Annotated in this window: 70 protein-coding genes and 1 pseudogene (1 of these 71 cut by a window edge); 54 read left to right on the plus strand and 17 right to left on the minus strand. The window is 51.9% G+C overall.

All coding sequences use genetic code 11. The annotated features are described in order from the left end of the window. The 35 genes from AC812_RS17240 to yabN all read left to right on the plus strand — a co-directional run. The coding region (locus tag AC812_RS17240; protein WP_082426480.1) for an EF-Tu C-terminal domain-related protein at positions 1–134 on the plus strand (134 nt) is incomplete at its 5' end. Positions 135–144: 10 nt separating this feature from the next. Next, on the plus strand, positions 145–453 hold the full coding sequence (rpsJ, locus tag AC812_RS12620; RefSeq protein ID WP_061915262.1) for a 30S ribosomal protein S10: 309 nt from the start codon (positions 145–147) through the stop codon (positions 451–453). 294 nt (positions 454–747) lie between these two features. Then, complete coding sequence (gene rplC / locus AC812_RS12630; RefSeq protein WP_061915267.1) at positions 748–1,383, plus strand: 50S ribosomal protein L3; 636 nt, start codon at positions 748–750, stop codon at positions 1,381–1,383. 42 nt (positions 1,384–1,425) lie between these two features. Beyond that, complete coding sequence (rplD, locus tag AC812_RS12635) at positions 1,426–2,052, plus strand: 50S ribosomal protein L4 (RefSeq protein WP_061915270.1); 627 nt, start codon at positions 1,426–1,428, stop codon at positions 2,050–2,052. Between the two features lie 13 nt (positions 2,053–2,065). Further along, complete coding sequence (gene rplW, locus AC812_RS12640) at positions 2,066–2,368, plus strand: 50S ribosomal protein L23 (RefSeq protein WP_061915273.1); 303 nt, start codon at positions 2,066–2,068, stop codon at positions 2,366–2,368. Then, positions 2,368–3,204, plus strand: coding sequence for a 50S ribosomal protein L2 (gene rplB / locus AC812_RS12645; RefSeq protein WP_061915276.1), 837 nt, complete (start codon positions 2,368–2,370; stop codon positions 3,202–3,204). Before rplW ends, rplB begins: the two co-directional genes overlap by 1 nt. A 47-nt stretch (positions 3,205–3,251) precedes the next feature. After that, the gene (rpsS, locus tag AC812_RS12650) at positions 3,252–3,527 is read left to right on the plus strand and encodes a 30S ribosomal protein S19 (RefSeq protein ID WP_061915279.1); all 276 of its coding nucleotides are present in this window, start codon (positions 3,252–3,254) and stop codon (positions 3,525–3,527) included. 6 nt (positions 3,528–3,533) lie between these two features. Next, positions 3,534–3,875 carry a 50S ribosomal protein L22 gene (gene rplV / locus AC812_RS12655; RefSeq protein WP_061915282.1) on the plus strand — a complete coding sequence of 114 codons (342 nt, stop codon included), beginning with the start codon at positions 3,534–3,536 and terminating at the stop codon, positions 3,873–3,875. A gap of 64 nt (positions 3,876–3,939) precedes the next feature. Continuing rightward, entirely contained in the window at positions 3,940–4,617 is a 678-nt protein-coding gene (gene rpsC, locus AC812_RS12660; protein WP_061915285.1) for a 30S ribosomal protein S3, read from the plus strand. Positions 4,618–4,664: 47 nt separating this feature from the next. After that, positions 4,665–5,096 carry a 50S ribosomal protein L16 gene (gene rplP, locus AC812_RS12665; RefSeq protein WP_061915288.1) on the plus strand — a complete coding sequence of 144 codons (432 nt, stop codon included), beginning with the start codon at positions 4,665–4,667 and terminating at the stop codon, positions 5,094–5,096. After that, positions 5,093–5,305 carry a 50S ribosomal protein L29 gene (rpmC, locus tag AC812_RS12670; protein WP_061915293.1) on the plus strand — a complete coding sequence of 71 codons (213 nt, stop codon included), beginning with the start codon at positions 5,093–5,095 and terminating at the stop codon, positions 5,303–5,305. The genes rplP and rpmC overlap by 4 nt, the downstream gene beginning before the upstream one ends. After that, a complete protein-coding gene (gene rpsQ / locus AC812_RS12675; protein WP_061915296.1) occupies positions 5,302–5,583 on the plus strand; it encodes a 30S ribosomal protein S17 in 282 nt (93 codons plus the stop codon). Before rpmC ends, rpsQ begins: the two co-directional genes overlap by 4 nt. A gap of 3 nt (positions 5,584–5,586) precedes the next feature. Beyond that, positions 5,587–5,958, plus strand: a complete 372-nt coding sequence (gene rplN, locus AC812_RS12680) for a 50S ribosomal protein L14 (protein ID WP_061915299.1) — start codon at positions 5,587–5,589, stop codon at positions 5,956–5,958. A gap of 23 nt (positions 5,959–5,981) precedes the next feature. Then, on the plus strand, positions 5,982–6,317 hold the full coding sequence (rplX, locus tag AC812_RS12685; protein ID WP_114676144.1) for a 50S ribosomal protein L24: 336 nt from the start codon (positions 5,982–5,984) through the stop codon (positions 6,315–6,317). A 19-nt stretch (positions 6,318–6,336) separates the two neighbouring features. Continuing rightward, entirely contained in the window at positions 6,337–6,879 is a 543-nt protein-coding gene (gene rplE / locus AC812_RS12690; protein ID WP_061915301.1) for a 50S ribosomal protein L5, read from the plus strand. Between the two features lies 1 nt (position 6,880). Beyond that, the gene (locus tag AC812_RS17245) at positions 6,881–7,063 is read left to right on the plus strand and encodes a type Z 30S ribosomal protein S14 (protein WP_082149015.1); all 183 of its coding nucleotides are present in this window, start codon (positions 6,881–6,883) and stop codon (positions 7,061–7,063) included. A 19-nt stretch (positions 7,064–7,082) separates the two neighbouring features. Further along, a complete protein-coding gene (gene rpsH, locus AC812_RS12695) occupies positions 7,083–7,496 on the plus strand; it encodes a 30S ribosomal protein S8 (RefSeq protein WP_061915305.1) in 414 nt (137 codons plus the stop codon). Between the two features lie 29 nt (positions 7,497–7,525). Then, on the plus strand, positions 7,526–8,074 hold the full coding sequence (gene rplF / locus AC812_RS12700) for a 50S ribosomal protein L6 (RefSeq protein ID WP_061915308.1): 549 nt from the start codon (positions 7,526–7,528) through the stop codon (positions 8,072–8,074). Positions 8,075–8,084: 10 nt separating this feature from the next. Continuing rightward, the gene (gene rplR, locus AC812_RS12705) at positions 8,085–8,450 is read left to right on the plus strand and encodes a 50S ribosomal protein L18 (protein ID WP_061915311.1); all 366 of its coding nucleotides are present in this window, start codon (positions 8,085–8,087) and stop codon (positions 8,448–8,450) included. Between the two features lie 32 nt (positions 8,451–8,482). Continuing rightward, positions 8,483–9,013 (plus strand): 30S ribosomal protein S5, encoded by a 531-nt coding sequence (gene rpsE, locus AC812_RS12710; RefSeq protein ID WP_061915313.1) that lies wholly within the window; start codon positions 8,483–8,485, stop codon positions 9,011–9,013. A gap of 19 nt (positions 9,014–9,032) precedes the next feature. Beyond that, positions 9,033–9,215, plus strand: coding sequence for a 50S ribosomal protein L30 (gene rpmD / locus AC812_RS12715; protein WP_211261486.1), 183 nt, complete (start codon positions 9,033–9,035; stop codon positions 9,213–9,215). Continuing rightward, the gene (gene rplO, locus AC812_RS12720) at positions 9,212–9,667 is read left to right on the plus strand and encodes a 50S ribosomal protein L15 (protein ID WP_061915319.1); all 456 of its coding nucleotides are present in this window, start codon (positions 9,212–9,214) and stop codon (positions 9,665–9,667) included. The genes rpmD and rplO overlap by 4 nt, the downstream gene beginning before the upstream one ends. A gap of 26 nt (positions 9,668–9,693) precedes the next feature. Then, positions 9,694–11,046 (plus strand): preprotein translocase subunit SecY, encoded by a 1,353-nt coding sequence (gene secY / locus AC812_RS12725; RefSeq protein WP_061915322.1) that lies wholly within the window; start codon positions 9,694–9,696, stop codon positions 11,044–11,046. A gap of 4 nt (positions 11,047–11,050) precedes the next feature. After that, positions 11,051–11,698, plus strand: a complete 648-nt coding sequence (locus AC812_RS12730; protein ID WP_061915325.1) for an adenylate kinase — start codon at positions 11,051–11,053, stop codon at positions 11,696–11,698. Between the two features lie 15 nt (positions 11,699–11,713). Then, positions 11,714–12,529, plus strand: a complete 816-nt coding sequence (gene map, locus AC812_RS12735; RefSeq protein WP_061915328.1) for a type I methionyl aminopeptidase — start codon at positions 11,714–11,716, stop codon at positions 12,527–12,529. Positions 12,530–12,576: 47 nt separating this feature from the next. Continuing rightward, the gene (rpmJ, locus tag AC812_RS17250) at positions 12,577–12,690 is read left to right on the plus strand and encodes a 50S ribosomal protein L36 (protein ID WP_082149016.1); all 114 of its coding nucleotides are present in this window, start codon (positions 12,577–12,579) and stop codon (positions 12,688–12,690) included. A 6-nt stretch (positions 12,691–12,696) separates the two neighbouring features. Beyond that, positions 12,697–13,086: a 30S ribosomal protein S13 gene (gene rpsM / locus AC812_RS12740; protein ID WP_061915331.1), complete on the plus strand. Its 390-nt coding sequence runs from the start codon at positions 12,697–12,699 to the stop codon at positions 13,084–13,086. A 122-nt stretch (positions 13,087–13,208) separates the two neighbouring features. After that, entirely contained in the window at positions 13,209–13,613 is a 405-nt protein-coding gene (gene rpsK / locus AC812_RS12745; protein ID WP_061915334.1) for a 30S ribosomal protein S11, read from the plus strand. Positions 13,614–13,634: 21 nt separating this feature from the next. Continuing rightward, on the plus strand, positions 13,635–14,279 hold the full coding sequence (gene rpsD, locus AC812_RS12750) for a 30S ribosomal protein S4 (RefSeq protein WP_061915337.1): 645 nt from the start codon (positions 13,635–13,637) through the stop codon (positions 14,277–14,279). Between the two features lie 55 nt (positions 14,280–14,334). After that, positions 14,335–15,300 (plus strand): DNA-directed RNA polymerase subunit alpha, encoded by a 966-nt coding sequence (locus AC812_RS12755; RefSeq protein ID WP_082149017.1) that lies wholly within the window; start codon positions 14,335–14,337, stop codon positions 15,298–15,300. 6 nt (positions 15,301–15,306) lie between these two features. Then, positions 15,307–15,684 (plus strand): 50S ribosomal protein L17, encoded by a 378-nt coding sequence (rplQ, locus tag AC812_RS12760; RefSeq protein ID WP_061915342.1) that lies wholly within the window; start codon positions 15,307–15,309, stop codon positions 15,682–15,684. A 29-nt stretch (positions 15,685–15,713) separates the two neighbouring features. Further along, the gene (gene truA / locus AC812_RS12765; RefSeq protein ID WP_061915345.1) at positions 15,714–16,517 is read left to right on the plus strand and encodes a tRNA pseudouridine(38-40) synthase TruA; all 804 of its coding nucleotides are present in this window, start codon (positions 15,714–15,716) and stop codon (positions 16,515–16,517) included. After that, positions 16,510–16,935 carry a 50S ribosomal protein L13 gene (gene rplM, locus AC812_RS12770; RefSeq protein WP_061915348.1) on the plus strand — a complete coding sequence of 142 codons (426 nt, stop codon included), beginning with the start codon at positions 16,510–16,512 and terminating at the stop codon, positions 16,933–16,935. The genes truA and rplM overlap by 8 nt, the downstream gene beginning before the upstream one ends. Before the next feature lie 15 nt (positions 16,936–16,950). Beyond that, the gene (gene rpsI, locus AC812_RS12775) at positions 16,951–17,346 is read left to right on the plus strand and encodes a 30S ribosomal protein S9 (protein WP_061915351.1); all 396 of its coding nucleotides are present in this window, start codon (positions 16,951–16,953) and stop codon (positions 17,344–17,346) included. A gap of 149 nt (positions 17,347–17,495) precedes the next feature. Next, a complete protein-coding gene (yabN, locus tag AC812_RS12780) occupies positions 17,496–18,968 on the plus strand; it encodes a bifunctional methyltransferase/pyrophosphohydrolase YabN (RefSeq protein WP_061915354.1) in 1,473 nt (490 codons plus the stop codon). Here the strand turns inward: yabN and AC812_RS12785 are convergent, their stop codons facing one another. Together AC812_RS12785 and AC812_RS12790 are read right to left on the minus strand one after the other, a co-directional pair. Next, positions 18,969–19,436 carry a DUF3887 domain-containing protein gene (locus AC812_RS12785; RefSeq protein WP_061915356.1) on the minus strand — a complete coding sequence of 156 codons (468 nt, stop codon included), beginning with the start codon at positions 19,434–19,436 and terminating at the stop codon, positions 18,969–18,971. 9 nt (positions 19,437–19,445) lie between these two features. Next, the gene (locus AC812_RS12790; protein ID WP_061915359.1) at positions 19,446–20,822 is read right to left on the minus strand and encodes a tryptophanase; all 1,377 of its coding nucleotides are present in this window, start codon (positions 20,820–20,822) and stop codon (positions 19,446–19,448) included. 265 nt (positions 20,823–21,087) lie between these two features. Between AC812_RS12790 and AC812_RS12795 the strand changes: the two genes are divergently transcribed. From AC812_RS12795 to AC812_RS12870, 16 genes are all read left to right on the plus strand, one after another. Continuing rightward, positions 21,088–22,170 (plus strand): SHOCT-like domain-containing protein, encoded by a 1,083-nt coding sequence (locus tag AC812_RS12795; RefSeq protein ID WP_061915362.1) that lies wholly within the window; start codon positions 21,088–21,090, stop codon positions 22,168–22,170. 59 nt (positions 22,171–22,229) lie between these two features. Further along, positions 22,230–22,874 (plus strand): SHOCT-like domain-containing protein, encoded by a 645-nt coding sequence (locus AC812_RS12800; RefSeq protein ID WP_061915364.1) that lies wholly within the window; start codon positions 22,230–22,232, stop codon positions 22,872–22,874. A 29-nt stretch (positions 22,875–22,903) separates the two neighbouring features. Further along, positions 22,904–23,488 (plus strand): hypothetical protein, encoded by a 585-nt coding sequence (locus tag AC812_RS12805; RefSeq protein WP_145962536.1) that lies wholly within the window; start codon positions 22,904–22,906, stop codon positions 23,486–23,488. Between the two features lie 113 nt (positions 23,489–23,601). Then, the gene (locus AC812_RS12810; RefSeq protein ID WP_061915370.1) at positions 23,602–23,958 is read left to right on the plus strand and encodes an NADH-quinone oxidoreductase subunit A; all 357 of its coding nucleotides are present in this window, start codon (positions 23,602–23,604) and stop codon (positions 23,956–23,958) included. A gap of 24 nt (positions 23,959–23,982) precedes the next feature. Next, positions 23,983–25,203 carry an NADH-quinone oxidoreductase subunit NuoH gene (gene nuoH / locus AC812_RS12815; RefSeq protein ID WP_061915373.1) on the plus strand — a complete coding sequence of 407 codons (1,221 nt, stop codon included), beginning with the start codon at positions 23,983–23,985 and terminating at the stop codon, positions 25,201–25,203. Continuing rightward, the gene (locus tag AC812_RS12820; protein ID WP_061915376.1) at positions 25,200–25,724 is read left to right on the plus strand and encodes an NADH-quinone oxidoreductase subunit J family protein; all 525 of its coding nucleotides are present in this window, start codon (positions 25,200–25,202) and stop codon (positions 25,722–25,724) included. Before nuoH ends, AC812_RS12820 begins: the two co-directional genes overlap by 4 nt. After that, complete coding sequence (nuoK, locus tag AC812_RS12825) at positions 25,721–26,041, plus strand: NADH-quinone oxidoreductase subunit NuoK (protein ID WP_061915377.1); 321 nt, start codon at positions 25,721–25,723, stop codon at positions 26,039–26,041. The genes AC812_RS12820 and nuoK overlap by 4 nt, the downstream gene beginning before the upstream one ends. Before the next feature lie 19 nt (positions 26,042–26,060). Next, a complete protein-coding gene (gene nuoL, locus AC812_RS12830; RefSeq protein WP_061915380.1) occupies positions 26,061–28,235 on the plus strand; it encodes an NADH-quinone oxidoreductase subunit L in 2,175 nt (724 codons plus the stop codon). 18 nt (positions 28,236–28,253) lie between these two features. Further along, positions 28,254–29,795 (plus strand): complex I subunit 4 family protein, encoded by a 1,542-nt coding sequence (locus tag AC812_RS12835; protein WP_061915387.1) that lies wholly within the window; start codon positions 28,254–28,256, stop codon positions 29,793–29,795. 10 nt (positions 29,796–29,805) lie between these two features. After that, positions 29,806–31,281, plus strand: a complete 1,476-nt coding sequence (locus AC812_RS12840) for a complex I subunit 4 family protein (protein ID WP_061915389.1) — start codon at positions 29,806–29,808, stop codon at positions 31,279–31,281. Continuing rightward, entirely contained in the window at positions 31,278–32,744 is a 1,467-nt protein-coding gene (locus tag AC812_RS12845; protein ID WP_145962537.1) for an NADH-quinone oxidoreductase subunit N, read from the plus strand. Before AC812_RS12840 ends, AC812_RS12845 begins: the two co-directional genes overlap by 4 nt. A gap of 34 nt (positions 32,745–32,778) precedes the next feature. Beyond that, on the plus strand, positions 32,779–33,093 hold the full coding sequence (locus tag AC812_RS12850; RefSeq protein ID WP_061915395.1) for an AtpZ/AtpI family protein: 315 nt from the start codon (positions 32,779–32,781) through the stop codon (positions 33,091–33,093). Continuing rightward, positions 33,077–34,048, plus strand: coding sequence for a F0F1 ATP synthase subunit A (locus tag AC812_RS12855; RefSeq protein ID WP_061915398.1), 972 nt, complete (start codon positions 33,077–33,079; stop codon positions 34,046–34,048). Before AC812_RS12850 ends, AC812_RS12855 begins: the two co-directional genes overlap by 17 nt. A 41-nt stretch (positions 34,049–34,089) precedes the next feature. Continuing rightward, positions 34,090–34,326 carry an ATP synthase F0 subunit C gene (atpE, locus tag AC812_RS12860; protein WP_061915401.1) on the plus strand — a complete coding sequence of 79 codons (237 nt, stop codon included), beginning with the start codon at positions 34,090–34,092 and terminating at the stop codon, positions 34,324–34,326. Positions 34,327–34,336: 10 nt separating this feature from the next. Further along, positions 34,337–35,074, plus strand: a complete 738-nt coding sequence (gene atpF / locus AC812_RS12865) for a F0F1 ATP synthase subunit B (protein ID WP_061915404.1) — start codon at positions 34,337–34,339, stop codon at positions 35,072–35,074. Positions 35,075–35,145: 71 nt separating this feature from the next. Beyond that, complete coding sequence (locus AC812_RS12870; RefSeq protein ID WP_061915407.1) at positions 35,146–36,708, plus strand: UDP-N-acetylmuramoyl-L-alanyl-D-glutamate--2,6-diaminopimelate ligase; 1,563 nt, start codon at positions 35,146–35,148, stop codon at positions 36,706–36,708. Between the two features lie 71 nt (positions 36,709–36,779). Here AC812_RS12870 and AC812_RS12875 read toward each other — a convergent pair whose 3' ends face one another. The 9 genes from AC812_RS12875 to fusA form a co-directional block, all read right to left on the minus strand. Further along, positions 36,780–39,044: a polyribonucleotide nucleotidyltransferase gene (locus tag AC812_RS12875; RefSeq protein ID WP_061915410.1), complete on the minus strand. Its 2,265-nt coding sequence runs from the start codon at positions 39,042–39,044 to the stop codon at positions 36,780–36,782. A 187-nt stretch (positions 39,045–39,231) separates the two neighbouring features. Continuing rightward, positions 39,232–39,504 (minus strand): 30S ribosomal protein S15, encoded by a 273-nt coding sequence (gene rpsO / locus AC812_RS12880; RefSeq protein WP_061915413.1) that lies wholly within the window; start codon positions 39,502–39,504, stop codon positions 39,232–39,234. A 274-nt stretch (positions 39,505–39,778) separates the two neighbouring features. Beyond that, positions 39,779–40,594 carry a DNA alkylation repair protein gene (locus tag AC812_RS12885; protein ID WP_061915416.1) on the minus strand — a complete coding sequence of 272 codons (816 nt, stop codon included), beginning with the start codon at positions 40,592–40,594 and terminating at the stop codon, positions 39,779–39,781. A 7-nt stretch (positions 40,595–40,601) separates the two neighbouring features. After that, positions 40,602–42,035: a proline--tRNA ligase gene (gene proS, locus AC812_RS12890; protein WP_061915420.1), complete on the minus strand. Its 1,434-nt coding sequence runs from the start codon at positions 42,033–42,035 to the stop codon at positions 40,602–40,604. 6 nt (positions 42,036–42,041) lie between these two features. Continuing rightward, entirely contained in the window at positions 42,042–42,593 is a 552-nt protein-coding gene (locus tag AC812_RS12895; RefSeq protein ID WP_061915422.1) for an LOG family protein, read from the minus strand. Between the two features lie 17 nt (positions 42,594–42,610). Next, positions 42,611–42,925, minus strand: a complete 315-nt coding sequence (locus AC812_RS12900; RefSeq protein WP_061915425.1) for a MazG-like family protein — start codon at positions 42,923–42,925, stop codon at positions 42,611–42,613. Further along, positions 42,912–44,123: a glycosyltransferase 87 family protein gene (locus AC812_RS12905; RefSeq protein ID WP_062158926.1), complete on the minus strand. Its 1,212-nt coding sequence runs from the start codon at positions 44,121–44,123 to the stop codon at positions 42,912–42,914. Before AC812_RS12905 ends, AC812_RS12900 begins: the two co-directional genes overlap by 14 nt. Before the next feature lie 7 nt (positions 44,124–44,130). Continuing rightward, complete coding sequence (locus tag AC812_RS12910) at positions 44,131–44,364, minus strand: hypothetical protein (RefSeq protein WP_061915432.1); 234 nt, start codon at positions 44,362–44,364, stop codon at positions 44,131–44,133. 87 nt (positions 44,365–44,451) lie between these two features. Continuing rightward, the gene (fusA, locus tag AC812_RS12915; RefSeq protein ID WP_061915435.1) at positions 44,452–46,527 is read right to left on the minus strand and encodes an elongation factor G; all 2,076 of its coding nucleotides are present in this window, start codon (positions 46,525–46,527) and stop codon (positions 44,452–44,454) included. A 177-nt stretch (positions 46,528–46,704) separates the two neighbouring features. On the opposite strand from fusA, the gene AC812_RS12920 reads away from it, so the two are divergent. Further along, positions 46,705–47,283 carry a class I SAM-dependent methyltransferase gene (locus AC812_RS12920; protein ID WP_061915439.1) on the plus strand — a complete coding sequence of 193 codons (579 nt, stop codon included), beginning with the start codon at positions 46,705–46,707 and terminating at the stop codon, positions 47,281–47,283. Positions 47,284–47,525: 242 nt separating this feature from the next. After that, positions 47,526–47,900 (plus strand): hypothetical protein, encoded by a 375-nt coding sequence (locus AC812_RS17665; protein ID WP_061915441.1) that lies wholly within the window; start codon positions 47,526–47,528, stop codon positions 47,898–47,900. 7 nt (positions 47,901–47,907) lie between these two features. Here AC812_RS17665 and AC812_RS12930 read toward each other — a convergent pair whose 3' ends face one another. From AC812_RS12930 to recA, 6 genes and pseudogenes are all read right to left on the minus strand, one after another. After that, the gene (locus tag AC812_RS12930) at positions 47,908–48,438 is read right to left on the minus strand and encodes a GNAT family N-acetyltransferase (protein ID WP_061915444.1); all 531 of its coding nucleotides are present in this window, start codon (positions 48,436–48,438) and stop codon (positions 47,908–47,910) included. A 1-nt stretch (position 48,439) separates the two neighbouring features. After that, on the minus strand, positions 48,440–51,100 hold the full coding sequence (locus AC812_RS12935) for a CBS domain-containing protein (RefSeq protein ID WP_169787310.1): 2,661 nt from the start codon (positions 51,098–51,100) through the stop codon (positions 48,440–48,442). A 277-nt stretch (positions 51,101–51,377) separates the two neighbouring features. Further along, positions 51,378–51,668, minus strand: a pseudogene (locus AC812_RS18470) (C39 family peptidase); the annotation flags it as partial. Positions 51,669–51,689: 21 nt separating this feature from the next. Continuing rightward, positions 51,690–52,061, minus strand: a complete 372-nt coding sequence (locus tag AC812_RS17670) for a hypothetical protein (RefSeq protein WP_145962539.1) — start codon at positions 52,059–52,061, stop codon at positions 51,690–51,692. Positions 52,062–52,073: 12 nt separating this feature from the next. After that, positions 52,074–52,652: an NBR1-Ig-like domain-containing protein gene (locus AC812_RS12940; RefSeq protein WP_169787311.1), complete on the minus strand. Its 579-nt coding sequence runs from the start codon at positions 52,650–52,652 to the stop codon at positions 52,074–52,076. A gap of 10 nt (positions 52,653–52,662) precedes the next feature. Continuing rightward, positions 52,663–53,688, minus strand: a complete 1,026-nt coding sequence (gene recA / locus AC812_RS12945; RefSeq protein ID WP_082149031.1) for a recombinase RecA — start codon at positions 53,686–53,688, stop codon at positions 52,663–52,665. 619 nt (positions 53,689–54,307) lie between these two features. On the opposite strand from recA, the gene glnA reads away from it, so the two are divergent. Continuing rightward, positions 54,308–54,751 carry the beginning of a type I glutamate--ammonia ligase gene (gene glnA / locus AC812_RS12950; protein ID WP_061915456.1) on the plus strand. 897 nt of this gene lie beyond the right edge of the window, so 444 of the gene's 1,341 nt are visible here — the first part of the coding sequence; it begins with the start codon at positions 54,308–54,310; the stop codon falls past the right edge of the window.

The raw sequence follows: 54,751 nt of genomic DNA on the forward strand, positions 1-54,751 counted from the left end.
TGATGCCGGGCGACAATGTCAACATGGAAGTGGAATTGATCGTGCCGGTGGCGCTGGAACAGGGTTCGAAATTCGCCATTCGCGAAGGCGGTTTGACCGTCGGCGCGGGTGTGATTACCAAGATTCTGGATTAGGTGTAGCAAGATGGCAAAGCAACGAATTCGTATTCGTCTGAAAGCGTACGACCACCGTGTTCTGGATCAATCTGCAAAGCGGATTGTCGAAACAGCCGAACGCAGCGGCGCGCAGGTTGTTGGGCCGGTGCCTCTACCTACCCGGATTGAGCGTTTTACGGTTCGGCGTTCGACCTTCATTGATAAGGACTCACACGAGCATTTTGAAGTTCGGACCCACAATCGCTTGATTGATGTGCTCGACCCGGACTCAAAGACGATTGACATGCTGATGCGGCTCAATTTGCCGGCCGGTGTAGATATCGAGATCAAGATTTGATTTTTTGGGGTGAGAATCGGGCGGGTTACGCCCGCCCGAAAAAATCCCCCGAAAAAGAACATGCACCAACTCTGGTCAAATTAAAAAAGTTGGATTATAATAGTGCGGTTTTGGCGGAAAGGCTGATCTCAGCCAACGCCAACAAAAGGCCGGGTAAGAGTGTCTCTGTGGGCGCAGAACAAAATCCGAACTGACGCAGCAAGGCACTGACTGCCGGGCGGACCGGGATGATGCAGCCAAGCCCAGGCTGACAGTCCTGAAAAAACCTTCGAAAGATTAAGGAGAACAAAAGAGATGTTTAAAGGGCTGATCGGGAAGAAAATCGGCATGACCCAGATTTTCGATGATGCAGGTGTGGCGGTTCCTGTCACAATTATCGAAGCTGGGCCATGCTACGTTACCCAGATAAGACGGCCTGAAAATGACGGCTATTCTGCTGTCCAATTGGGTTATGGGGAAGTTAAGCCGAAGCGTTTGACCGGCGGAGAGCTGGGTCATTTGAAGCGCTCCGGTCTTAATTTGCCTCCGCTGCGTTTTCTGCGCGAGTTTCGCGCCAAAAACCCTGACGTGAAGGAAGGGGAAACGGTCACCGTCGAAGCGTTTGCCGTTGGTGAGCGTGTGGACGTGGTTGGTACCAGTAAGGGAAAAGGTTTCCAGGGCGGTGTCAAGCGCTATGGATTCCGTGGTGGTCCGAAGACCCACGGTCAATCGGATCGTCATCGTGCGCCTGGTTCCCGCAGTTCCGGAACGACCCCCGGCCGTGTCTTCAAGGGTTCGCGCGGACCCGGTCATATGGGCAATGAGCGTGTGACCGCGCAGCACTTGAAGGTGGTGCTGGTGGATGCCGAGCGAAACTTGATCGGCGTGTGTGGAGCGGTTCCGGGCCCGCGCGGCGGTTTGGTGATCATCAAAGAGGCGCGCAAGCAGTAAGATGCATCGCGACTTTACCTGGACTGACGGAGCGAAGGAACTATGTTAGTAGATGTCTTCAATATGGAGGGCCAAAAGGTCAAGCAGGTGGAATTGCCTGAAGCGATCTTTGCTGCCCCAATTAATCTGGACTTGATGCATCAGGCGTATGTACGTCAGATGGCGAACGCACGCCTGGGAACGCACGATACCAAAACCCGTAACGAAGTAGCCGGCGGCGGACGCAAGCCGTGGCGCCAAAAAGGCACTGGACGGGCGCGGCAGGGTTCCATTCGGGCAGCGCAATGGAAGGGCGGCGGTCGGATTCACACTCCGCACCCACACGCTTACACGCTTTCAATGCCGAGAAAAATGCGTCGGGCAGCCTTGCGTTCAGCCCTTTCGGTAAAAGCCTCCGAATCTTCCATCGTGTTGGTGGATGAGCTGGCTGTGGCTGAACCGAAAACCCGCCTGATGGCAAAGGCCTTGAATACCCTGGTGGGTGATGCCAGCGCACTGGTATTGATCCCGCAGAAAGATTCGTACGAGAACGTCATTCTTTCGACGGCGAATCTTCCGGAAACCAAAATTTTACTGGCGTCTTATCTCAACATCCGCGACCTGTTCAAGTTCGATAAGGTTGTGATGCCATTGGCGGCGCTGGATGTGATTAAGAGCTATTTGGGATAGGTAGGAGGTTTAAATGACGACGATTTATGAAGTACTCCGCCGCCCGTTGGTGACCGAAAAGACCAATTATCAGGTCAACCGCTTGCACCAGTATGTGTTCGAAGTGGCCGAAGATGCCACCAAGACCATGGTGAAGGATGCGGTCGAGCAGATTTTTGACGTGAAGGTGTTGCGGGTCAACATCATCAATGTACCCGCCAAGCGCACCCGCCGGGCGCGCAGCCGACGCGTTGTGGTGCGTAACCCGGCTTATAAAAAAGCCGTTGTCACCCTGGCGCCCGAAGACAGAATTCCGATCTTTGAAGGGGTTGAATAATGGCGATTAAGATTTACAAACCGGTAACCCCCGGTCTGCGTGGCATGACCGGTTATACCTTTGAAGAAATTACCAAAACTGTCCCGGAAAGTTCGCTGCTGGTGATTCGCAAAAAACATGCCGGCCGCAACAATCAGGGACGGGTGACTGTCCGCCATCAGGGCGGCGGTAACCGCCGTTATATCCGGTTGGTGGACTTCAAACGAAACAAACTGAATGTACCTGCCAAAGTGGCGGCGATTGAATACGATCCCAATCGGACTGCACGCCTTGCCCTGCTGGTTTATGCGGATGGCGAAAAACGCTACATCCTTTCACCGGTTGGGCTGAAGGTTGGCGATACCGTCGTGTCGGGTCCGGGTGTGGATATTCGCCCCGGTAACAGTCTGCCCATCTCAAACATCCCGGTCGGTACGATGATTCACAACATTGAGCTGTATCCGGGGCGGGGCGGTCAGCTGGTGCGCTCGGCAGGGGCTGCAGCGCAGTTGCTGGCAAAGGAAGGCGATTTTGCCCAAATCCGTCTGCCTTCGGGTGAGGTGCGGCTGGTGCGTCAGGTGTGTTATGCGACGATTGGACAGGTTGGCAATCTTGACCACGGCAATATCAAACTGGGTAAAGCCGGACGTAAACGCCACCTGGGCATTCGCCCAACCGTGCGTGGTACGGCCATGTCGCCACGCGACCACCCCCATGGTGGTGGTGAAGGTCGTCAGCCAGTGGGTATGCCCGGCCCGAAGAGTCCGTGGGGTAAACCCACTCGTGGTTACAAAACCCGCCGCAATAAGACGACGGATAAATACATCGTTCGCCGCCGCAGTGCAGCCAAACGCTAAGCGGTGTGGTTTGAAGGATTGGTAACACCGAGAAAGAGGGACGAGATATGTCACGTTCATTGAAAAAGGGCCCGTTTGTAGCCCCGAAACTGTTAAAGAAAATCGAAATGATGAATGCCCGCGGCGAAAAGAAGGTCATTCGCACGTGGAGTCGGGCAAGCGTCATCTTCCCACAAATGGTGGGACACACCATTGCCGTCCATGATGGCCGCCGGCATGTGCCGATTTACATCACCGAAAACATGGTCGGCCACCGCCTGGGTGAATTTGCGCCTACCCGCCATTTCCGCGGGCATGTGGCGGAAAAATCCTCTAAGAGGTAAGTCGCAATGGCAAACGATATTCGAGCCAAGTTGAGTTATTGTCCGGTATCCGCCCAGAAAGTGCGTCTGGTGATTGACCTGGTGCGCGGGCGGCCGGCGGTTGAAGCGCTGGACACGCTCAAGTTCGTCAACAAAGGCGCGGCAGGGCCTGTCCGCAAACTGTTGGCTTCAGCAGTTGCCAACGCCGAGGAGAACTTTGGAATTGACCGCAACAACCTGTTTGTTTATCAGATTGTGGCGGATGAAGCCCCAACGCGCAAGTGGCGACGGTTTGGCGCGCGGGGTCGGTTCAAGCCGATCCTCAAACGCGCTTCGCATGTGACTGTGGTTTTGCGGGAGCGTGAATAAGGTGATTTTGGTCCGGCGTGCCTGACTTCAACCGGCAGCCGGCAAGGAGAAACCAGGAGAAATTATGGGTCGAAAAGTTCATCCAATTGGATTTCGTCTGGGCGTCCACCAACCGTGGGAAGGTCGCTGGTACGCTGATGGCAGTGAGTACACCGAACAACTGCATCAAGACTTTGAAATCCGCAAAATGATCTTCGCGGATGCTGACCGGGCAGCCATTTCGAAAGTTGAAATTGAACGTTTCCCCGGCAAGGTCAAGGTGATTGTTCATACGGCCAAACCCGGCATTCTGATTGGGCGCAAGGGTGAAACCGTCAAGAAAATTCGCCAGGATCTGGAAGCCCTGACCAAGAAAAAGATTGATCTGGAAATCAAAGAGATCAAACTGCCTGATTGTGATGCCTATCTGGTGGCGCAGAACATTGCCGGTCAAATTGAACGGCGTGTGGCCTACCGCCGCGCCATGAAACGTGCCTTACAGCAGGCAATCCGTCAGGGCGCTCAGGGAATCAAAATTGAGGTGGCTGGCCGTTTGAGCGGCGCCGAAATGGCGCGCAGTGTCTGGCTGCGTGAAGGAAGAGTGCCTCTGCAAACCATTCGCGCGGATATTGACTTTGCCCGAGCGGAAGCGCTGACCACCTACGGACAAATCGGCGTCAAGGTTTGGATTTACAAGGGTGAAGTTTTGCCTCGCGAAGAGGAAAAAGCAGAAGTCACCGAAGGTGTCTATATCAGCGAGTAATCCTGGGCTGGGTTGTCCCCAGACGGAATGAAGAGAGGTAAGCAATTATGTTGATGCCAAAACGTGTCAAATGGCGCAAGCAGCAACGCGGACGCATGAAGGGAAAAGCCCTGCGTGGAGCGGAATTGATCTACGGTGAGTTCGGTCTGCAAGCACTCGAACCCGGTTGGGTTACCGCCCGGCAAATTGAGGCCGCCCGACGTGCGCTGGTGCGCTCAATGCGCCGGCGAGGAAAAGTGTGGATTCGCATCTTTCCCGATAAACCCTACACCCAAAAACCCCCCGAAACACGCATGGGTAAGGGGAAGGGTAATGTGGAATACTGGGTGGCGGTTGTCCGCCCGGGCAGAATCATGTTCGAACTGGGCGGGCTTCCCGCGGATGTTGCGGTACAGGCTCTGCGCCAGGCTTCTTACAAGTTTGCGATCAAGACGAAGGTCGTGGCTCGTCACGAATCGGCGACAGGAGAAGCAGCATGAAAACCGAACAGATTCGACTGATGTCCACAGAGGAGTTGAAAGCCAAGCTGGCAGATGCCCGCCAGGAACTGATGAATTTGCGCTTTCAAATCGTTACCGGTCAACTGACAGATACCAGCCGGCTTAAGCAAACCCGCCGCCTGATTGCGCGCTACATGACCATTCTGCGCGAGCGGGAACTTTCTCAGCAACGGGAAGGTGAAAAATGAACACACGGCGACGTTTAACCGGTGTTGTCACCAGTAATAAAATGCAAAAAACGGTAGTCGTAAAAGTGACCCGAACCTACCAGCATCCGCTCTACAAAAAAGTGGTTCACGCTTCCATGAAGTTAAAAGCGCATGATGAATTGGGGTGTGAAATTGGCGACGAAGTGCTGGTAGTGGAAAGCAGACCCATCTCGCGCGACAAACGCTGGGTGGTTCAATCCATCCTCAAACGCCAGGGGCAACCGATGGAGGAATTGCCCGCGGAGGAAGGAGCGTAAAGGATGATTCAGCATGAAACCCGACTTAAAGTTGCCGATAACACAGGCGCACGCGAGCTGTTGGTCATCCATGTGATGGGCGGCTCAACCCGGCGCTATGGGCGTGTGGGTGACATTGTGGTTGCCACGGTGAAGTCCGCTTCACCGCAGGGCTCGGTCAAGAAGAGCGATATCGTCAAGGCAGTAATTGTGCGCTGCGCCAAAGAATGGCGGCGGGAGGATGGTTCAACCATCCGCTTCGATGATAACGCAGCCGTCATTCTGGATAACGATGGCCAGAACCCCAAAGGCACCCGGATTTTTGGCCCTGTGGCTCGCGAATTGCGTGAAAAAGGCTTTATGAAGATCGTTTCGCTTGCGCCGGAAGTGATCTAATGCAAGGAAACAGGAGCGAAGCCATGAAGATGAAGATTCGTAAAGGGGATACGGTCGAAGTGATAAGCGGCCGCTTTGAAGATAGAGGAAAACGCGGCGAGATCATTCGGGTATTGCCCAAGGAAAATCGGGTGGTGGTGCAGGGAGTCAACTTGCGCACCAAGCATCAGCGTCAGGTACAGGCTCAGGGACGCAACATTTCGCCCGGCAAAATCCGCTTTGAGGCACCCATTGATCTTTCCAACGTGATGCTGGTTTGCCCGAAGTGCGGCAAAGCCACACGGGTGGGAGTTTCCCGCGGCGAAGATGGCAAAGCATTGCGGGTTTGCAAAAAATGCGACGCCGCCATAGACGAATAAGCCATCGGGGAGCGAGTCAATGAACATATTGAAGGAAAAATATCAAAAAGAAGTGGTGCCGACATTGATGAAGGAGTTGGGGCTTCACAATGTCATGCAGGTACCCCGCATTACCAAAGTGGTCGTCAACATTGGCCTGGGCGAAGCGCTGGATAATCCCAAAGCACTGGAAGCCGCCAGTGGTGATCTGGCAAAAATTACCGGCCAGAAACCGGTCATTACCAAGGCCCGTAAGAGTATTGCGGCTTTCAAACTGCGTGAAGGGCGCGCCATCGGCACAATGGTCACCCTGCGCGGGGAGCGAATGTGGTCATTCCTTGACCGTTTGATGAACATTGTGCTCCCGCGGGTGCGTGATTTTCGGGGTGTCTCGGCTGAGGCCTTTGATGGACGCGGAAATTACACGCTGGGTTTACGGGAACAGATCATCTTCCCGGAAATCGAATACGACAAGGTGGATAAGGTGCGCGGTATGGAAATTACCATTGTAACCACAGCGCCGACCGATGATCAGGCTGTCAAATTGCTGCAATTGCTTGGGATGCCTTTCAGGAAGGATTAGTATGGCAAAGAAATGTATGATGTATCGTGAACAACGCCGCAAGTACGCCGTTCAGGTGCGTAATCGTTGCAAACGTTGTGGACGCCCGCGAGGTTACCTGCGTCGTTTTGGGCTGTGCCGAATTTGCTTCCGGGAGCTCGCTCTTGAAGGGAAGATCCCCGGCGTAACCAAGTCATCCTGGTAGTTCCAGGCCGGAGGTAGGCATGAGTGTGAATGATCCAATTGCTGATATGTTAACCCGCATGCGCAACGCCATCATGAACGGTCAGGTGGTGGTTGCCATGCCAAGCACCAAACTCAAAGCAGAAATTGCCCGGGTTTTGAAGGAAGAGGGTTTTATCGAATCCTACGAAGTGGTGAGCGGTGAAAAACCTCACGAACAAACCCTGCGCATTCGCTTGAAGTACGTGGGCGAACGCCGCCAGCGCCGCCCGGTAATTACCGGGTTGGAGCGGGTCAGCCGCCCGGGCCGACGCATCTACACCCGTAAACAGGATATTCCCTGGGTGCTTTCTGGTTTAGGTGTTGCCATTCTTTCCACGCCCAAGGGTGTGATGACCGGACAGCGTGCCCGTCAACTCAATGTTGGCGGCGAAATCCTGTGCAAGGTCTGGTAGGCCGGAAAGCGTAAAGGAGGTATATAGACGTGTCTCGTATTGGTCGCTTACCGGTGGTCGTTCCTGCAAACGTTCAGGTGACGGTGGATGGTTCTTCGGTGCATATCAAAGGCCCGAAGGGTGAACTGCAACGCGAGTTTTCGCCGGTGATCTCCATTAAGTTCGAAAATGGACAAATCGCCGTTAGCCGTTCATCTGAGGAACCGCAAGTCCGGGCGCTGCATGGAATGACCCGAGCATTAATCCAGAATATGGTAACCGGTGTCAGCGAAGGTTTTACCAAAGTGCTGGAAATTGATGGCGTGGGTTATCGCGCCGAGATGGAAGGACAAAACCTGAAGCTGTTTGTGGGGTATTCCCACCCGGTGATTGTTGAACCCCCGGCAGGTATCTCGTTTGATGTGGATACCAAAACCCGTCAGATCAAGGTGATGGGATACAACCGGGAGTTGGTGGGGCAGGTTGCTGCCGATATCCGTAAAATTCGACCACCCGAACCCTACCATGGGAAAGGGATTCACTATCTTGGTGAAAAAATCCGCCGAAAAGCCGGCAAAGCCGGTAAAGGCAAGAAATAGGTGAGTGCTCATGGCTAAATTAAGTCGTTCTGAAGCGAGAATTCGCCGCCATCGTCGCGTGCGCAAGCATGTCAGCGGCACGCCGGATCGTCCGCGTCTGGCAGTTTTCCGCAGCCTGGCCGAAACCTATGCACAGGTGATTGATGATGAAGCCGGGCACACGCTGGCAGCAGCATCCACAATTGATCACGAATTACGCGGCAAGGTGGAGGGTAAAACCAAAACCGAACAAGCCCGTCTGGTGGGTGAACTGGTTGCCAGGCGCGCCAAAGAAAAAGGCATCACCCGTGTGGTGTTCGACCGGGGCGGTTTCCGCTATATCGGCCGCGTAAAGGCGCTGGCTGAAGCTGCCCGTGAGTCTGGCCTGGAATTCTAGGCTGAACAGGAAGCAACGAAAGAGGCCTGACTATGGAGATGATGGATTACTCAACTTACGAACAGCAATACGATGAGCGTGTGATTGAAATTGCCCGCGTGGCAAAAGTTGTCAAGGGTGGCCGCCGCTTCCAATTCCGCGTGACGGTAGTGGCTGGCGACAACCATGGAAATGTCGGTTTGGGCGTTGGGAAAGCCAACGCCGTGCCGGATGCTATGCGTAAAGCCACCGAACGCGCTCATAAAAATTTGCGGCCTGTGCCGATGGTTGGCACGACCATCCCGCATGAGGTCGTTGGAAAGACATCCGGGGCGAAAGTGCTGCTGAAACCGGCTTCAGCCGGAACGGGTGTGATCGCTGCGGGCGGCGTGCGCGCGGTGTTGGAAGCGGCTGGCATTCGCGACATTCTGACCAAATCAATGGGCAGTGCCAATGTTTTGAATGTGGTTAAGGCCACATTTGATGCACTGAGCCAGTTGAAATCGCCCGAAGAAGAGGCAGCAAAACGCGGCAAGCCCGCTAAAGAATTGCTGCCCTTCTGGGAACGGAGGAAGAATGGCTGAGAAAAAGCAATCTCCCAAGATGCTGCGCATCACATGGGTGAAAAGCGCAATCGGTTATTCGGAGCAGCATAAAGCGACCATTCGCGCGCTGGGTCTGCGACGTCTCAACCAGACGGTGATCCATGAGGATACGCCGACCCTGCGGGGAATGCTGCGAAAAGTCAATCATCTTGTCAAAATCGAAGAGCAGGTAGAGCAATGAAATTGAATGATCTGAAGCCAAACGAAGGCGCCAGAAAAGACCGCAAACGCGTTGGGCGGGGTATTTCCGCCGGTAAAGGCAAAACCAGCGGCCGCGGTACCAAAGGCCAGGGCTCCCGCTCCGGGGAGGGCGGCCACCTGTACCGTCAGGGCGGTAACCTCCCGTTCTACCGTCGGCTGCCGTTCATGCGCGGTGAGGGCTTTACCCCTCCTGTGCAGGTTGAATACAACGAAGTCAACCTGAGTCAACTGGCTGCAAAGTTTGAAGCCAACATGGAAGTCAATCCACAAACGCTGGCTGAAAAGAATTTGCTTCATAAACCCAATAACCCGGTTGTCATTCTCGGCAACGGCGACCTGAACATCCCGCTCAAAGTGCGGGTGCAGCGGGTGAGCAAAGGGGCAAAATCTAAAATTGAAGCAGCCGGCGGCTCGGTGGAAATCATCGCCTGAAGGGCTGTAGTTAAGGAGACCAACGCATGAAGCGGTCAGCATGGCGTTATTTATGGAAATCGGAAGATATTCGCAAGAAGCTTTTAATCACTTTGTTGCTGCTGGTGCTTTACCGGCTGGCAGCCAATATTCCCGTGCCGGGAATTGACCGCGAGGTGATTCGAAGCATCGTTCAGGCACCCGGAGCAGCGGGTACGCTGTTTGGCCTGCTGGATCTGCTTTCTGGCGGTACGATTTCACGGTTCTCCATTCTGGCCATGGGGGTTTATCCCTACATCACCGCGCAGATTATTCTGCAATTACTGGTGCCGATCATTCCGGCACTGGAACGGAAGATGAAGGAAAACCCCCGCGAAGGCCAGAAGTGGATGGAGAAATGGACGATTATTCTGACTGTGCCGATGGCACTGCTTTCGGCAATCGGGCAGATTAACATCTTCAACTCGCTCGCCGGGCAAACCGGGCAAACGGTGTTGAGCTACACCTATGGGTTCAGTGGGGCTTCCCTGTTGCCAACTCTGACGACCCTGATCAGCATGATGGCTGGCACAATGCTGGGCATCTGGCTGGGGCAATTGATCTCCGAATATGGTATTCCCAATCAAGGTCTTTCGTTGATCATTTTCTCCGGAATCGTAGCGGGCATTCCCTCCAACCTGATCAGTCTGTGGAGTGATCGGCAGAACGCGTGGTGGCTGACCCTGTTGATCCTGGTTGTTTTGGTGCTGGTGATCTTTGCGATTGTCTTTGTCCAGCAGGGACGGCGCAATGTACCGGTGCTATTCCCCGGAAGGCGGGTTGGCAATCGGATGTCCATGCCGGTGCGCAGCAATCTGCCATTGATGATCAACATGGCCGGCATGATCCCGCTGATCTTCGCCCAGTCCATCTTGCTCTTCCCGGCGATCGTGGCCAGCTACTTTGTCAATTCCCAGACCCCTTGGGTGGCCAGTCTGGCAAGCGGAATTTACAACACCTTCAGCGGGCAGGGCGCCTGGTATGCGGTAATGTACTTCCTGATGGTCGTAGCGTTTACCTTCTTCTACACGGATGTTCTCTTTGCTCAACAGAATTACGGAGAAACGCTCAAACGACAGGGTGCCCAAATTCCGGGTGTCCTGCGTGGACCCGCCACTCAAAAATACCTGACCAAAGTTCAGCGGAGAATTACACTGCCGGGAGCCTTCTTCCTTGGCTTTGTGGCGGTGCTTCCTTACATCATGCACGCTTTCCTGCCGGCTTCGGCCAGGAATGCCGGGTTGTTCCTCATCTCGGCGGCTGGCTTGCTGATCGTGGTCGGTGTGGTGCGGGATACCTTTACCATTATCGAAACCGAGCTGAAATTGCACGGGTACGATGAGAATCTGATCAAGGGATAATCCGATGGGACGCTTTATCGTACTTCTCGGTCCTCCCGGTGCGGGAAAAGGTACACAGGCGCAGGTTTTGGCAGAGAAAACCGGTCTGGCGCACATCTCTTCCGGCGATATTTTCCGGGAAAATCTAAAAAATCAAACTGAGTTGGGCAAACTGGCTCAAGGTTACATGAATCGCGGTGAACTGGTGCCGGATGACGTCACCATTGCCATGATTCGTGAGCGGTTGAGCCGCCCTGATTGCAAAAATGGTGCGATTCTGGATGGTTTTCCGCGAACCCCGGCTCAAGCCGAAGCCCTCAGTGCGATGTTGAAAGAGCTGGACGGGAAAGTGGTGAGCGTTCCATATATCTCGGTTCCTGCTGAGGTGTTGATCGAACGTTTGAGCGGCCGCTGGACTTGTCGCACTTGCGGCAAGGTGTATCACAGCGTTTATAATCCACCTAAAAAGGCCGGTGTGTGCGATGATGACGGTGGTGAGTTATACCAGCGTGAAGATGATCAGCCGGCCACGGTGGAAAAGCGGATCAAAGTCTACCTGGAGCAAACCAGCCCGCTGATTGAGCATTATCGGCAGGCCGGACTTCTGGTGGAAATTGACGGGACCCAGCCCATTGAGGAAGTGACCCGTCAACTGTTGGAAGCCATTGCCTGAACAGGTGTTTGCGAAATGACGTGGGAACGCCAGATCACGATTAAGTCGCCTCAGGAGCTGGAAATCATGCGGATTGCCGGGCAGATCAATGCCGAAGCCCTGCAGGCAGCCCATGATATCGCTCGTCCGGGTGTTTCCACAGCCGATCTGAACGCTGCCGCCGAAGAGGTACTTAAAAAATATGGAGTTTATTCTCCTTTTTTGAACTACCCCGGGCCGTATCCCTATCCTGCCAGCACGACCATCAGTGTTAATGAGGAGTTGGTGCACGGCATTCCCAATCCGCGCCGCAAATTGCGCGAAGGGGATATCGTATCGGTGGATTGTGGAACGGTGTATGAGGGTTTTGTAGCCGATTCGGCCATTACCTTTCCGATTGGTGAAGTTTCACCGCAGGTACAAAAACTGCTGGAAGTTACCGAAGCAGTTTTGTACGTTGGCATAGAAAAACTGGTGGCAGGCAACCGGGTTGGGGATGTTTCTGCTGCGATTCAGCAGTATGTCGAAAGCCACGGTCTCCATGTCACCCGTGAGTATACCGGCCACGGGGTTGGGCGGCAGATGCACGAAGGCCCGCAGGTGCCGAATTACGGCAGCCCTGGTCGCGGCATGTTGTTGCGGGTGGGTATGACCATCGCGCTTGAGCCGATGGTGTTGATTGGCTCACCGGCAACCCGGGTACTGGAGGATCAGTGGACGGTGGTATCCCGAAACGGATTACCGACGGCTCATTTTGAACACACGGTAGCCATTACGGAAAATGGCCCGCGCATCCTGACCCTTTTAAAAGACGGCAGCAAACCTGGACGAAATGGTAAAAATCAGGTATAATTGAAACTTTGGCTGTTGAAGTAAGGAATGATGAGGAGTAATCAATCATGAAAGTTTCACCATCCATTCGCAAGCGATGCGCAAAGTGCAAGATTGTGCGGCGCAGTGGCAAGTTGTATGTCATTTGTGAAAACCCAAAGCACAAGCAGCGACAGGGGTAATCAGTCATGGCGAGAATTGAAGGTGTTGATCTACCACGCAACAAGCGCGTTGAAGTTGCACTGACCTATATTTATGGGATCGGCCCAACCCGGGCGCGCAAGATCCTGGCGGATACAAAAGTCAATCCGGATACGCGGGTCAAAGACCTGACCGAAACGGATGTGAACCTTTTGCGTGATTACATTGCCCAAAACTACAAAGTTGAGGGTGATTTGCGGCGTGAAGTGCAGATGAATATCAAGCGCCTGATCGAAATTGGGTGCTACCGTGGTCTGCGTCACCGCCGCAACCTGCCGGTTCGCGGACAGCGAACGCGCACGAACGCTCGTACACGCAAAGGCCCCAAGAAGACTGTGGCGGGACGTGGTCGCCGCCGTGGAGCAGCCAAGAAATAATCCGGCGAGGGGAAGGGCTGATCTGGGGTACCTTCCCGCCCCCGCGGCTGGTCAGCCTGACCCAAACCGGTTTAATCAAAACGCTGTACTCTGAAAGAAATCGAGGTTGATAGCGAGGAAATATGGCACAAAATGTAAGATCAGCGCGCCGGTCAAGCGCTCCCCGAAAGGTGAAGCGCACACTGTCCTCAGCGCAGGTACATATTTATGCATCGTTCAATAATACCATTGTGACGGTAACGGATCAGCAGGGCAATGCTGTCTGCTGGGCAAGCGCCGGTTCAGCCGGATTCAAGGGTTCCCGCAAGAGCACTCCCTTTGCGGCACGGTTGGCAGCCGAACAGGCGCTCAAAGCCGCACAGGCAATGGGTGTGCAGGAAGTGGATATCATCGTCAAGGGTCCCGGTCCAGGCCGCGAATCGGCGATTCGGGCTGTGCAAGGGATGGGAATTAAGGTGCGCTCCATTGCGGACGTTACACCGGTGCCGCATAACGGCTGCCGGCCTCCCAAGAAACGCCGCGTCTAATTTAACCAAGAGAGGGAAGTTATGGCGAGATATATTGGTCCGGTTTGTAAACTCTGCCGGCGAGAAGGATTCAAAATGTTTTTGAAGGGCGAGCGCTGCTTCACCCCCAAATGCGCTTTTGAACGGCGTGGTTTTGCCCCTGGCGAACACGGACGGGCAAACGCCGGACGGGGCGGTAACGAGCGGATGTCGGATTATGCCCGACAGTTGCGCGCCAAGCAGCAAGCCCGCCGTACCTACGGCATTCTGGAAAGACAGTTCCGCCGTTATTTCAATGTGGCTTTGAAAAAACGGGGTCTGACCGGTTTGAACCTGCTGCAAACCCTTGAGTTGCGCCTGGATAATGTGGTCTTTCGGATGGGGTTTGCGGAAAACCGCGCTCAGGCGCGCCAGTTAGTAACGCACGGTCACTTTTTGGTCAATGGGCGGCGCACGGACGTTCCTTCTATGCTGCTCAAACCCGGCGACAAGATCGAAGTGCGGGAAGGTTCCCGTGCCAAGCCGTTCTTTAAAGAATTGCCGGATTTTGCAGAAAAGCGCAATTGCGCATTGTGGCTGGAACGGGATGTGCGTTCCTTGAGCGGGCGGGTCTTGCGCTTGCCCGAACGGGCTGAAATTGACGGCAATCTCAACGAACAGTTGATTGTTGAGTACTACTCGAGGTAATGCCGTTGTCCTGTTTGGCTAATTTTTGTAGCTGTGCATCAGAAAGGGGTGAACCTTGTCTGTAATAACCAATATGGTCAAACCGAAAATCGAGCGCGAAGACGAGGCTCGAAACTATGGGAAATTCGTTATCAGCCCGCTGGAACGCGGCTACGGCGTCACCCTTGGCAATGCACTTCGGCGGGTCCTGCTGTCGTCGCTGGAAGGGGCAGCGGTTACTTCCATCCGGATTTCGGACGTGCTGCATGAGTTCAGTGACATCCCCGGTGTTCGGGAAGATGTGATTCAGGTCATGCTGCAAATCAAGCAGCTGCGCCTGGTGCTGCACGATGTGGAAAGCTCTCACCTCCATCTGGATGTTCGCGGGGCGGGCACGGTCACTGCGGCAGATATTCAAGTGCCGGCCGAGGTGGAGATCGTCAATCCGGATCTTTATCTGTTCACGGTGGATGATAGCCGCACCCGGCTGGAAATTGACATGACGGTTGAGCGCGGTCGGGGCTATTCACCAGCGGGTGATCGCAGCGGCCGGCTGCCGATTGGTGAACTTCCGGTAGATGCCATTTTCAGCCCGATACGGCGAGTGAACTTTAATGTGGCTTCTGCCCGGGTCGGACAAAATACCAACTACGAACGGTTGATTTTGGAAATCTGGACAGATGGCACCATTTCGCCCGAAAGCGCCTTGGGAACAGCCTCCAAGATTTTGATTGATCATCTGCGGCTGATTTCCGGCATCAGCGAAGAGGTCTTTACGGTCGTGCCGGAACGCGAGATCAGTGGCAGCCGTTTGACCAGTGAAGCCGCCGAAACACCCATCGAAAATCTCGATTTATCGGTGCGGGTGTTCAATTCTCTCAAACGCACCGGCATTACCACGGTGGGTGATGTGCTGGAACTGCTTGAAAAAGGCAGTGAAGCGGTCATGTCAATCCGAAACTTTGGTGAGAAGAGTCTGGATGAATTACGCCAGAAAATGCGGGAAAAAGGGTTCCTGCCAAACGATAACGAGACGGAGTAAGGAATTATGCGCCATAAAGTTGCTGGTTTTAAACTGGGACGGTCAAAGGATCAGCGCAAGGGATTGCGCCGGACTTTGATCAAACAGTTCTTTACTCACGAACGGATGAAAACCACCCGTGCCAAAGCGCTGGCGATTCGCGGCGAAGCCGAGCGGATGATCACCATTGCAAGGCGAAGCGCCAATGGCAGCGACCTGGATAAGGTCAATGCCCGCCGGCTGGTTGCGGCACGCCTGGGCGACCCGATTGTGGTGAAGAAATTATTTGACGAAATTGCGCCGCGTTACGCCAATCGCAATGGCGGTTATACGCGGATGTTCAAGCTGGGGCCGCGGCAGGGTGATGCTGCCGAGATGGTTCTGCTTGAACTGGTTGAGGATTAAGAGCCCGCCGGTCTGAATTCCGGTTCGGGATGGCACGTTACCAGGTTATCATCGCCTACGACGGCACCCACTTCCAGGGCTTTCAACGACAGGGAAGCAACCGGACGGTGCAGGCTGAAGTTGAGGCAGCGCTGCGTTCACTGGGCTGGCAGGACGAAAGTATCCTGTATGCCGGTCGAACCGATAGCGGGGTACACGCCCTTGGTCAGGTCATTGCATTCGACCTGAACTGGCGACATACCCCCCAGCAGTTGCTGAAAGCGTTGAACGCCTCGCTTCCTGAGGATGTGGCGGTGCGCAGGGTGCAGATGGTTCGGAATGATTTTCATCCGCGCTACGATGCCCTTGCCCGCCAATACCTCTATCGTCTGTACTGTCAGGAGGAGCGGGATCCACTGCGCGAGCGCTACATGTGGCGGGTCTGGCCAGCGGTGCAGGCTGAACTTCTGCATCAGGCTGCCAGCCGGCTGATCGGTGAACACGATTTTGCGGCATTTGGTTCGCCTTTACGACCAGGAGGCAGCACCATCCGCAGAGTTTACCGGACAGAGTGGCAGCAAACCGCACAAACGGAATGGACTTTTCGGATCACCGCAAATGCTTTTCTTTACCGAATGGTGCGCAGACTGGTGTTTTTGCAAGTCCGGGTTGGGCAGCAGCAATTGTCATTGGAACAGTTCGAGGCTGCCCTCAAAATCCCACAGCCCCTGTTGCCCGGGCTGGCCAAACCGAACGGTCTATATCTGGAATGGGTGCAATACGAGGAGGACGATTTGAAATCTGAAGGGTTAATCAAAACCTTATCTGTCAGTGGAGAAGAGGACTGTGGATAAGACATACGTCATAAAAGGAAAACCTGAAACAAAGTGGGTACTGGTGGATGCCAGAGGTCAGAATCTGGGCCGGCTGGCGACCCAAATTGCCCGCTACCTGCTCGGCAAACATAAACCTACATTCACGCCGGGCGTAGCCATGGGTGATTACGTGGTGGTCATCAATGCGCAGCAACTGGATGTTACCGACAAGCGGTTGGATAGCAAGTTTTACTACAAGCATTCCAACTATCCCGGCGGATTGAAAGTTGTGGGGATGCGGGAACAACTGAACCGCCATCCTGATCGGGTTATCCGGGCTGCAGTGTGGGGCATGCTGCCACACAATAAACTGGGCCGCAAGTTGATCAAGCGTTTGAAAATTTACGCTGGCAGCGAACATCCGCACGAAGCGCAAAAGCCAGAGCCTGTTGCATAAAGGAGTGGGCAAGATATGTCTGTTCAGTATTACGAAGGTGTTGGGCGACGCAAAGAAGCCACCGCGCGCGTGCGCATCATGAGCGGGACGGGTAAATTTACCGTCAATCAGAAATCCATTGAGGATTACTTCAGCCGGATTGGCGATGTGGAAGCCATCCTCAAGCCGTTTCAGGCAACCCAGCAGGAACGTTCAACGTTCGATGTAACGGTTGTGGTAAAAGGCGGTGGGGTTACCGGTCAAACCGACGCGGTTCAGCTGGGGCTGGCGCGTGCGCTGGCGAAAATGAATGCGGACTTCGTTCATGAATTGCGCAAGTACGGTTTGCTCACCCGCGATCCGCGTGTTAAGGAACGCAAGAAACCGGGTCTCAAGCGCGCCCGCAAAGCACCGACCTACACCAAACGCTAAACATCCAGCACTTTTTCGATCACCATCCCTGCCGGGAAGGTGGATGAAATCGCAGGGCAGATTACCTCTACCAGTTTTTTTGAAAGCAGGTAGAGGGCTGCTCTGCAATGTTTTTGAGGTGATTACTTCTACCACAAGGGAGCCTCTTTATGGATATTCCACAAAATCAAAGCGGGATTGTCATTTTGGGGCTGGGGCCGGGTGAAGACCGTCACCTGACCCGAGAGGCATGGGAGTGGTTGAGCCAGATTGACCGCCTGTATCTGCGCACCCGCCATCATCCGCTGGTAACCAGTTTGCCGAAAAGCCTGGAGATCGTTTCCTTCGATTACTTATACGAAACCAGAGACACCTTCGAGGCGGTGTATGAGGCAATCGTAGAAGAAGTCCTCCAAATGGGCCGGCAACCGCAGGGTATAACCTACGCAGTACCCGGTCATCCTTTTGTGGCAGAAGCCACGGCTCCGGAGATTGTCCGCCGCGCCACTCAGCAGGGGATTGCGGTTCGGATTATTGAAGGGATGTCGTTTTTGGAGCCGGTATTCAGCGCTTTGCAGATGGATCCTTTTCCGCGGCTTGCGCTGCTGGATGCCCTTGAAATTGGAAGACTGCATACCCCCGGCTTTGCGCCAGATATGCCAGCGTTGATTACACAAATTTACAATCAGATGACGGCCTCGGCTGTCAAACTGGCGTTGAATGCGGTCTATCCGGATGAGTTTCGGGTCAGGCTGGTTCATGCTGCCGGTACCCGTCATCAAATTGTGGAAGATTTGATGTTGTATGAGATTGACCGCAGCCCTCATTTGGGATTGATGACGGCCTTGTTTGTCCCGGCCTTGGGAGCGGATACCTCGTTAGAGGCGTTTCAAGAAGTAGTGGCACGGCTGCGTGCGCCAGATGGTTGTCCATGGGACCGGGAACAAACCCACCTGACTCTGCGTAAGTACCTGCTCGAAGAAGCCTATGAAGCCATTGAAGCGCTGGATCATGAGGATGCGGATGCCCTGCGTGAAGAATTGGGGGATCTATTGCTGCAGATTGTTCTTCACGCACAAATTGCGGTTGAAGAGGGTGAATTTTCTCTGGCAGAGGTGATTCAAGGGATTCATCGCAAAATTGTCCGCCGCCATCCGCATGTATTTGGTGAGGTCAAGGTCAGCGGGGTGGAGGGTGTGCTGCGCAACTGGCAAAAGTTGAAAGATGAAGAGCGGGCAATGAACGGACAGGATCAGCCGAAAAGCATTCTGGACGGTGTTCCGTTGAGTTTACCGGCACTCTCGCAGGCACAGGAGATTCAAAGCCGGGCGGCCCGGGTTGGGTTTGATTGGAGTGAGATTCAACCAGTGTTGGACAAGGTCTTTGAAGAGATCAACGAAGTTCAATCAGCAAAGGACGATGCTGAAAGGGAAAAAGAACTGGGTGATCTATTGTTTGCAGTGGTCAATCTGGCGCGCTGGTATAAGGTAGATGCAGAAAGTGCTTTACGAGCAGCCAACCGGCGTTTTCGCCAGCGTTTTGCGCACATCGAAGCCAGAGCCCGTCAGGCCGGCAGGCAGCTCACCTCCATGAGCCTTGATGAGATGGATCACTGGTGGGATGAAGCCAAACGGATGTCCTGATTACTTTTTGCGCAATTCCGGTGAATCGAACCAAAGGCCGGAAATCAGATGAGGCTCGGCACGGTTGAAGACAATCCGCATGGTAACGAGATTGTCTTTCTCGTAAGTCAGGCGGTAAATCACAATTGTATACTTTTCATCCTGAAGCACCTGACTGATTTCATGGGACTGGTAGGCGCCCAGTTTGTCGGTCAGGGTTGAAAGAAGCTTCTCGAAGGCTGCCTCGTCCATGCCTTTTTGCATGTTTGCGTCAAAGTCTTTGGAAAAGGTTGGGTAATCGCGGTTGATCAGGCCGGCGATCAGGTTTTCACCCATCGGAGCGGCGTATTCCAGCACGGCTTCCCGTTCCTCGCCTTCCAACGTCACGGTTTTACTCTGGGCAGGTGAGAGCAGTGCACAGCCACCGATTAATAAGGACGCAATGATCAGCATTCCAACGATCCGATGGAAAGGATGGTATTTTTGCATGGTTTCCTCCTACAAAGGTTCAAAACGGGCCGTAAAGTGACGCAGCAGTGGTGGCGCATAAGTGATGCGATAACCGCGAAGCGTTTCGCGTTGATCGGTCAGGGATTTCAAAACCTCCACGATATAATCAAAATGGCTGCGGGTATAGGTGCGGCGCGGAATAGCCAGCCGAACCAGTTCTAATTTGGGGTAAATCATTTCTCCACTGTCGGGGTCGGGGTAAGCAAACATGACCGAACCAATCTCAACCCCACGAATACCGCCTTCCAGATATAGTGCCGCAGCCAGTGCCTGACCGGGATACTCGGCATGGGGAATGTGGGGTAAAAACCGACCCGCATCCAGATAAATTGCATGGCCACCGGCCGGTTCGATGATCGGGATACCGGCGGATTTTAATTGATCGGCAAAATAAGCCGTTTGCCCGATGCGGTAGGCCAGATATTCCTCATCCAGACCTTCCATGAGGCCAACCGCCATGGCGTCCAAGTCCCGCCCGGCTAACCCGCCGTAGGTTACAAAACCTTCCCGTAAAATCAGTTCGTTACAAATACGCTGGAACAGGTCATCATCACGGACTGCCAAAAAACCGCCAATGTTGACCAGTGCGTCTTTTTTGGCGGACATCCAGGCACCATCGGCCAGGGCAAAAATCTGCCGAGCAATCTCCAGTGTGGAAAGATGCGCGCAGCCCGGTTCTCGCTGCTTGATGAAATAAGCGTTTTCTGCAAATCGGCACGCATCAATAAAAAAGGGAATGCCGTAATGGTGGTAAACCTCGGCGACCTGGCGGATATTTTCGAGGGAAACGGGTTGTCCGCCACCGGCGTTGTTGGTAATGGTGATGCTGCCAAAGGGGATGTTTTGGGGGCCAACCTGCTCAATGAAGGTACGCAATTTTTGAACATCCATGTTGCCTTTGAACGGATGAGGATTGGTAGGGTCAAAGGCTTCATCAATGACCAGATTGGTTGGCCGTCCCCCTCGAGCGCGGATGTTACCGTCGGTGGTATCAAAATGCATATTCGAAGGGACGTACATGCCGGGTTTGACCAGTAATTGGGTGAGAATGTTTTCGGCAGCCCGGCCTTGATGGGTGGGAACGAAATGTTCAAAGCCAAAGATCTTTTGCATCACATCGGCAAGGCGATAGTAAGACCGGGCTCCGGCGTAGGATTCGTCCCCGGTCATCATGGCTGCCCATTGATCCTGACTCATCGTTCCGGTACCCGAATCGGTCAGGAGGTCAATAAACACATCTTCGGCGCGTAGATTGAAAAGGTTGTATCCGGCGGTTTGCATGGCTTTCTGGCGTTCATCGGGCGGGATGAGGCGGATTGGCTCAACCATTTTGATGCGAAATGGTTCAACAGGATAGGGTTTCATTGAAAAAATTATCCTCCGCAACAGGAATTGAAGGGGGAATCTGGGAAGGGTTCTTGCTCAGTTTATCACAAAAAGAGAGCGGTGAGGAGTTGACATTCATCCTGTAGGTTTTATATGTTATAGGTATTAACTGATTTTTGATTATAAATATTGTGACAAAAATTTATAAAAAGACAAGAAGACATAAATTATATTCATAAATCATTGACAAATTCGGATTATTTGTTATGATAGGAATAACCGATTCAAATCCGGAGAGAACCCAATGGCCATTCGAACAATCCCGTGTGACCCTGCGCCTAAAATCCGAATTCAGGCTGAAGATCATTTGTCACTGAGCGGCTGGGATCAACCCCAGATTCAAATTCGTGTACAGGATGAAGCCCGTTTGCAGGTCAGGCAAGAAAACGGCAGCTGGTGGATTCGCTGCGAGGAAGATACCGTGATTCAGGTGCCGATGCAGGCAGTGCTGCAAGTAGATTATGTTCACGGCTCGATGTCGGCAATTAACCTGACGGGAAACTTGAAGGTTGAAAATGTGGGTGGTCACCTGACGCTGCGAGAGGTTGGTGAAGTCCGGTGCGGGAATGTCGGCGGTCACCTGAAAGTGTTTAAGATCAACGGAGACCTGGTGGTGACCAATATTGGCGGAAACCTTAAGGGGGGTGAAATCCATGGGGTCTTGAGGGTGGAAAATACAGGTGGATCTATCAAGCTACTGGACGTGAGCCGTGCAGAAACCTTACGGGCAGGTGGAAACATAAAAGTAAAATTGCTTGAATTTTCCAATGACCTGCAGGCTTCGGCGGGGGGAAGTATCAAATTGTGGCTTCCGTCGGGCAGCGGATATCAACTGGATGCCAGCAGCGGCGGGGAGCGGATTGTCTTTCAGGAGCAAGGATCATCGGTCCGGCAAGTTACCCACCGTTTTCAGGGTGCCATTGGAGGTGGGGGTGTACGGTTGAGACTGGCTGCAGGCGGTTCTATTGCAATTATGGAGGGGGAATGGGAAGAGGAGAATGTTGAAGAGGAATTCGGTGTGCGTCTGGATGGATTAGGGGATCAGATTGCTCAGCGTATTCAGGAAAAGATGCGGCGAGTGGAAGAACGTACCAGACTGGCTCAAGAGCGAGCCGAGCGGGCTGCCAGCCGCAGAGCGGAACGGGGGGAGTTTTTGAACATTGGGGGAATGAGTTTCAATTTCGAGCGCCAGGCGGCTGCTCCTCGCAAGCGGGCCAGTGAGGAGGAGCGTCTGATTATTCTGAATTTGCTACGAGAGAAGAAAATTACGGCCGAGGAAGCCAATCGGCTGCTGGATGCACTCGAAGGCAGGTTTTCAGAAGGGTGAAAGACTTTGCTTGTCGAAAGAGTACAACACAGCAGGTTCCCATCCTGTGGAGGTCATGAATGAGCGAAGAGCGGCTTGAATTATTACGAAAAATTGAGGCGGGAGAAATTTCTCCGGAGGAAGGTTTGCGGTTGATCAATGCGCTTGAGGAAGATTCGACGGCTCAACCGCGGGTTTTGATTGAGGAGACTATTCAACCTGGGGAAGCAACCGAAAGAGTGAAAGAGGTTGATGTCGTCGAAACGGCCGGTGAAAAAAGTGCCCCGCCCGATTATCGTCGCTGGAGACGATTTTCGTGGGTGATCTTCGGCTTGATGGTGCTGTTGACATCTTTGTCAGCTGTTTGGATGGTTCTGGGCTGGTTGACCCGCCCATGGGGGTGGGGCTTCTGGCTGTCCTGGTTCCCCTTCCTGAGTGGAATTATCGGGATGTGGCTGTCTTATAACTCACTGTGGCTGCACGTACGGATTCGGCAACGCAAAGGGGCGAAGCCCGAAAAAATAGCTTTCAGTTTTCCGCTGCCTGTCCATGCTCTGGTCTGGTTTTTGCGGACATTTGGACGCTGGATGCCGCCAACTGTTAGAGAACAGAATCTGGCAGATATGCTCCATGAACTGATGAAGAATTTATCGAGCCAGGAACCGATTCATATTCAAGTCAATGATGAAGAAGACGGTGAGGAGGTTGAAATCTTTATTGGATGAAACGGTGGGTTTTGCCTTGGATCATTTTGATGGTATCTTTGGTTGTAGTTTTGGTTTCCTTTTTACCCGCGCCTTTGATAAGTAATCGGTTTGATGTGGATGAGGCTGTGATCTATGCAGGGCAATCCACGCAGACCCCCCAATTTATCCATTTTCAAATCTTCTACCCGCGGTGGATCAGGCTGGATGAAAGTGGTTCGTTCCTTCTCAAGATTAATCTGGACAGCGCCGAGATGGGAGATTTGCGGGCATGGCAGGCTCGCCTGGAAATGAATGGTGTGGTGATTTCTCCACACGGTGAGTCACGCCAGAGGGCTGTGGCTGGAAGGGAAACCATATTCCGCTGGAACATTAAACCTTATAAACGCAATGCCGGCCGGGGCACGATATGGGTTTATCAGGTGCGGGACAATGGCTCAAACGAAGGGGAAGCCAGATTAATTCTGGCGCATCCCTTTGAGGTCAGCACTTTGAACAGCCCGGGGGATCTCGGCTGGATGTTGCTGCGCGTGGTTGGCAGCGGTGGGCTAGCGGCATCTCTGCTCTGGTTTTGGATTGCCCGTAACCAGAATGCTGTATTGGAAGAGAATTCAGGAGGAGTTGCCAAAAATTAAATTTGGGGGATTTGCTTTACAAGCAGGGGGTAAATTGATAAAATGGATGTATTGGGTGGGGATGGGAAAGATTACCATTAATCCCTGGATCCTTAGACCTCGCAGGAGCATGTATGCTGGGAAACTGGTTGTACATCGGAATCTTTGCGCTGGTAGCACTGATGATGCCAGCACTCACAATTTTCATCGCAGGTATTCTCTCTCCAAAAAGACCGGATCCAATAAAAAATTCGACCTATGAATGCGGGGTTGAAACCGTAGGCCCTAATTGGACGCAAATTAAAATTCAATATTACGTCTTTGCCCTTGTTTTCTTGATTTTCGATGTTGAGGCGGTCTTGCTGTTCCCGTGGGCAGTGGCGTACCAGCTCTTACCCCTTTACGCCATTATTGAAGGAGTCTTATTCTTGTTGATCCTGGTGGTTGGGTTTTTGTATGCCTGGCGAAAAGGGGCGCTGGAATGGTTCTAATACCTTTGAAGGCAGGGAAGACCAATGGATTTTTTGCGTGATCCTTTTGGCTTTGTGATTCAAGAGTACACTGGCTGGCTGGGTGGATTGGGGTTGCCTGCTGGCTGGGTAGATATAATTGCCAAATTGACCGGTGCTCTGGTTCTCGCTACCGGCGCAATGTTGTTTGTGGTCTTTCTAATCTGGTATGAGCGAAAATTGATCGGCCGCATCCAGGACCGGTTTGGGCCGAATCGCGTCGGCCCGTGGGGAATTTTTCAGCCGGTGGCGGACATGCTTAAGATCTTTACCAAAGAATACATCACCCCGATTGGTGCAGATAAATTCGCCTACAATCTTGCCCCTATTCTGGCGGTGGCGGCGGTGCTTTTGTTGTGGTCGGTGCTACCGCTTTCGGTCACGGTCGTGGGTACCGATTTGAATGTCGGTCTGCTTTTTTTGGTTGCGGTTGGCGGTCTGGGGGAGATGAGTTATATCCTGGCCGGCTGGGGTTCCAATAACAAATACGCTCTGCTGGGGGCTTTTCGGCTGGTTGCTCAACTGATTTCTTACGAAGTGCCCCTCGTGCTTTCGGCACTGGTGCCGGTGATGCTGGCGGGCACTCTTAGTGTAAATGGGATTGTGCAAGCACAGGAAAGTGTCTGGTTCATCGTGGCAGCACCGGCGGCAGCATTGATTTTCTTTATTGCCTCCATTGCCGAAATTGGGCGCTCTCCATTCGACTTAATCGAAGCCGAATCGGAACTGGTTGCCGGCTACAACATTGAATACTCTGGCTTGAAATTTGGCATGTTTTTTGTGGCGGAGTTTTTACACGCTTTTACCGTTTCAATGATTTTTGCAACGGTGTTTCTGGGCGGGTGGCAAGGGCCGGGGGCTGCGGAAATCCCGGTTTTAGGATTTGTTTACCTCATGTTGAAAACCTTTGTGGTTTATTTTGTGACCATTCTTTTCAGGGGAACTTTACCGCGCTTTCGAATTGACCAGATGATGAATTTGAACTGGAAAGTGCTTACCCCCCTTTCTCTGGCATTGATAATGGCTATGGCAATTGTCGGCGGTTTGACAAGGGAATTGCCGGTCTTCTGGCAGGTAATTGCCTTTCTGCTGGTGAACCTTCTTTTGCTGGGGGCGACAGATCAATTGATGCGCCTTTCGCAGAGCAGGAAAACAAAATCCAACCTTCCCATGCAACCCCTACGAAAGGTTTTGACTACATCTACCAAACACGGGGCAGGAGAATGAACGGTCTTCAAGTGGTTTTTTTGCTTGCGGCGCTGGTTTCATTGTTTTCAGCCGCCATGGTCGTTTCTGCCCGCCGGATGATGCACGCCGCCTTGTGGCTGGTGTTGACCTTAATGGGCGTGGCCGTCATTTTTGTAACCCTGCAGTCTTCCTTCTTTGCCGTGGTTCAGGTTCTGGTCTATGTTGGGGCAATTGCCATCCTGATCATTTTTTCGGTGATGTTGACCCGCCGGGTGATGGAAGACCATGGTGATCAGATTCTACCGGGGTGGCGCGCGGCTGGACTGGTTGCCGGGCTTCTTTTCGCTATCATTGTGGGATTTCTTGCGCTCTGGCAGGGTTTTACGACGATGCTGGTAGAGTTGCCAGCGGATGCCGATAATCTTTTGGATTTGGGTCAGGCGTTGGTTTCTCCACAGGGATACGCCTTACCCTTTGAACTGGCATCGGTGCTGCTTGTGGCGGCTCTGATTGGTGCAATCACCATTGCGGTGGATCGCAAGGAGGATCAACACGGATGATACCGTTGGCATGGTATTTGATTTTTTCGGCGGCTTTATTTTGCATTGGCCTGTTTGGGGCGCTGGCGCGTAAAAATGCCGTGGCAATTCTCATGGGGGTCGAGTTGATGCTGAACGCGGTCAATGTCAATTTGATCGCTTTCTGGCATTATTACGCTCAGATGCGTAGCACTCCGTATGTCCATGGATTGGCATTCACCACCATGGTATTTGTGGTTGCCGCTGCTGAGGTGGCAGTAGGCCTGGCACTGGTCATTTCGGCTTACCGTCGGCGGCAAACGCCAGTGGTGGATGAGCTGACCCTGCTAAAAGGATAAAGGGGGGAGGCGAAATTGCATGGCTGTTGAAACCCTGATCGTCCTCATTCCGCTACTGCCATTGCTGGCTTTTTTTGCGATTGTGTTGTTTGCTCATCGTAACAATGCGCTATCTCACTGGCTGGCATTGATCGCGGCTGGGGTGGCGTGGATGCTCAGCATGATTGTTTTTAGGCGCGCCGTTCAAACGGAAGAACTCAGCCGGTTTCCTTTTGCGGCGGCGATTGAATGGCTGCCAACTGGCTCAGCCGCCCTGAAAATTGGAGTCCAAATTGACCCGCTCAGTGCAGTGACCCTTTTCTTCGTGGCCTGGACGGTGTTGATGATTTTCATTTACAGCATCGGGTACCATAACTTTGGACAACCCAAGGGTGAGCACGACCGTCCCGGCTTGCCCCCGCACGGCGCAGAAATCAGAGATGGGCACGGGCATGTGCATCGTGTCCCTTCCATTGAGCCGATGTATGCGCGCTTTTTCGCGTTGATCAGCCTGTTTGCCTTTGCGATGTTTTTGCTGGTGATAACAGATAATCTGTTGACGCTGTACATCGGTTGGGAAATCATGGGGCTTTGCTCTTACCTGTTGATTGGATTCTGGTATGCCAAAGAATCGGCACGCAATGCCATGATTAAGGCATTTCTGACCACGCGGGTGGGAGATGTGTTCATGCTGCTGGGGCTGGCTGCTCTCTATTCCCTGACTGGTACATTGAACTATCAGGTGATTTTAAACAATCCAGCTGTCCTGAACGGCCTGGCCAGCGCAGCTTCACCCCTGGCGGGGGTTTCCTGGGCAGGTTTGATTGGGATTCTGTTGATTATTGGGACGATTGGAAAATCAGCGCAATTCCCGCTGCATATCTGGCTGCCGGATGCCATGGAAGGTCCAACCCCGGTTTCGGCGATGATCCATGCTGCCACGATGGTTTCGGCGGGGGTGTATCTGGTCATTCGGTTCTTCCCCTTGCTCTCAGCCGGATGGGACGGTCATCACCTGACTTTGCCGATGCTGGTAATGGGGGCGGTGGGGGCATTTACTGCCCTTTTTGCGGCGACAATAGCCCTTGCTCAAAATGATATTAAGCGAGTGCTGGCTTACTCCACCATTTCTCAATTGGGATACATGATTGCTGGATTGGGGGTGGGTGCTTATGTAGCTGCGGCTTTTCATCTGGTCACCCACGCGTTTTTCAAGGCTTTGCTCTTCCTCGGTTCAGGGTCGGTCATTCATGGCATGGAGCATGGGGTCTTTCACACGGGTGAAAACATTGACCCGCAAAACATGCTTTACATGGGTGGTTTGCGGAAAAAGATGCCGCTGACCTTTTGGACCTTTCTGGCGGGGGGACTGGCACTTTCCGGCTTTCCGTTGATCACCGCCGGCTTCTGGTCAAAGGATGAGATTTTATCCGGTGCGTATGCCAGCGGACAGACAGCGATTTTTTGGATGCTGGCAGCGGCAGCCCTTTTGACCGCTTTTTACACCATGCGCCAGATCACCTTGACCTTTTTGGGACAACCGCGCAGTCATTCAGCCGAGCACGCCCATGAATCGAGGCCGGTAATGACCATCCCGCTGGTCATTCTGGCATTCTTTGCAATCACTGCGGGTTGGGTGGGGATTCCGGAGTACTTTCCGGCGGTTGGTGGGCTATTGCCAAACTGGTTTGAGGAATTTGTCGGGAGCATGCTGGTCTCGCATGGCGAAACGGCGCATTTCAGTCTGCTGCCACTGGGGGTTTCTGTAGTGGTTGCGCTAGGCGGTTTGTGGATGGGTTGGCTGACCTATCGAGGTGTTGTCAGACCGGTTGATCCGCTGGAAAAGCCATTGGGAGGGATATATACTTTGCTGCGAAATAAGTATTATGTGGATGAATTCTACCAATGGGCGTTCATCCGGCCGGCGCGCTGGCTGGCTGAAACATTAACTGATCGTTGGCTGGATCGCACGATAATTGATGGCGCGCTGCATTCGATTGCCGGTTTTGGGGTTTGGCTGGGAAAATCCCTGCGGAGATGGATTGATCTGCCCGTGATTAATGGCGCGGGCGATCTGACGGCTGCCGGCACACGCAATCTGGGTGCTTTTCTCCGTTCGCTGCAATCCGGTAGAGTGCAGATTTATGCGACGGTTGGATTGGGATTGGCGGCGATGGTTGCCATCCTGATTTACTTCCTGTGGGTGATTGGTTGATCGGGGAGGATGGAGAGGATGGAATTGATTACCAATCATCTGTTGAGCCTGATCCTGTTCACCCCCACAGTGGCTGCGTTGGTGATGTTGCTGCTGCCAAAAGACAAAACCACTCTGCTGCGTAATTTTGCTCTGGTTGCCTCGCTGATTCCGTTTGTCCTTACTCTTGTGGTCTGGGCAGGTTTTGATCCTCAACCGAGCCCTGGCGTGCCTTTTCAGTTTGTAGAAAAAGCCGAGTGGTACAGTGCTATTCGATCTTCCTATCATCTGGGGGTAGATGGAATCTCTCTGCCGATGGTTCTGCTGACCACTTTATTGACCCCGTTGGCTATCCTGGCATCCTACAGCATCGAAGAGCGGGTCAAGTCCTACATGATCCTGTTTCTTTTGCTTGAAACGGGCATGTTAGGGGTCTTTCTTGCACTGGATTTATTGTTGTTCTTCGTTTTCTGGGAAGTCGGCCTGGTGCCGATGTATTTTTTGATTGCCCAGTGGGGCAGTAAAAATCGCAACTACGCCGCGCTGAAATTTGTGTTGTACACCATGGGGGGCTCGCTTGGCTTGTTGCTGGCCATTCAACTGATGGGAGTGGCAGTAGGCAGTTTTGACTTGCTGGAATTGTATCAGCGCTGGCCGGGTCTGAATGAATTGAGCATTCCAATTGGATTACCGGTTGCAACCGTCAAGGCAATTGCTTTTTGGGCATTTGTGGTGGCGTTCGCCATCAAAGTTCCGGTCTGGCCTTTCCATACCTGGCTGCCGGATGCCCATACCGAAGCGCCAACCGCCGGTTCAATGATTCTGGCGGGAGTGTTGCTTAAACTGGGTGCCTATGGCTTTTTACGCCTGGTTTTGCCGCTCTTTCCGGCTGAATCGCAGCAATATGCCGGCGCGCTGGCATTACTGGGGGTGGCTGCCATCATTTTTGGAGCATTGGGCGCCTGGGCGCAAAATGATTTTAAGCGTTTGATTGCCTACTCGTCCATCAATCACATGGGTTTCGTGGTTCTGGGCATTGCTGCTGCCGCAGCCCTGTTAAATACGAGTTCGCCGGTAGCACTGCTGGACAAGAACATCGCCCTGAACGGGGCGGTGCTGCAAATGTTCAATCATGGCCTCAGTGCTGCTGGGATGTTCTTCCTGGTGGGTGTGTTGTATGAACGCACCCATACCCGTGATCTGAATGATTTTGGCGGTTTATTTGCCGTAGTCCCAGTTTATGGCGGTGTATTGATCTTTACGGCGATGGCATCACTTGGGCTACCGGGGTTAAACGGCTTTATTTCGGAATTCTTGGTGGTGAGAGGGGCGTGGCCGGTGATGACGCTGGCAACAGCATTGTCCATGATCGGCCTGTTCTTTACCGGAGCTTATATTCTCAAAGCCTTGAAGATGGTACTGCACGGCCCGCTGAATGCCCGCTGGCTGGGTCACTTGACCGATATGACCCGCCGGGAAATGATGGTGATTGCCCCCCTGATGATCCTGATGCTGATTTTAGGGGTTTGGCCGGCGTGGCTGCTGGATGTGATCAATCGCGCGGTAGCTTTTCTGTTTTGAGAGGTGAGTGATGCAGTTTCCAATTCTGAGCGCTCTGATCTTCACTCCCATTGTAGCCGGGATCATTCTGCTGTTCCTCCCTGCCGAAAATCGAGTTTGGATTCGGCGGATTGCACTGGTGGCAGCCACACTGATCCTGCTAATGTCTTTTGTCCTGTATTTTACTTATGATGTCAGTCGGGGAGGCTATCAATTCCTCGAAGAAGCAAAATGGCTTCCGCAATTTGGTATCCATTACAAACTGGGTATTGACGGAATCAGCCTGCCGCTGGTTTTGCTTTCGGGACTGGTCATTTTCTCGGGTGTGTTGGTTTCATGGAATGTCGAGGATCGCCCGCGTGAGTTCTTTTCGTTCCTGATGTTTTTGGGGGCGAGTGTTCTGGGCGTTTTTTGTGCACTGGATTTATTCCTGCTGTTTTTCTTTTTTGAACTGGCTGTTTTTCCAAAGTATCTGATGATTGTGGTATGGGGTTACCCAAAGACGCGTGAATATGGCGGCATGAAATTAACCCTCTACCTTTTCATTGGTTCGGTAATTGCGCTGGTCGGCACCCTGGCGATTTACTTTGGCTCCGGTTTGCGAACCTTCGATTTGCTGGCATTGGAACAGGCTGGCTTCCCGGCAGAATTTCAGCGTTTGTGGTTCCCGTTTGTCTTTCTGGGTTTTGCCATTTTGGGAGGCATTTTTCCCTTCCATAGTTGGGCGCCGGATGGCCATGTCGCTGCCCCGACCGCCATCTCAATGCTGCTGGCCGGGGTGGAAATGAAAGTTGGCGCTTTTGCGGCTTTGCGGGTTGGTATTCAATTATTACCCGAAGGGGCGCAGTATTGGGCAGCGGCTATATTGCTGCTGGCGACAATTAATGTGGTGTATGGAGCTTTTATTGCTATGGTGCAGACCGATTTCAAGTATGTCATTGGCTTCTCGTCGGTTTCACACATGGGATTGGTGCTGATTGGTTTTGCAACCCTCAACCGGGACGGCTTGCTGGGAGCCGGAATGCAGATGTTTTCCCATGGGGTAATGACGGCTCTCTTCTTTGCGATTGTTGGAATGGTGTATGATCGCGCCCATACTCGCGAGATTGGGGCGTTGGGCGGTCTTGTGCAAAAAATGCCCTGGGCAGCGGTGGGGTTTATCATTGGCGGTTTGGTTTCGATGGGAATGCCCGGTTTTTCGGGTTTTGTTTCGGAAATTCCGGTGTTCATGGGGGCGTGGCAGGTGGCTCCGCTGGTGGCTATCGTAGCCATCCTCGGTATTCTGATCACCGCAGCCTATATCTTCCTGGTTGTGCGGCGGGTTTTCTTTGGGGAAATTCCCCCAGCGCTGGATCAAAGCGTTACCGATATATCCCGTAAGGATAAACTGGTGATTGGAATGTTAGCACTGGTGATGATATTGCTGGGGTGGTTTCCCTCGCTCCTGACCCGTCTGATCGAACCCGGGGTTCAATCCATTTTAGCCCTGATTGGAGGTGGCCGGTGAGCTCTGCCTTCACTCCTGAAATGTGGCGCTCCATTTTTCCTGAAATCGGGTTGCTGATTCTTGCAATCGTCTTATTAGTTTTCGATCTAATCTGGCTTAAACAGCCTCAGATGCGCGCCAGATGGCTGGGGTGGATGACCAGTATCGGGATTGTCCTGATCATGGGGATTTCGGCTGGAATTTCAATGCCCCAGGGCCAGGGCAGCGTGGAGTGGGGCGGAATGCTGCGATTCGATGCCGCTGGATTTGTATTTCGGATGATTTTCATGAGCGCAGCCGCATTGACCGCTCTGTTTGCCAGCCAGTTTGAGGCATTGAAAAAACGAGGTGAATTCTATGCCCTTTTGTTGATCAGCACGCTGGGGATGAATCTGATGGCTTCGGCTGCAGATTTGATTTTGCTCTTCCTGGCGATTGAAACTACCTCGCTTCCTTTGTATGTCATGGCAGGCTTCTTGACGCGGGATGACCGTTCGGTAGAAGCCGGCATTAAGTATTTTCTTTTTGGGGCAATTACCTCAGCCGTTATGTTGTACGGTTTTAGTCTGATTTACGGTCTGACCGGCACTACCCAGATTTATGAATTGCGTTCCGCTTTTCAAGCGGGTAATTTACCGGTCGGGTTAGCAGAATTAGTGATTGTTCTCGTACTGGTCGGTTTCGGGTTCAAGATTTCTGCAGCGCCGTTCCATTTTTGGGCGCCGGATGTTTATTCGGGTGCGCCAACACCGGTGGCGGGATTTCTCTCAACAGCCAGCAAAGCGGCCGGGTTTGCGGTTCTCTTACGGGTTCTTCAAATTGCCTTTGCCGGACAGGGCAGTTTGTGGACGGTGTTGATTGCGGTTCTTGCAACTGCCAGTATGCTCATCGGAAATTACCTTGCACTTGCACAACGCAGTATCAAACGACTGCTGGCTTATTCTTCGATTGCTCATGCCGGCTATATCTTAATTGGGGTTGCTGCCGATTCGGAATTGGGCACGCTATCGGTAATTTATTACCTGATTGCCTATCTGGTGACCAATCTGGCTGCTTTCGGCATCGTCAACCTCATCGAGAGTAGGGTGGGTTCGGATGAGATCAGTGCGCTGGCTGGACTGAACCGACGGTCTGCCGGTTTGGGGCTTGCCATGTTGGCTGCGCTGCTTTCCCTGGGGGGCATTCCTCCTTTTGCTGGCTTCTTCGCGAAATTGTTGGTCTTTGCGGCTGCCGTTGAACGAGGGTTGATCTGGCTGGTGCTGGTTGGGGTATTCAATGCGGTTGTGGGTTTATACTACTACTTGAATGTCCTCAAAGTGATTTATCTGCATCCTCCGGTTGAAGAGAAGGAAGTTTTCCCTCCGACCCCGGCTTGGAGGATTGCCTTGTGGGTGTGTCTGGCGGGTATCCTGCTGATTGGTTTCTGGTTTGCGCCGTGGTATTCGTTGGCACAGGCTGCTACAAGCGCAATTTGGATTTATTGACGCACAATTTTCCATCTGATATAATGTTTTCGTCATGAGCCAACCAAACGCCGATGAACCTTCACGACGCCAAAAAATTCTCAACCTGACCCTGGCGAGTGTAACGGCGCAGGTGGGGTGTGTTACTCTGGTGATTGTGTTGGCAGCGGTCTTTGCAGGCATCTGGCTGGATAACCGTTTTGAAACCCGCCCGTGGTTTACCGTGGGATTGCTGGTGGTAAGCATCCCGATCTCTCTGGCAATCATGTTCTGGATTGTCCGATTGGCGGTTTCAAAGATTAAACCCGGCTCTGGTATATCGAACAAATCTGGTAAAAAGGAGGAAACGGGTCTTGGAAACAACGCGTAAATGGCGCTGGGGAAAAAACCGTTGGATTGTGCTGTTGTTTATCGTTTTGAGTGTTGTAGCCATCAACATTGCCGTCCCTGTCCAGCCTCACATTCAAGTTGCTCCCGAAAGAATAATTGAAGAACCCTTATTCAATCTAGGCCCGCTGGGGGATTTTTATCTGGTCAACACACTGCCGACTTTGTTGGTCGTTGATCTGATCATCATTGCCATGGCATTTGCTGTCCGGCAGAGCCTTCGGAAAGGTGACCTTGTCCCGCGCGGAATTGCCGGTGCGATGGAAGGTTTGATTGAGGTTTTATACAACCTGACCGAATCGGCGGCTGGAAAACATGCCCGGCGCATTTTCCCGTGGTTTGCCACGATTATGATTCTGGTACTGGTTGCCAACCTGATGAAAATATTGCCGGGTATGGAATCCATTGGGGTGATGCATCATTATGAGCCCGGTCATCCGATTCAAAATCTGTTTGGGAATGTTTACACGGTTCTTCCGGGTGAAGCAGAACACGGGGAGGGATATATCGTGACCCCCTTCTTCCGTGCGCTTTCCACGGATTTGAACTTCACCCTGGCTCTGGCTTTGATTTCGGTGTTCATGACGCAGGTGATTGGGGTTCAGACTCAGGGATTGCGGTATTTCACCAAATTCATTAACTTCACCACGATGTTCAAAAAACCCTTTTTCGGATTTATGGACTTTCTGGTGGGTTTGTTGGAATTGATTTCAGAATTTGCTAAAATCCTCTCATTTACATTCCGTTTGTTTGGTGTTATGTTTTCCGGTTTCGTACTGGTGGCATTGGTGGCGACATTGCTGCCTGTTTTCGTGCCATCCATGATTTACATGTTTGAGGTCTTCATGGGCGTCATTCAGGCCTTTGTCTTTGGAATGTTGACGATGGTCTTTATGGCAATGGCGACCCGCGGTCACGGTGAAGAAGAACATCACTGAAATTTGAAATTATCCACCACATTCGAGGAGGTCAACAAACAATGGAAGGCAACATCGTTTTAGCAGCAAAATTTATTGGCGCGGGTCTGGCGATGATTGGTGCGCTCGGCGCCGGGATTGGGATTGGCCTGAGTGTGCAGGGCGCTTTGCAGGGCATGGCTCGCAACCCGGATGCTTACGGTAATCTGCTTACCAACATGATTTTGGGTATTGCTTTTTCCGAAGCGATTGCGATTTACTGTCTGGTGATTGCATTCTTGATGTTGTTCGTGTTGTGAGGAGGTCGCTTTGGAAAAGTTAGGCATCAATCTAGGCTTTATTTTGATCCAAATCCTTTCTTTTGGGATCATTTTTATTGTCCTGAAAGAGTGGGTATATAAACCCCTGACAGCCCAGTTGGAAAAACGCCGGCGGGCAATTGCGCAGGGACTGGAAGATGCCCGGGTGGCTGCCGAGGCGCGCGCAAATGCAGAACGTGAGTCCAGCCGGATAATTTCTGAAGCCCAGCAAAAGGCAGCCGAAATTGTGAGAGAAGCAACCGAACGGGCGGAAGCAGCTGCCAAAGATGTGCGCTTGCAGGCCAATGCCGAAATTGCCAAAGCCCGTGAACAGGCAATGGCGGAGATTGAACAGGAACGTAATCGTGTATTGAGCGAAGTACGCGGTCAAATTGCGGCACTGGCAATTGCAGCAACCCAAAAGTTGATTGGCCAAACGCTGGACGAACAACGCCAACACGCACTTTTGGAAGAATTCTTCTCAGGTGTACGGGGCGGTAAGGTGGTCGTTTTGGAAAATGAAACGATCAGCGGACAGGCCGCAGAGATTACCAGCGCATTACCGCTTACCGAGGCGGAACAACAATCGGTCAAGCAGGATATCCTCGCCAGACTGGGCGGAGCGGCCTCGGTTACCTTCCGGGTTGACCCCTCGATTTTAGGTGGATTGATCATCAAGGTTGGTGATCGGGTGATTGACGGATCGGTGGCTGGTCAACTACAAGGGCTGCGCCAGACCTTGCTCTAAAAACTTTTTTGGGTAGGAGATTTTTGCCACCTGTGATATAAAATGACAGGTGGCATTTGTTATCTGCTACGATGAAGAGACTTGAAGAACTCATTCAAAATTTGCCAGTAAAAGTGCTGGCTGCCCAAAACCTGAGCGGGGTAAAGGTGAGCGGTATCGTGCTGGATTCGCGTCAGGTGCAGCCGGGCTACCTGTTTGTGGCGTTGAGTGGTGGAAATACCGACGGGCATCGCTTTATTCCCTCGGCAGTGGAAAGAGGCGCGGCTGCGGTGGTTGGCAGTAAACCGTTGAGTGAAGTTCCCTCCGACCTGCCCTATATTCAGGTGGAAGAAACACGGCCGGCGCTGGCGTATCTTTCAGCGGCTTTTTTTGACTACCCGGCGCGGTCGTTGACGGTGATTGGTGTAACCGGCACTGATGGGAAAACAACCACTTCGACCATCATTTATTCCATTCTGCGCAGTGCGGGATTAAAAGCTGGGATCATCTCCACGGTGAATGCTGTGATTGGGGATGAGGTCATTGACACCGGATTTCATGTTACTACACCGGAAGCACCGGATGTGCAACGTTATCTGGCAAAAATGCGGGATGCCGGACTAACCCATGTGGTTCTCGAGGCGACTTCACACGGTCTGGCACAGGATCGGGTGACTGCTTGCGAGTTTGACATCGGGGTTGTTACCAACATCACCCATGAACACCTGGATTATCACGGCTCATATGAGGCTTACCGGGCTGCTAAAGCGCGCTTGTTTCAACATCTGCAATCTACGGTTGAAAAACCACAGGGAAATCCGCGACTGGCGGTACTCAATCGTGATGACCAATCTTATGATTACCTGAACGACCTGATCAGTGGCCGAAAGCTAACCTACAGTGTAGTTAATCAAGCCGATTTTATGGCACTCCATCCAGAGTACACACCGAGAGGGTTGGTCTTTCAAGTTTGCTTTGAGGGCGAAAAACTTATCGAAATCCACAGCCGCCTGGTTGGAGAGTACAATATCTCCAATATTCTGGCAGCCCTGACGGCAACGATTGGGGGGGTAGGTATTCCACCGGCTGAAGCCGCGCTTGGGGTGGAGAGGACAAATCCTGTGCCGGGCAGAATGGAACAGATAGATTTAGGACAGGATTTTATTGCAATTGTTGACTTTGCCCACACTCCCAATGCGCTCAAGCGGGCTCTTCAAACGGCTCGCCAGATGACCAGCGGGAAAGTAATTGCGGTTTTTGGCTCGGCCGGGCTGCGGGATCGGCTTAAACGACGGATGATGGCAGAAACTTCCGCAGAACTGGCAGATGTGACCATCTTGACCGCAGAGGATCCGCGCACCGAATCGCTGGAAGAGATTTTAGAGGAAATGGCAAAGGCTGCTCGATCCAGTGGGGGAGTCGAGGGGAAAAATCTTTTTCGTGTAGCCGACAGGGGTGCGGCAATTCGGCTGGCTGTTCAGCTGGCAAAACCTGGCGATCTGGTCATGGCGCTTGGTAAGGGTCACGAGCAATCCATGTGTTTTGGAGAGATTGAGTATCCATGGGATGATCGCGTAGCGATGAGAGCAGCTCTGGCAGAGCGGATGGGATTGCAAGGCCATTCCATGCCGTACCTGCCTACCCAGGATAAGTGAAAAACAAACCGCCCACCGAAACCGGTGGGCGGTAGATCAGCTTTGGGATGGTCTCTCGATATGTTCGGCTATTAACGGCGACGTTGCCCACCGCGGTTGTCAAAACCGCGATCCCCACCGCCACGCCGTTCACCACCACCCGGTCTTCCACCACCGGATGGCCGATTGCCACCGGATGGACGCCCACCCGAAGGTCGGCCTCCGCTGCGGCCATTGCGGTCATTTGCCTGGGCTTCTTCCAGTGACCATCCTTCTAAAACGGCTTGCCGTGAAAGGCGGATTTTTCCGGATTCGTCTATACCGGTCACCATGACGGTGATCTCGTCGCCGACATCCACGACATCCTGAACGCTGGCAACCCGTTCGCTATCCAGCTGCGAGATGTGAACCATCCCGTCTACGTTCGGTAGGATTTCAACAAAGGCACCAAAATCGGTTACCCTGACCACTTTACCGGTGTAAATTCGTCCCACCTGCGGGATTTCGATGAGCGATTCAATTCGTTCACGGGCGGAACTTTCGCCAATTCCATCCGTTGCAGCGATATAAACGGTACCGTCATCGTCAATATCAATTTTGGTATTGGTTTCTTCCTGGATGGCACGGATGATCTTGCCGCCCGGACCGATAATGGCGCCAATTTTATCTACCGGAACCTGAATGATGGTGATACGCGGAGCATGCGGTTTAAGCGAAGGGCGCGGGGCCGGAATGACTTCCAGCATCTTGTCGAGAATGAAAAGGCGTGCTTGACGAGCCTGTTCCAGAGCCTGTGTCATCAACTCAGCGGTGATGCCTTTGATTTTGATGTCCATCTGGAGGGCAGTAATGCCTTCCCGCGTTCCGGCAACTTTGAAATCCATGTCCCCAAGATGATCTTCCATCCCCTGAATATCGGTCAGGATTTGGAAGCGGTCGCCTTCCTTAATAAGACCCATAGCCACCCCAGCAACCGGTGCTTTGATTGGCACGCCGGTATCCATTAAAGCCAGAGTGGAACCGCAAACGGACGCCATCGAAGTGGAGCCGTTTGAAGAGAGCACCTCGGAAACAAGGCGGAGAGTATAGGGGAATTCTTTCTCTGGCGGGATAACGGGTACTAAGGCGCGTTCAGCCAGAGCACCGTGACCAATTTCCCGGCGGGATTGACCGCGCAAAGGTTTAACCTCCCCGGTTGAATAGGGCGGGAAGTTGTAATGGTGCATGTAACGTTTGGTTTCAATCGGGGTCAGGTTATCCAGTTCCTGGGCTTCTTTGGGAGTGCCGAGGGTGGCCAGCGTCAACACCTGAGTTTCACCGCGGGTGAACAAACCGGATCCGTGGGCGCGGGGTGAAACATCCACTTCGCACCAGATGGGACGGATTTCGGTTGGGGTACGACCATCCGGTCGAATCCCACGATTAAGGATGCGGTTGCGCACAACTTCTTTCAAGACCTGATCAAAGGCTTCGGTTGCCGCTTTGGTGAGGGTCTCGTCCTCGGCGGTGAATTCGGCCACAACGGTTTCGCGTAATTCGTCAAGGCTTTCGTTGAGTTCCGATTTGGTGTGGGGCGCATCCAGGCGGGCTTCGATTTCGGCTGCTACCCGTTGACGCATACGTTCTACAAGGCTCTCATCGAGCGTTTCGATGGTAACTTCACGCTTGGGTTTGCCGATTTCGGCAGCCATTTTTTCCTGAACATCAATCAGTGGCTGGAGGGCTTGATGACCGAACATCAAGGCTTCAACCATTACATCTTCGGGAATGATATCGGCTCCGCATTCCACCATCAAAATGGCTTCCCGAGTTCCAGCGATACGTAAATCCAGGTCGGATTGCTCTTTTTGATCAAAGGTCGGATTGATGATGAATTCACCATTGATGCGTCCGACTCGCACGGCGCCAATTGGCCCGCCCCAAGGGATGTCGGAGATCATCAAAGCCGCTGAGGCAGCGTTGACAGCCAGGATGTCAAGCGGATTATCCTTGTCGGCTGACAAGGAAAAGCAAATCACCTGGACTTCATTGCGCATATTTTTTGGAAAAAGCGGGCGCAGAGGGCGGTCAATCAGGCGCGAGATGAGGATTGCCTCATCGGAAGGTTTTCCTTCCCTGCGGAAGAAAGAACCCGGAATACGCCCCCCGGCGTACATGCGCTCTTCGTAATCAACCGATAGCGGAAAGAAGTCAATACCTTCCCGAACGCCACCCATGGTTGCCGCGGCAAAGACAATTGAATCGCCGAGTCGTAGAGTGACAGCGCCACCCGCTTGACCGGCTAATTTGCCCGTTTCGATGGTTATGGTACGACCACCGACCTGGGCTGTGTAAATTTTTGCTTCAGGTTTACTCATTTTTATCCTCTCGTTTATTCCCCCACCCGGTTAGGGACTGAAATCTGACGAGGAATCCATTTCCTCGGCAGGTTTCAATACCCAACCGTGGGGGTGATTTTAAATTATTCAATTATCGCAGTTGAAGCGCATGCTTCAAAAAACGAGTAGATGGTATTCCTTGCCGCCATCTACTCGTTTTTGATTTTTAGCGGTAGCGCAAGTTCAACCGCTCAACAAGTGCCTGATACCGCGCCAGGTCTTTGCGGCGCAGGTATGCCAGTAGTCGGCGGCGGCGCCCAACCATTTTGAGCAATCCGCGACGGGATGATTCATCATGTTTGTTACTGCGCAGATGCTCCGTCAGCTGGTTAATGCGCTTGGTTAGAATTGCCACCTGTACTTCTGGCGAACCGGTGTCGCTTTCATGGCGGTGGTATTCGCCGATAATTTCGGCTTTGGCCTCTTTTGTTAAGGTCATGACGTCTGCTATCTCCTTACAGAATTGAATTTTATTGAGCAGGTCTCCATTTCAGCAGCATTCACCGCCGAAAGGTCCAGTCACGAAGCAAAATTATACCAGAATTTTGTTAATTTGTGGGATCGTATTGCCTTCGGGCCAGGGGGTTTCTCAAGGACAATAAAAGGGATTCCTCTGCTGCTCACGGGGAAGCGTTGGAAGGCAGGGTGATCAAAGACCTCTCAATTTCAACAACTTTGAGAAAACCCTCGCTTCTTTCGGAGGCAGAACCCGCTTATCCTGGAGGAGTTGACCTTTGAAGAACAGGGCGAATCCTTTCTCGAACCTCTGCTGGAAAGGCAGGTAAACAGCGGCGGATCAAGCGGCGGAGATCTTCCGATGCTGCCGAGCCGACTAACTGGCGGATGTAATAAACCACTTCGGCCGGCGTTCGCTCGGCTAAAGTGATCAGCACCTGACTCAATTCGTGGTTTAGGGCTTTAGGGCTGCTTTGAAAGAGAGGTGTGCAAAGATCAAACACCTGGGGCAGATTCTCAAACTCGCGGTCGCTGAGCAAGGGCAAAAGAGCCATCAAACTGAGCTTTTTAGATGGGATTGAAATACCGGATGCCCAATCTTGAATTTTAGCAAGCCAGCGTTGAATGGCATGCCGACGCAGGTTGACTGTGCCTCGCTCAAAAAGTGCTTCGAGCAATTCGCGGTCCTTTTCTGAAAATGCCCATTCTTCGATGGTTTGAAGAGTATGTTCAAATTCAGATGGTGGAAGCAGCCCTAACAGGTAGGTCGCCAGCAAGCGGGGCTCCTCTTTATCCTCTTTCCAAAGCACATTTGCTAAATTGAACGCCGGTGTTGGGTTTTCATTCACCAGAGCGTAAAGGGAAAGTTCGATTTGTCGAACTACAACCGGCGGTACGTGATAAGCCTCTATTTGACGGCTGGATTCTGGTGCGCTGGCTGCTGCACGGTAGGTGTGATCTGAATAGGTATCCAGTAAGTTTCGCAACTGAATGACATATTCTTTGGGCTGGGTATATTTCCAGCGCAATAGCTCAATTTGTTTCTTTAAATGGGTGAGCGAGACTGCCGGCATTCGTCCATCAATATGCGCGGGCAAAGTAGACTTTGCGCTGGGCTGGTTTACCGCACACAATACAGGTACCTTTACCTTCCGGTTGGTCAAGCGGCATGCAGCGGGTGGTGGCTTTGGTGTCTTCTTTGACTCTGGCCTCACATTCCGCGCTGCCGCACCACCATGAGAATGCCCAGCCGTTTTGCACCACTTCTTTCAGTTCCTCATAATTATTCGGGTCAAAAATATGCTCGTCGCGGAAGTGGGTGGCCCTTTCCAGCAGGGCTGCCTGGATTTCGTCTAAAACATTGCCAATCTGAATCGATAGTTGATCCACAGGCAGGGTGGATTTACCAGCCTTGCCGGGTAGGTGACGTCGGGCAAGTGTTACAACCCCATGATCCACATCTTTAGGCCCAATTTCAATGCGGAGCGGCACCCCTCTTAATTCCCAGTCATTGAATTTGAAACCGGGGGTGACCTCGGTTCGTAGATCCACTTTGAACCGCCATGCGGAAAGTTGTTTTTCAACCTGCTGTACAGCAGCAAAAACTTTTGATTGTTCCTGATCGTTTTTGTAGATCGGTACTACCACAATTTGAATGGGAGCCAATCGCGGCGGGAGAATTAATCCCTGATCGTCCCCATGAGTCATAATGATTGCGCCGATGAAACGAGTGGATAGGCCCCAAGAGGTTGTCCAACAGTATTGCAGGGAGTTGTTCGGGTCAAGGTATTGAATTTCAAAAGCACGGGCGAAGTTTTGTCCCAAAAAGTGAGAAGTTCCCGCCTGCAACGCGCGGGTATCGCCCATCATCGCCTCGATGGTGTACGAATCTACTGCACCGGCGAATTTCTCCGTTTCACTCTTTTTGCCGGGAATGACCGGCACAGCGGCTTCATTTATGGCAAAGTCGGTATAAACATTCAACATCCGGACAGTTTCTTCAACGGCTTCCTCGGCGGTCGCATGGGCGGTGTGGCCTTCCTGCCAGTAGAACTCCAGCGTGCGCAGGAACAGGCGGGTGCGCATTTCCCAACGGACCACATTCCCCCATTGATTGATGAGAACCGGCAGGTCCCGATAAGACTTGATCCATTTGGAGTACATGTAACCGATGATAGTTTCCGAGGTGGGACGGACAACTAATGGTTCTTCCAGTTTTTCACCGCCGCCGATGGTTACAACCGCCAGCTCGGGGGAAAAACCTTCAACATGTTGCTTCTCTTTTTCCAAAAAAGACATGGGAATAAAGAGGGGGAAGGCAGCGTTGACGTGACCGGTTGCCTTAAAACGTTTATCCAACGCCTGCTGAATGTTTTCCCACAAGGCCCAGCCATACGGGCGGACGACCATACAGCCGCGTACAGGGGCGTAATCAGCCATTTCGGCTCGTTGAATGACTTGATTGTACCATTCAGAGAAATTTTCACTTCGGGTGGGTAATTTTTCGGTGCTCATGCAACTTCATCCTGATTTTTTGGATTGGTTATTCGCAACAAACTGGTAGGCCTGGTCAACATCCCTTGCGAAGAGAAGTTTATCCCAATCGGCGGGGTTAGCCATTTCAGCCATTTCGTGTCGAATGGTTTCAAAAATGGTTTTCCATTCTTCCCCGACCAGAACGAGCGGGCGGGGGGGTAAGGCCTGAATCACCAGTAGATTCCAGTAGAGGGTTGTTTCGGCCAGTGTTCCGGCGCCACCGGGTAAGGCAATGGCAGCATCACAACCATAGATCAACCGTTGAATTCGTTCCAATAAAGTTTGCGTGCGCCATTCTTCTTTCACCCAGCGGTTTGGGCCGTTTTTTCGCCAGCGTTCGATTTGTTCACAGGTCACACCGATCACATGACCGCCGGCCTCAGCAGCGCCCCGCGATACGGCTTCCATGGTGCCCATGTACCCACCGGTCAAGACGGTGTGACCGCCTTCAGCGATCAAACGACCTAAACGTAAGGCATTTTCGTAAGCCGGCTGTCCCGGTTGGGGTTTTGAACTTCCAAATACGGTGATATTCATGGCTGAATGAATGTCTCTTATTTTACCTGATCCTGATCCCAATTGCGCTGGTAATTCTCTCGTAATTTCTTCAATATGGCTTGTTCGAGGTCAATCTGGCTCAGATGAGCCAGTTGAAAAAGATAAAGGGCAACATCGGCCAGTTCACCCGCCAGTTGATCGGGCTGGGTCGAGTTTTCTGACCATTGAAAATGTTCCAAAACCTCGGCGGTTTCAAGGCAGAGGGAGATGGCAATATTGCGTGGGGTTTGCGGGCGCGGGCTCTCGGCTTCGTACCAGCCTTTGCTGTGGACGAATTGATCCATCAATTTCAGGAATTCATGCAGGTGCATTCACGATTGCCTTTGGTTTAAATTTGGTGTATAGGAGTAAAAAAACGATAAGCCAGCAGGTTGTAAAGAAGAAAGGAAAAACCACATTTGTACTGGAAAGTGCAGGTAAAGGGACAGCAAAAGTCAACCAGGAAAAGGCTGAAAGAAAAATCCATAATATCTTTAGAGTAAGCCCAACCCGACTAATAAAAGGTTTGCTCCCAATAAATAGCCCAAGAATTAACAGTAACTGATCATTCGAAAGGGTTCTTGGCATGAGGAATACTGAAAGAATTGAAAGCAGGACAAAGAACAACAAGTTAAGATAGGACAAATTGGATATCTCAATATTCTCTGGTTTATAAACAACCCTTAACCAAACAAAAAAAGTCAGAATTGTTCCTGCCATCACAACCATAGTCCAAAAGGTCGACGGAATTTGAGTGAAAGACATGATAGAAGACAGTAAATAAGCGGGGGTAGATTGGTTGTAAATAGCGTATTTTTGCAATTGACCTACCCAAAAACTTAACCAATCAGGTAAAAGCACCCAGCTGATAATAACAAAGACCATTATCGAGAGGCAAAATGCCAGAATTGTGTAAAAATAGTGGCTTTTCAAACAAATCAATAATGCAAAAATCAGGAGTAACAAAGAAATTTGAGGTTTACCAATTGTCCATGCGAGCAAGAATCCGATATAGATTTGATGACGAGGCTTTGGCATCTCTTTGCTAAGTATCAAGACATAAAAGGAATATAGAAGAATCACACTGATTAGATTGCTAAAATTGCCCAATATGATTCCAAAACAGAACGGGTAGAAAGTCAGGCCAATAAAGATAAAGGATTTTTGTTCTTTATAAATTTGATACAGACAGGTAAGAAAAAGCAATAAATTCAGACTCATCCACAACGATTGGGATATAGAGATATCCAACCATGCAAAAGGCATAACCCAAAATAACATAAAAATGGGGTATGCAAAACCTAGCTGATCCTCATCGGGATGTGCCAGCCTGCCAAGGATACCCAGTTGAGCCATTTGGGTTACTTCTTCGGAGTAGGGATTCTTGCCTTCGAGAAGATACATTCTTGCAGCTGTGTAAAACGTGTAATAATCTGCCCCGAGGATATTATTTCCACTAGCAATTCGGATACCAAACGCCAGCAAACCCCAAATCGCCAGAAATAACAAAGAAACTTTCAGATAGTACAACCGGTTTTTACTTGTCTTTCCGTTCATTTTGGATGGATATATGGATAATTTTCAACGCAATCTGAGCTGATTTCACCTGTTCTGGGTGCCAGCCGGGCTCGCTGGTCATTTTTTGTAAATGGGCAATAATGGCTTGTTTTGAGTGTTTATCCAGTTCCAGAAAGGCTTTTTCGATTTGAGCAGGGTTTCGCGAAAGCAGGTTGTCCCAGAAAAGCTCAAGTGAATCTGGATTTTGTTCCATGACTTAAGCCTATCACAAAAAATAAAAAGAGGTTTGCCTGAGCCATTACCTGGGCGCAAACAAACCTCTCGATTATCGGTGAAGGGCTTATTCCTCGCGTTTTTCAGCCAGTTCCTTCTGCCGTTGGGCAACAATTTCGGCTTGAATGTGCGGGGGAACCATCTCGTAGCCGGCCAGTTCCATGTTAAAGATGCCTCTTCCACCGGTTAGCGAACGCAATTGGGTGGTGTACCGCAGCATTTCAGCCAGAGGCACCGTGGCGGTGATGACCGAGCGACCCTTTTCCGTGTTCATACCCTGAACACGCGCCCGGCGGGTGTTCAGATCACCCAATACATCGCCCATGTTTTCTTCGGGGACGATGATCTGGACGTTCATGATTGGCTCATATAGTACCGGGCCGGCGTCTTTGAAAGCCAGCTTGAAAGCTTCGCGGCCAGCAATTTCAAAAGCTACTGGTTTCGAGTCAACCGGGTGTTCCTTACCATCGTAGACAGCCACCAGCACGCCGCGGATTGGGTAGCCCGCCAAAACACCTTCCTTCATGACGTTCTGGATACCTTTCTGGATGGATGCGGCATAGGTTTGGGAGATGGCGCCGCCAAATACTTCCCAGGTAAAATCAAAGTCCTTGTCTGCCAAAGGCTCAACCCGCAGATGAACTTCACCGAATTGGCCGGCACCACCGGTTTGTTTCTTGTGGCGGTACATGGCGGTGGCTTTGCGGGTGATTGTTTCCTGATACGGAACTTTGGGCTCGCCGATGAGCAGGTTGACCTGGAATTTGGTTTCCGCACGGCGGATTGCTACATCAATGTGCTGATCGCCCATGCCTTGCAGGATGGTCTGCAAAGTTGCCGGTTCGTTGTACCATGAGAGGGTCATATCCTCTTCGCACAAACGGGTGAGGGTTGGGCTGATCTTGGTCGAGTCTGCCTGGGTTTTGGGGAAGATTGCCACGCGGTAAAGCGCATTGGGATATTCCGGAACGGGCAGGGTGAGCGGATGAGCTTTATCTCCCAGTGTGTTACCGGTTACTGTTTCGGAAAGTTTTGGAACCACGCCAATATCACCGCTGTGAATCACTTTTACGGGGATGTTCTCTTTACCGCGCGGAATACTGACGGTGCCAAACCGTTCTTCAACACCTTTATTTTGATTCCAGACCCGGCTATCGGATGTAACCATGCCGGAGTACACGCGGAAGAAGGTTTGTTTACCTACGAAGGGATCGGCAGTGGTCTTCCAGACATAGGCTGCCAGTGGGCCGGAATCGGAGGCGGTTAACAGCTCTTCCTCGCCGTTTTTACCAATGGCTTTTACCGGCGCAATTTCTGCCGGAGAGGGGAAGAAGTCAACGATGGCATCCAACAGGCGGAAAATGCCGGTTTCGGTTGTGGCGGAAGTGGCGAAGACGGGCACGAAACTACCCTGCCGGATGACGGCTTTCAAACCACGAACAACCTCTTCGTTGCTCAATTCACCACTTTCGAGGTATTTTTCCAGCAACTCGTCTTCGCCTTCTGCCGCGGCTTCGACCAGTGCAAAACGGGCTTCTTCAGCGGCAGAACGGTATTCAGCGGGAATGTCCACGATGGTTTTACCATCGCCTTTGTAGGCTTTCATGGTGATCAGGTCAATGACACCCTGAAAACTGGCCTTTTCACCCCAAGGCAATTGAACGGGGATGAGTCGGGTTTCGGTCAAGTTTTGGATGGAGGCTAATGCCTTTTGGAAATTGGCATTGTCGCGATCCATTTTATTGATGACCACGAAGCGGGGTAATTGGAAGGTATTACAGTAGTTCCAGGCAATTTCAGTACCCACTTCTGCACCGGCAACCGAATCGACTACGATGATGGCCCCATCGGCAACACGCAAGGCGGAGATCACCTCGCCGATGAAATCGGTATAACCGGGTGTGTCCAGTAGATTGATTTTGACATCCCGGTATTCGACGGGAAGTACGCTCGTGTAAAGAGAAATTCCACGGCGAATCTCTTCCTCATCGAAGTCGGAGATCGTTGTGCCATCTTCAACTCTACCGAGACGAGTGGTCGCTCCGGTCAGATGAAGCATGGCTTCTGCCAGCATGGTCTTGCCGGCGCTGCTGTGAGAGGCGAGGGCGATATTACGGATAGACTCAGTGGTATATTCCTTCATGAAACAAACCCTTCTGGATTACATGGAATTAACTCGTTTATTTTAAGGCCCAAGTGATAAATTGTCAAAGCATGCCCCTTCGGTTTTGGCTTTTTCTTTCCCACAAACCCTGCCTATTATATCAGCAGCCACAAAATCTGGGGTGACGAAATTGGTGATTGAGGCTACAATGTTTTTATGCAAGAATGGTTGAAACGATTGAAATATGAATGGCGTTACCTGTTTGGTCAACCGCCCTGGGATACGGGCATCTCGCCGCCAGAGTTGACGGAGTATCTTGCCTCTCATCCCGCTGGCCGAGCATTGGACCTGGGGTGCGGCACGGGTACCAATGTCGTTACAATGGTAAAAGCGGGTTGGCAGGTTATCGGTGTGGACTTCTCTCGGCGGGCTATTTCTCTGGCGCGGGAAAAGTTGACTCAATGTGGTTTGAACGCTGAATTGCGGGTGGAAAGCGTGACCGATTTGAACGCCATTTCACCGGGTTTTGATTTGATTCTGGACATTGGTTGTTTCCATCAATTGGAAATGAGGGAACGAGAAAGGTATCTCCACAACGTTCAAAGGCTGCTCAAGCAAGGAGGGGATCTTCTACTGTATGCCCACTATCGAAGGTCACCGGAAGAAGCTCATGGGATTGACGAAACCGATGTGGAACGATTTTTGTCGGTTTTGCGTCTCATCCGTAGAACCGAAGGCTGGGAACGAAATACTCGCGCGTCGGTATGGCTGTGGTTTCAAAAGGATCTGATGTGACGAAAAAAAAGTTTATTCCAATTCTGCTGATCGGGCTTTTCTTCGCAATTTTCTTGAATTCCTGTCAATTTTTACAGATACCTCAATCGCTGGAGGAAAATTTCTCACTTGATTCGAAAAGCCGAACCAATACACCCGCTAACCCAGATACACAGAGCCTTTCCATTACGTCATCCAATTGGAGTGAAACACCTTGTGCGTATACCTGGGCGAGTCAATCCTTACCGGAGGAAAGCCAACAGATGGATCAACTTCTCAAACAGGCGGGGTTTGAAAATGTAAGGGTTGTTGCGGAAGCGTTTGGTGAAAATTGTGTAAATGCCGAAGGACAAAATGTTCGATTTGCTGTCATGCAAACCGATGTTCGTCTGTTTGTGACAGTCGGAAGTTTATCCAACCCGGCTGAATTAGGGGAGTTGGCCGCCAGTCTTTTGAACACCATTTTTCAAATACCCGCAACTGCATTACCGGGAACACAACCGGGTTATGTGGGGATTCAGTTCACCAGCAGCCAGCAAGAAGTTTTGAACTTGTGGTTCAAACGGGATTGGGCGGAACGATTGCTGCAATCCGGTATTCGGGGTGAGGAATTGTTACGTGAACTGCAAAGAAAATGAGCACCGATTAGCATAGTTTCTTTTCCATGCGCCATGCAGGTTCTTCGACGGTTTGACGAACGCCCTTGTCATCCACAAACGACCAGATGCCGGGTTCTGCGGCCACGATGTGGAATCCCAGGCGCAGGTAGAGGCGTAGAGCATCCAGATTATCTCTGGCGACATTCAGGGTGAGGAACTGAAACCCACGCCGAATTAAATCCATTTCCACATGGCGAACCATGTGGCTGCCTAAACCTTGATTTCGAAAATCATGATGGACGCGAAAGGAGTACAAATAGGCGCGCTTTATCCCATCTGCAAGCTCGTGGCGGTTGCAAATCAATTGAATAAAAACCTGTGCAATAATGCCCTTCTCAGGTAATTCGGCGACCCACAGGACGGAATAACCCATCTGAGCCCGCTCAAAAGCCTCCGCATATACCCGTCGGAAGTGGCTAAACTCGCCGTCCCATTCCAGAGCGGGTAAGTCGTCCTTGCGGACATTGCGAATGATGACGGTTTCCAGCCAGTCTCGGGGTAGGATTTGAGCAGTCATTTTATTGAATGATTTGAGTGTAAATCAGTTGATTTAACAGGGCATTTTCCTGTTCTCGCGAGGTGATTTTTCCATCCAGCCATGCGGCACGCAATGCCCAGAGTATGCGGCGGTAAACCGGACCGGGCTCAATGCCCATCGCGTGCAGGGTGTAACCATCCGTCAGGGGTTGCACTTTTTGCCATTCGGTGGCATAACGATTGAGAATCTGGCAAATTTCATTGCCTGGGCAGAGGCAGACGATTGCATATAATGCAGGTATGGGCGCTTCTTCAAGACGGGCAACCACCCGGCTGGGAGGCTGACCGATCAATTGGGGTAATTCGTCCATCAGATGGTTGCCTGCCAGAATGGCATTCTGGAGGTGATGACTCAGTTTCAATCGCTCACAGATGGCACGACTGCTTACCGGTGGGAACGGGATCAACCAGACAAGGTAAGCCAGTGCGTTACGAATGGGTTGATTCCCCAAGCTTTCAGGAATCTGCCAGGCCGGATCGAGGGGTTCTTTGAGAACCCGCCACAAGGCATCGGATTTGGAAGCATCCCAATGCAGGTCCGGATGAATTGCTGAAAGAAGGTTCAATTCCTCCAACCGATTTAGAGCGCTGACAGGGTTTTCCTCAGCCAGAATCAAGTCCAGTTCATGACGCAAGCGATCACCAGAAACCTGTTTTAGGAGGTCATGAGCTTCGCTCATCAACTGGAGAGTACGACTTTCGATTCTGAAATTGAAACGCTGTTCAAAACGGACGGCACGCAACATGCGGGTTGGGTCATCCACAAAGGAGAGGGAGTGAAGGACGCGAACCAGTTTTTTCTTGATGTCATTCATGCCGCCCCAGTAGTCGTAAAGGGTTGCGTAATGGCGCCCATCCAATCGCAAAGCCAGCGTATTGATCGTGAAATCCCGGCGGTGTAAATCAAGTTTAATACTGCCGCGTTCGACGGTCGGCAGGGCAGTGGGATAGTTGTAAAATTCGGTTCGCGCGCTGATGAGATCTAGGGAGTCGGGTAGATCTTCGGCTCTCAGCTCGCCTTCAGCTTTCATTTTTTCAATCAGCGCAGAGCGGATTGCGCCAATTTGCCACTTGGCGGTTCCAAAGCGGCTATGACTGGTTACTTTACCCCCGTACTTTTTCTCCAACGCCCTAGCCAGAGCAATAGCATCTCCCTCCACAACCAGATCAAAATCAATGGAGGGACGTTCCAGGATCAGATCACGCACAAACCCCCCGACCACATATATCGGCAAGCGATGGCGGTGGGCTTCTTCGGCAATCGTCTTCAATAACGCCAGACGGGCTGGGGGTAGGGCTTTTTCTAACCGGTCAGCAAAATTTTTTCTTTCCGGCTGGATGGTATCCTCTTTGCCAATTTGTTTGAGCAAATCGGTGCGGGTAACGATACCGATGATCTGGTGTGTTTCCGGATCAACCACAGGCACCTGACCCCAGCCGGTATCGGCCATTAATTGTTGAAGGTAGGGAAGGGGTGTATCGGGCGTGACGAAGTGCTCGCCGGCATCCATCAGGCTGACGGCAGGTAGATTGAGTTTATGGGCCAAAGCACGATCCACGGCACGTCGGGTGAGTAATCCAACTACCCGCCCGTCTTTGACTACTGGATAGCCTTCATATCCATAGCGCTGCATCAAACGCGCGGCTTCCTCGGCTGAGGTCTCCGGTTTCAATACCCGTGGGTTGCGGGACATGATCTTTCCAACCGTAATGGCAGGTTGAACGATGGAAGGGAGCGCTTCTACCAAACGGTTGTAAATCTCGTCAATGTCGGGGGAAGGCTGGGTGGCTTTATCCCCGGTACGAATCAGAGCAGCGGCTGCTTTCTCATGTCCGCGTCCACCAAAGAGGGCAACCGTCTGAGCTACATTAACCCGCTCGGTTGTGGAGCGAGCAACAATGCGGATACCCTCGATGGTGTTGACCAGAAGAAACAGAGCGTCGGGGTCGAGCAAATCGCGCAATTTATGCGCAATACTGGAAATTTCCTCACTAATATCACGGGCCTCGGCTTTGGCAATGATGATATGCTGCCCATGAATATGCAGGCTTTCAGCGTTTTGCAAGAGACGGTTATATAACTCGCGTTGCTGTTCGGAGAGCGGCGGGTTGAGGTATTCGTCAACCAGATTCAGACTGGCACCTTGTTCCAGCAAAAAAGCGGCCGCACGCAAGTCGCGCGGAGTAGTGCTGCTGTAAGTCAGGCTTCCCGTGTCCTCGTAAATGCCCAGAAGCAGCAACGTTGCCTGTAATGTGTTCAACGGGCCGTTGTGGTCTTGAATGTCTTCAATCAACAAAGTGGTTGTTGCGCCCACCCGTTCGATTACCAATGTCCAATCGGGCGGCAAGTCTTCGCGGGCTTGATGATGATCAATCACATGAACAAGGGTGTCGTCTTTCATTCCCTTGAGGGTGATCAAGGATTGAGTATCCACCAGGGTTACAATTTCAATATCCTCAGCGGGGAGGTCGCGCGCCTCGATGAAGGGCAGTTCTGCGCCGTAAAGGTTCAGGAATGCCCGCACATTGCGGTTGACACGTCGAGGTAGAACTGGTAGAGCCCGCTCATTAAGGATATGGGCAGCCAATAAGGCAGCAATGGCATCGAAATCGGCTTGCTCGTGGGTCAAAATCACCTGCATGACTATATTGTAACGGAAATTAAGTTGAAAAAGGCTGATATCATTGCCAAGCTCTGAATTATTTTGATGGATTCGGGTTTTCAAAAGGAGGTTATCGGGAACGATAAATGATTGCCATGTTGCCCAAAACCTGGAAGGATGCAAGAAAAACGTCCCAAGACCGCCAGTAAACCAAAGCCCCATCCAGTAAAGTAACTCCGTTTGGGTCATATCCGATGAGGATGGCTGTGTGTTCATTGGGGGCAACGGTGATTGTCTCCCCCGCCTGGGTAGTGTATTAAAGGGCATAACCCGGTGAAGTGCCAAAAATAATCCAAACAATCACCGGGTGGCCGGCAGCGATTTCTGCTTTTATTTCCTCCGCACTTAAACCCACAACATCTTCAGCCGGCAGGCCGTAGGCGCGGAGGAGGGCTGCAACCGGTGCTGCATGAACACCGTAGGGGTCCGGGGGGATTAAGCCACCGGGACCGTTAGGGTTTCCAACAAAACCTTTATTTGGATCATCGGATTGGGGGAGCTGGGATAAAAATTCCAGTTCATGAATTGAAACACCAAAATAGGCTGCCCAATCTGCCGCAGAGCGCGATTAACAGGAAAGGTTCAGTGTTTGCGGATAGCCACGAATACCTTGTATTTTTGCCGAAGGAGGAAGTTGAACGGTCGGTTCGAGAGCAGGCATGACCGCTGGCGGTGTAGTTGGAGTGGGTGTCGGTGTAGGGGCGGAAGTAGAAGTGGATAGCGGTTGAAAAGGGGTGGGAGTTTCCGGAAAGCCGCCAAATCCAAGAGCTAAGCTGGGGCTGGGAGAGGGTTGTGGGGAATAACCCGGCACTTGTCCCCTTATTGAGAGGCGATTTTCGAGCCCTGCGATAACCAGGATGATCAAAACCAGAATTAACCCGATGGCTGGTAGAAGATAAGGAAAAATACTGCCGCTTTGGGTGGTGGAGTCCCTTTTCATCGGCGGCGAGGATCAGGGTTCAATGATGATATCCATAAAAATTGGATCGCCAAAGGGTTGATCCTGTGAGTTGTAAGCCTGCCATGCACTCCGGTAATTGCCCGGTTCGGATGGAGCCTGAAATAATATGCGAATGACGGCTCGGGTTCCGCTGCGAGCCGGGATTAGCGCTTGTTGGGTCCCGGCGCCCATTTCATCTCCGGCAATCAATCGAATAGAATAACCAATTTCCCAATTGCAGGTGCCACTGTTTTCTACTTCCCAGCGCTTATCAATGGATGCGCCGGCCTGGATGATGCTGCCATCCGGCACGGTTAAGTCGTTGATGAAGGTTAACCCATCTGCACAGGGTAGAGTGGGGGTTGGTTGGGACTGGCCGGGGGTGAGACTGGGTTCAATGCGTACAGGTGCAGATGTTGGCGGTAAAAACAAAGGTGACTGGCCGGCGGGCGAAGGAACGCGTTGAGGGGGTGCAAAAGTACAGCCCTGAAGGATTAGCACCAGGGCTGCAAGGTTCCAGGCCAATTTGAATCGGGAAACGCCATGTGAAATGGTAAAAATTTCCCTCTCAAACGATTTTTGTGATTTCATTGCCTCGAAATCAAATCTCGTCCGAGAAACCTTCATCGCCGCTATCTGCAGCAAAAGCCAGAGGTATTTCTCCGCCTAAAGCTCGCTGGCGCACGGCGTTTTCAATCTCAAGGGCAAGTTCGGGGTTTTGGCGCAGAAACTCTTTCGCGTTTTCGCGCCCTTGACCGAGGCGAATATCGCCGTATGAGAAGAAAGCTCCTCGTTTGGTGATGATGTCCAATCCTGTTGCAAGATCAAGGATGTCGCCGGTCTTTGATATCCCTTCGTTGTACATGATATCGAATTCTGCGGTACGGAAAGGTGGGGCAACTTTGTTCTTGACGACTTTAACCCGCACGCGGTTTCCAATCACTTCTGCTCCAACTTTGATGGACTGGATGCGCCGGATATCCAGCCGAACCGATGCATAAAATTTGAGAGCCAGCCCCCCAGGAGTGGTTTCGGGGTTACCAAACATCACGCCGATTTTCTGCCTTAATTGATTGGTGAAGACGACCGCAGTTTTGGTTTGATTGATTGCACTGGAGAGTTTTCGCAAAGCCTGAGACATCAGGCGGGCTTGCATACCCATTGTCGCATCGCCCATGTCCCCTTCGATTTCATTGCGCGGAACGAGAGCAGCTACCGAGTCGATTACCACCAGATCAATTGCCCCGGAACGAACGAGAGTTTCGGTGATTTCAAGAGCCTGTTCACCGGTGTCGGGCTGCGAGATGTATAAACTGTCAATATCCACACCTAAGCGGGCTGCGTATGCCGGATCAAGCGCATGTTCCATATCCACGTAGGCAGCCGTGCCCCCCATTCGCTGGGCTTCGGCGACCAGATGCAGACACAGGGTAGTTTTTCCGGAAGATTCCGGACCAAAAATTTCCGTGACTCTGCCGCGAGGAATGCCGCCAACGCCCAGTGCAATATCAAGGGAAAGAGAGCCGGTGGGGATGGCTTCGACTTCCAGATGTTGAGCCTCGCCAAGTCGCATAATAGCGCCATCGCCATAGCGCTTGAGAATATCACCAAGGGCTTTGTCAAGCATGGCTCTGCGGGCATCATCCTGAGGATTGCCGCCGCCAGCCGGTAATGGGGTAGAAGAAGGGTTTTTACGCGCCATGAAAAATCTCCTGAAGGGTTCTGGTTAATTATGATTATATCTGTATCTCGCAAATTGCGAGTACATTCCGGGATTCAATCATCAATTCATTATAGTATATTTGTTCTATTCGTCAAGGATTTAATCAACTTTTTACAAATTCCCTCTTGACATGGACTGTTGAAATTGATAGTATATTACCAACTTAATGGCAAGTTACAATCGAATAGATGGAGAAATAGCGGCTGAGTCCTGTCGAAAACCGGCAGGATGACGAGGTGGAGGTTCCTCTCTGCGAAGAGAGCGCTAACCCTGCAAAGCAGGGGAAAATCGAAGGATCAGCGGATGCCTCTGGAGCCCGGTCACAGGCTCCTTTCTCCCTTCCGGAAGAAGTGTCTGGCTGAAACCCTGCGGTAACGCTCGAACCAATGCCAGCGCAGTGACCGGCAGAGCCAAATGGCTTGACCGATGTGAATTTTGGAAGGGCAGCTGCTTGATCATTCCAGTCAATGAAGGGCATGCCCGGCATGCCCTGTATTATTTAAATCCCAAAGGAGGTTGTTCGATGGACGCCAAAGATTTACTCAAGAAAGTGAAAGAAGATAATATCAAGTTCATTTCATACCAGTTTATTGATGTGTTAGGATCGGTCAAATCGGTGGACGCACCGATAGACCAGCTGGAAGGTGCACTGGAAAACGGTGTTTGGTTTGATGGGTCTTCTGTAGAGGGCTTTGCCCGCATCCAGGAGTCGGACATGCACTTACGGATTGACCCCGAAACCTATGCAGTACTGCCATGGACACCGCCTGAATTAAAACGCGCCAGAGTCTTTTGCGATATTTATCACCCGGATGGTACACCCTTTGCCGGTGATCCACGCGGGAGCTTAAAGCGTGCCCTTCAAAAATTGAAGGATGAGCGCGGCTGGACATATAATGTGGGCCCTGAGCCCGAATTTTTCCTCTTCCGGCGGAACGGTACAGAAAGCATCCGTCCGGTTCCGCAT

Source organism: Bellilinea caldifistulae (assembly GCF_001306055.1).
Lineage (GTDB): Bacteria > Chloroflexota > Anaerolineae > Anaerolineales > Anaerolineaceae > Bellilinea > Bellilinea caldifistulae.

Bases quoted from the DNA above. Each gene is read 5' to 3' on its own strand.
- AC812_RS12900 (WP_061915425.1), bottom strand. From the start codon at position 42,925: ATGCACCTGCATGAATTCCTGAAATTGATGGATCAATTCGTCCACAGC.
- AC812_RS12795 (WP_061915362.1), top strand. From the start codon at position 21,088: ATGGCCATTCGAACAATCCCGTGTGACCCTGCGCCTAAAATCCGAATT.
- AC812_RS17670 (WP_145962539.1), bottom strand. From the start codon at position 52,061: ATGAAAAGGGACTCCACCACCCAAAGCGGCAGTATTTTTCCTTATCTT.
- map (WP_061915328.1), top strand. From the start codon at position 11,714: ATGACGTGGGAACGCCAGATCACGATTAAGTCGCCTCAGGAGCTGGAA.
- AC812_RS12910 (WP_061915432.1), bottom strand. From the start codon at position 44,364: ATGGAACAAAATCCAGATTCACTTGAGCTTTTCTGGGACAACCTGCTT.
- AC812_RS12805 (WP_145962536.1), top strand. From the start codon at position 22,904: ATGGTATCTTTGGTTGTAGTTTTGGTTTCCTTTTTACCCGCGCCTTTG.
- rplW (WP_061915273.1), top strand. From the start codon at position 2,066: ATGACGACGATTTATGAAGTACTCCGCCGCCCGTTGGTGACCGAAAAG.
- AC812_RS12790 (WP_061915359.1), bottom strand. From the start codon at position 20,822: ATGAAACCCTATCCTGTTGAACCATTTCGCATCAAAATGGTTGAGCCA.
- rplB (WP_061915276.1), top strand. From the start codon at position 2,368: ATGGCGATTAAGATTTACAAACCGGTAACCCCCGGTCTGCGTGGCATG.
- AC812_RS12935 (WP_169787310.1), bottom strand. From the start codon at position 51,100: ATGCAGGTGATTTTGACCCACGAGCAAGCCGATTTCGATGCCATTGCT.
- AC812_RS12920 (WP_061915439.1), top strand. From the start codon at position 46,705: ATGCAAGAATGGTTGAAACGATTGAAATATGAATGGCGTTACCTGTTT.
- truA (WP_061915345.1), top strand. From the start codon at position 15,714: ATGGCACGTTACCAGGTTATCATCGCCTACGACGGCACCCACTTCCAG.
- rplR (WP_061915311.1), top strand. From the start codon at position 8,085: ATGGCTAAATTAAGTCGTTCTGAAGCGAGAATTCGCCGCCATCGTCGC.
- AC812_RS12870 (WP_061915407.1), top strand. From the start codon at position 35,146: ATGAAGAGACTTGAAGAACTCATTCAAAATTTGCCAGTAAAAGTGCTG.
- rpsQ (WP_061915296.1), top strand. From the start codon at position 5,302: ATGAACACACGGCGACGTTTAACCGGTGTTGTCACCAGTAATAAAATG.
- rplV (WP_061915282.1), top strand. From the start codon at position 3,534: ATGGCAAACGATATTCGAGCCAAGTTGAGTTATTGTCCGGTATCCGCC.
- rplD (WP_061915270.1), top strand. From the start codon at position 1,426: ATGTTAGTAGATGTCTTCAATATGGAGGGCCAAAAGGTCAAGCAGGTG.
- rpsH (WP_061915305.1), top strand. From the start codon at position 7,083: ATGAGTGTGAATGATCCAATTGCTGATATGTTAACCCGCATGCGCAAC.
- rpsK (WP_061915334.1), top strand. From the start codon at position 13,209: ATGGCACAAAATGTAAGATCAGCGCGCCGGTCAAGCGCTCCCCGAAAG.
- nuoH (WP_061915373.1), top strand. From the start codon at position 23,983: ATGGATTTTTTGCGTGATCCTTTTGGCTTTGTGATTCAAGAGTACACT.
- rplO (WP_061915319.1), top strand. From the start codon at position 9,212: ATGAAATTGAATGATCTGAAGCCAAACGAAGGCGCCAGAAAAGACCGC.
- rplQ (WP_061915342.1), top strand. From the start codon at position 15,307: ATGCGCCATAAAGTTGCTGGTTTTAAACTGGGACGGTCAAAGGATCAG.
- rpsO (WP_061915413.1), bottom strand. From the start codon at position 39,504: ATGACCTTAACAAAAGAGGCCAAAGCCGAAATTATCGGCGAATACCAC.
- fusA (WP_061915435.1), bottom strand. From the start codon at position 46,527: ATGAAGGAATATACCACTGAGTCTATCCGTAATATCGCCCTCGCCTCT.
- yabN (WP_061915354.1), top strand. From the start codon at position 17,496: ATGGATATTCCACAAAATCAAAGCGGGATTGTCATTTTGGGGCTGGGG.
- rplX (WP_114676144.1), top strand. From the start codon at position 5,982: ATGAAGATGAAGATTCGTAAAGGGGATACGGTCGAAGTGATAAGCGGC.
- rplP (WP_061915288.1), top strand. From the start codon at position 4,665: ATGTTGATGCCAAAACGTGTCAAATGGCGCAAGCAGCAACGCGGACGC.
- rpsS (WP_061915279.1), top strand. From the start codon at position 3,252: ATGTCACGTTCATTGAAAAAGGGCCCGTTTGTAGCCCCGAAACTGTTA.
- rpsI (WP_061915351.1), top strand. From the start codon at position 16,951: ATGTCTGTTCAGTATTACGAAGGTGTTGGGCGACGCAAAGAAGCCACC.
- rpsC (WP_061915285.1), top strand. From the start codon at position 3,940: ATGGGTCGAAAAGTTCATCCAATTGGATTTCGTCTGGGCGTCCACCAA.
- rpmC (WP_061915293.1), top strand. From the start codon at position 5,093: ATGAAAACCGAACAGATTCGACTGATGTCCACAGAGGAGTTGAAAGCC.
- AC812_RS12850 (WP_061915395.1), top strand. From the start codon at position 32,779: ATGAGCCAACCAAACGCCGATGAACCTTCACGACGCCAAAAAATTCTC.
- rpsJ (WP_061915262.1), top strand. From the start codon at position 145: ATGGCAAAGCAACGAATTCGTATTCGTCTGAAAGCGTACGACCACCGT.
- rplE (WP_061915301.1), top strand. From the start codon at position 6,337: ATGAACATATTGAAGGAAAAATATCAAAAAGAAGTGGTGCCGACATTG.
- AC812_RS12785 (WP_061915356.1), bottom strand. From the start codon at position 19,436: ATGCAAAAATACCATCCTTTCCATCGGATCGTTGGAATGCTGATCATT.
- proS (WP_061915420.1), bottom strand. From the start codon at position 42,035: ATGAGCACCGAAAAATTACCCACCCGAAGTGAAAATTTCTCTGAATGG.
- rplN (WP_061915299.1), top strand. From the start codon at position 5,587: ATGATTCAGCATGAAACCCGACTTAAAGTTGCCGATAACACAGGCGCA.
- rpmD (WP_211261486.1), top strand. From the start codon at position 9,033: ATGCTGCGCATCACATGGGTGAAAAGCGCAATCGGTTATTCGGAGCAG.
- AC812_RS17665 (WP_061915441.1), top strand. From the start codon at position 47,526: ATGGATCAACTTCTCAAACAGGCGGGGTTTGAAAATGTAAGGGTTGTT.
- rpsE (WP_061915313.1), top strand. From the start codon at position 8,483: ATGGAGATGATGGATTACTCAACTTACGAACAGCAATACGATGAGCGT.
- rplC (WP_061915267.1), top strand. From the start codon at position 748: ATGTTTAAAGGGCTGATCGGGAAGAAAATCGGCATGACCCAGATTTTC.
- AC812_RS12885 (WP_061915416.1), bottom strand. From the start codon at position 40,594: ATGCCGGCAGTCTCGCTCACCCATTTAAAGAAACAAATTGAGCTATTG.
- recA (WP_082149031.1), bottom strand. From the start codon at position 53,688: ATGCTTGACAAAGCCCTTGGTGATATTCTCAAGCGCTATGGCGATGGC.
- AC812_RS12810 (WP_061915370.1), top strand. From the start codon at position 23,602: ATGCTGGGAAACTGGTTGTACATCGGAATCTTTGCGCTGGTAGCACTG.
- secY (WP_061915322.1), top strand. From the start codon at position 9,694: ATGAAGCGGTCAGCATGGCGTTATTTATGGAAATCGGAAGATATTCGC.
- AC812_RS12835 (WP_061915387.1), top strand. From the start codon at position 28,254: ATGGAATTGATTACCAATCATCTGTTGAGCCTGATCCTGTTCACCCCC.
- rpsM (WP_061915331.1), top strand. From the start codon at position 12,697: ATGGCGAGAATTGAAGGTGTTGATCTACCACGCAACAAGCGCGTTGAA.
- AC812_RS12820 (WP_061915376.1), top strand. From the start codon at position 25,200: ATGAACGGTCTTCAAGTGGTTTTTTTGCTTGCGGCGCTGGTTTCATTG.
- AC812_RS12930 (WP_061915444.1), bottom strand. From the start codon at position 48,438: ATGACTGCTCAAATCCTACCCCGAGACTGGCTGGAAACCGTCATCATT.
- nuoK (WP_061915377.1), top strand. From the start codon at position 25,721: ATGATACCGTTGGCATGGTATTTGATTTTTTCGGCGGCTTTATTTTGC.
- AC812_RS12800 (WP_061915364.1), top strand. From the start codon at position 22,230: ATGAGCGAAGAGCGGCTTGAATTATTACGAAAAATTGAGGCGGGAGAA.
- atpE (WP_061915401.1), top strand. From the start codon at position 34,090: ATGGAAGGCAACATCGTTTTAGCAGCAAAATTTATTGGCGCGGGTCTG.
- AC812_RS12875 (WP_061915410.1), bottom strand. From the start codon at position 39,044: ATGAGTAAACCTGAAGCAAAAATTTACACAGCCCAGGTCGGTGGTCGT.
- nuoL (WP_061915380.1), top strand. From the start codon at position 26,061: ATGGCTGTTGAAACCCTGATCGTCCTCATTCCGCTACTGCCATTGCTG.
- AC812_RS12730 (WP_061915325.1), top strand. From the start codon at position 11,051: ATGGGACGCTTTATCGTACTTCTCGGTCCTCCCGGTGCGGGAAAAGGT.
- AC812_RS12895 (WP_061915422.1), bottom strand. From the start codon at position 42,593: ATGAATATCACCGTATTTGGAAGTTCAAAACCCCAACCGGGACAGCCG.
- AC812_RS12840 (WP_061915389.1), top strand. From the start codon at position 29,806: ATGCAGTTTCCAATTCTGAGCGCTCTGATCTTCACTCCCATTGTAGCC.
- rpsD (WP_061915337.1), top strand. From the start codon at position 13,635: ATGGCGAGATATATTGGTCCGGTTTGTAAACTCTGCCGGCGAGAAGGA.
- AC812_RS12940 (WP_169787311.1), bottom strand. From the start codon at position 52,652: ATGAAATCACAAAAATCGTTTGAGAGGGAAATTTTTACCATTTCACAT.
- AC812_RS17245 (WP_082149015.1), top strand. From the start codon at position 6,881: ATGGCAAAGAAATGTATGATGTATCGTGAACAACGCCGCAAGTACGCC.
- rpmJ (WP_082149016.1), top strand. From the start codon at position 12,577: ATGAAAGTTTCACCATCCATTCGCAAGCGATGCGCAAAGTGCAAGATT.